This is a genomic window from Clostridium sp. AF32-12BH, assembly GCF_003477935.1.
GTDB lineage: Bacteria > Bacillota > Clostridia > Lachnospirales > Lachnospiraceae > Brotaphodocola.
The window spans coordinates 1-57671 of the sequence record NZ_QUEH01000007.1; the positions used below are offsets into that span (position 1 = coordinate 1).

The window sequence follows — 57671 nt, forward strand, 5'->3', positions numbered from 1 at the left end:
TGTCCGTCTGGCTTTTTGTGGGAAAGCAGTACTACCGTCTCGACTGTTGTTTCAGTTTCCAAGGGAAGTTCTTTCACTTCCTCGCCATCAACAGGCACAGGGAAGTTGAATACAATCTTCTTTATCCAGCTTCCGTCTTTTCTCTTTTCCGGGAACATCTCAATTCGCTCGATAAAGGCTTTCATAAACTCTTTCTGTTCTGCTTCCGTTGCGGAATGGTAGACTTCATCAAATGCCAGTAAGAGCCGATAAATGTTATCGCCGGAGATTTTCTCCTGCTGGATGCTGCGTATCTGACTTTGCAATTCGCCAATCTGAACTTCGATTTCCTCTATCGTATCATACTGTTCATCATATCGGCGCTGCAAATCCAAAATTTTTCTGTCATAGTGGGCATCGTTGATGTCCAAGGTATCCATCTGACGCTCCAAGCGGCTTTTCGTTCCAAAGGCTTGCTTTAGCTGTCCTTGCAGAACGGCGATCTGCTTTTCCATATCCTCTGTATCAACCGCCGTTCCAATTTTCGCTTGAATTGCTTCTATAAATCGGGGATTGCTGACCATAGCGGAGATGACCTTCGCCACAAATTTGTTGATTTCCGTCTGCTCGATATTCAGCCGGAAGCTGCACTCATGTCCCGTCGGCGTAACCGTATTTTTGCAGTAGTAATAATACCGTGTTTTCTTGTCCTTGCTATGAGCCTTGGCAATATTGCCGTACATACTCTTTCCGCAACACGGGCATTTCAAAATACCGGATAGGATGTGTGCGTGGTCTGGATTGTTGACCTTTTCCCGCTTAAAGGAATTGATCTTGCGCTTTTCCTGTGCCAGATACCAATCTTCTTCGGAAATGATGGCTTCATGCTGACCATCGTAAACAGGGAACTCCGACTGCTCGACCACGTGCATCTCATTTCTTGTACCTTGCCTCTTTTCGGTTCTCCGTCTGCCATAAGCAATTTTACCCATATAAACGGGATTATCCAGTACGTCCTGCACGAAGTTCCTTGAAAATCCGGGGATGGTGTTATTTTGCCGCAGCTTCTTCACAAACCCGTTGCGGTTGAGATATTTAGCAACTCCGGCAACGCCCTCATTGGTATGGATGTAGCGGTCATAAATAACACGGATTACTTCCACTTCATCCTCCGCAATGACAAGGTTTCCGCTTTCCAATTTGTATCCATAGGGAGCGAAACCGCCGTTCCATTTGCCCTCACGAGCCTTTTGCTCCCGTCCTGCCATTGTCTGTGTGCGGATATTCTCTCGCTCGATTTCCGCCACCGCAGACAGCACGGAAATCATAAGCTTTCCGGCATCCTTGGAGCTGTCAATGCCATCCTCCACGCAAATCAGGTTGACACCAAAATCCTGCATGAGCTGCAAAGAGTTCAGAACATCGGCTGCATTTCTGCCAAATCTGGAGAGCTTAAAGACAAGCACATAGGAAACGCCGTCTTTGCAGTCCTGGATGTCGTTCAGCATCCGTTGAAACTCCTGCCTCCCTTGGATGTTCTTGCCGGAAAATCCTTCGTCAGAATACTCCCCGGCAACGACCATATCCTCGTATGCCGCATACTTCCGCAACTTGTCCCGCTGGGCATCCAAGCTGTATCCGTCTACCTGCATGGAGGTGGACACTCTCGTATATAGATAACATTTAAGTTGCTTCTTTTTCAGAATCGCCACCTCCTTCGCTCATTTCTTTTACCATCAATCCCTCGTTGCGGATATAATACTCCAAAAGTCTAAGCACATAATCCGGTGCATGGCGGTTGTCCAATTCCCACTCGGTCATAGTCCGATAAGGGATATGGACGAGCTTGCAAAAATCTTTCCGGTTCAGTCCTGTGCTTTCACGCAACTTAATAATTCTGTTTTTACAATCCATTCGTCTTTTCTCCCAAAAAGCAAAAATACACGTTGCGTACATATTATAGCATAGCCGCAACAAGTACGCAACGTGTAAATTGTAAATTTTTACGCAGCCTTATCCGTCAAAGGCTGCGCTTGCTTATCATCCTTGGAACACTCCACCGTTTGCGGTGTATCCTGCTCTAATTTATCCAAAACCTGATGCCCGTACTTCTGGAGCATCTGGCTCATAACATCCACACAGCGGTCAAATGCCGCATTATATTTCGCTTCCTCATAATATTTCTTCAATAGGCGATTCCTCCATCAAAGTTCCATATCCTGTCCACGCTTCCGGTCAGGGTGTTTGTGTTCCTGCGTTTCCTTTCCTCTGATGAGGATAGAATTGATAAAAGCCCGAACCCTTTCGGATGCAATTTCCAGTGCATCCAGAAAAGGCTGGGCTTTCTGTTTCAGTTCCATATATTTTTCGTTTACTGCTTCATACCGCTGTTTCCAGATGGAAACCGTCTTTTCAGCGGAAGCCAGTTTCTCCTTCAAGCGCTTGTTGTCAGCATTGGCGATAATGCCGTTGACCGCATAGCGTTTGAGCGTGTCGCACTCATCCGGTGTCAGCGTGATATTATTTCCGAATGTGGCTTTCTTTCCCATCGTTTCAATCTCCTGCACCGTCAGAGCAACGGTCTTTGCTGTTTTGGTTTCCTTTTGCAGAGCTTCCAGTTTCTTTTTCTGTTTCTCCGTGGCATCTTTGGCATTCTCCAACCCCCGCTCCGCCTGTGCCACCTGTCCGGTCATAGCTTCCAAACGCTGCTGTTCAGCCTGAACCTTGAACTGTGTCACTGTCAGATGTTCCTCGGTGCTGCCACGCTCTCCACGCTCCACATCGGTATATCCGGCATTTCGCATGAAATGAAAAAAGTCATCCTGCAACACACTGTAGGACGACTTCAAAATCTTTTTTCCGTTTGCGTTGAGCATGGGATTTCCGTTTTCATCAAGCAACGGCTTGGAGTCCCATTTCTTACTTCGGCTGACCTGTGTAATTGTTTCCTTTACCGTTCCCCGGAGTGCTTCATCCTTACACCGCTTCGACCAAAGAATCTGCTTTTCCACCACCGGGATATAAACCACATGAAGGTGATAGTGGTACACATCCTCGCCAAGAGCTTCGGACATTGCCCGGTTGCGCTCATCGGCGTGCATCACAGCGGAGAGGATATACTGCTCACCACCCACGATCTCCACAGCGGCTTTATAGGCATCGGTATAAAACTGTTTCGCAAATTCATAGCCGCCGTGGTTGTAGAAATAGGCGGAGTTCACATCAAACACCAACTCGCCGTATTTCACAGCATCCGGTTTCAGACCTCTTGTGGAGATCACATTATCATGCTCCATCTGCTCAAACATTTTCACATAATCATCCGTGGGTGCTTTGAAATGAACGTTCAGAGAAGTGCGCTCCGGCACGATGTCCTGATTGCTGTAGCTGTCCTTTTCACGCTCATTGTGTTCCTGTACCTTCGCCACATCCGCAGGCGTTTTCAAGTCCTGATTTCTGGCTATGGTACGGTCTATTCCATCATTTCTTGCCATTGAATTTTTGTCCTTTCTTTGAGATTTGCAGACAGTGGGGAGCTACGGAGAGGCACTTTTTCAAAGTGTAATAACCCACTATGACACTTTCATCCATACTGGCTGCAAAGTGCCGTGGGCTCTCCGAGGGCTCTCCCGAGGGGGAATGCGGTCACTGCGGTGACCTCTGCTGACCAAGGCGAAAATGTCTGCGCCTTTTCCTATGGTCAGCCCCGTCTGCATGAAGCTGTTCTGTGTCAACTTCCTCTTGCAGCCGGTGTCCACAGACACTTTTTCAAAAGCCTGTGAACATAGAAACAGCCCGAACGAGAGGATGTGTGCTGTTTCTATAACAAGCGTTTTACGCTCTTTTGCTGCGTACATACATACCAGCAATGGGATTTACTCGACCTGCCGCCATTCCTCCGGAATGTCCTCCGGTACGTACGTACACGGCGAATCTCCGTAAAACCCATTTATATGAGGTCGTGCAATGGCTTCCACTCCCATGAATCCCCACACCCGCCGTCCGGCTGAGTTGGTGATGTTGTTGCAATGCTCCAGATTGAATTTCTTGGCATTGGCAATCATGGCGTCGCTGAAGCTGCGGACTTTCAGCGGAGCAAGAGAATTTTCCTCGCACCACATCCGATAGATTTCATAGAAATCCTTGGAGCTGATGGACGCATCCGCTTTACGCTGGATGTATCCCTCGGAATCCATGAAATCAAAGATATTGTTGTTGTCACGCTTGACCGCTTCCCGGTTTTCCCGGATACGGTCACTCTCCGTAAACTTAAAGTTGTTGGCAACAAGCCGCTGCAAGCCTTCAAATGCCCACAGGAAGATACCCTCGGATTCGGCTTTCATCTTCTCCGCAAGGTCGGGATCGTCAGCTCTGTCCACTGGCTTTTCCTTGGTGGTCAGCACAAGCTGTCTGCGGTAAAAACCATCGCTGCGATCATAAAGAGCTTGCAAATCGCCGTTGCTGAACGCAAGCAGCCGGGCGAACATCCAGCCCTGATAACTCTGCTTGCCTTTGCGTTCCAAATCCATCTTGCCCTGTGCTGTCACGATGGATTTTACATAGTTGGTCTGGCGCAGAGCTTCCATCCGCATATCATCATCCACGCACAGCAGGATGTGTTCCAGATCAGCACGGGCGAAGCGGTTTTCAGAAATCTTGCCGATGCTGCCGTCTTTCATATTCGTGCCAAAGATAGCCGAAAGCACAGCTCCGATTTGGGATTTGCCCTCGCCGCCATTGCCCTTAATCACCATCATACGCTGTCCCTTGTTGGAGGGAATCAGGCAGTAGCCGATGAACTCCTGCAAGGTGGGAATGTCCTCCGCATGGAGCAGTCCGTCCAGAAAGTTCAGCCAGATCACCGGCGCAGTAGCATCGGGATTGTAGGCAACCGGCAGACGGCTTCGCACGATAGTCGGCCTGCCCTTGGTAAATGTGCCGTCCAGCAGCACCGTACCGTTGGACACATGGATGCGATCCTGCTCCGGTGGAAAGTCAGGCACTTGCGCTTCCAGTTTCAGCACTTCCAGAATGTTGGTGATCTTCCGGGGGATATTGTTTACGGCACAGAATTTCAGCTTGTCGTAAATCTCCCCACGCAGAGGAAGATCGTCCGTCACTCGACCATCGGGCGTGAAAAAAGCTCCGTTTGCGAAGATGATCCTGCGCTCTTGCAGAAATTCTTCACAAAACAGAGCTTCGTTGATGTTCTGCCCGTCAAACCACATGGGCAAGTTCATATCAGGCGTTTTCCGGTTCTTCGCCATGGTGCGCCACCTCCTTTTTCTTTCGTGCGGTATACTCTTGCAGAAAAGCAATTTTGCCGTCCAGCATCAGCTTGTCCACCAATGCCACCCGTTCTTCCAGATCACCCACCGTCAGCACATCTGCCATATATTCGATATAGCAGTGCATCTGGCAGGCTTCCACAAAACGGTCATCCAGAGCATCTTCCGGTGTCTTGGGAGCATAGCGCACTTTCCAATCTTCCAACAGATGCAAATAATCCGTCAGCACCCGGAAGCACAGCATTTCATCCTCCCGGAACTGACGGATATAGGGACGCTTCGGCTTGACCATAGCTGCGGCAGTGGGCGATTTCGGGTCAAGCCCGAAGTCCAAAGCCAGCTTTTGCGCTGCTTCATAACTGCTCAGATTGAACAGCCTTGCCACAAGGTCGATCACATCCCCTTTGGCTCCGCAGCCGAAGCAGAAAAAATAGTCCTCATTCAGCTTCAAGCTCGGATGCCTGTCGTTGTGGAACGGGCAGCAAGCCATGCCGTTGTGGCTCACTTTCAGCCCGTAGTGTTCGGCGGCTTGCTTGACGCTGATTGCCGCCTTGATGGTTTCATAGATTGTCATAGAAAACCCTCCGTTCATAATATTCTGGAAAGCACGAAGCAGCCGCCGTGATTGGCAGGTGCTTCGCTCCTTCTATTATGGTTATGACGGATTTTTCAAAAAACAGGGTAATCGGAGGACAACCCCGTTTCAAAAAACAGGACAACTTTTCAGAGAATATGGATTTCTTTACATTTGCATGATACAATCAAGAAAGTAGAAAAACAGGACAGGAGGGGCAAGCATGAACCAAGAACTGATGACATTGGATTTTTGGCAGGATACGGTTATATATGAGGGAAAAACACTTCCTGTCGGCACGCTTGCCTGTGATGCGCTGAATGTCCCTGCGGATACCATTTCAAGGATGAACGAGCAATGCGAGAACATCAATCTGCTGCTCGGAACATTAAACGCCGGACAGGATGCTTCTGCACTCTGTCCCATTGCAAGGGAAGCTACTCTGGCGATGTTGGATATTCTCAGCGAAACTCCGCCGTTCTCCTATATGGATATACCAAAGCACAGAAAACGGATTGAAAAAGTCTTTACTGTGGACAATACGCTGAAATATGTGGAGTTTGCCATAAAAGCCGCAACCAATTCTTTGCAGTTTGAAGAAATCCAGAACTTTACCGATGCGATGATGCTCCAACGCTATACCGCAGTTTTCGGGCATCTGGCATACTCCCTTGGGGAATACCAAACGGCCATGCTTGATTTTGCAGAAAAAACAGACGGCAACGAAGCAGACCGCACCGCAGAGGGTTTTGCAAAAATGTTCGGCAGCTATTTCCCGCCGGAGTTTTCCATCACGGAAGGCAATGCCTGGATGTCTACCCTGAACAATTCCGTTCAGTATGTATCCGTCATCCGTCCCGGCGAAAAAGTTGCGAAGCTGGTCAAGCGGATGCACTATGTATCCTTTGTAGGGATGTTCCGGTCTGATCTCTTTGAGGGCCTGTGTGTTGGTCATGCACCGAAGAAATGCAAAATCTGCGGCAAGTGGTTTCTGACCACCAACGCACGGCACACCAAATACTGTGGCGGCTATGCACCGGGGGACAAGCTGCACCGCACCTGTCGGCAGATCGGCAACCTGAAAGGCAGAGAACAACGGGAGCTTGCGGACGATCATCCGGTGAAACAGATTTATGAGAAACGGCTGAACACCATAAACCGCTATGTGAAGCGTGGTACTCTGGACGCTGATCTTGCGGAGGTTATGAAGAAGCTGGCAAAAGATAAGATGCTCCGGGCATTGAGCAATGTAGCCTATGCCAAGGGAGCTTATGAAAAAGAAATGGACCAGGCGGCTTTGAAAAAGGAAGCAAGTGCAAAAATATACAAAGAAAGGGACAAACATGAATAGAAAAGAACTTAGTCAGAATCATTGGAAATACTACTTAATGCTCGAAAAGCGTTTTGTTGAATCAATAGAGTTTGTAGAACTACATGAGGACAATTTTGATGCATTTTCTAACGGATATGCCCTCTTAATTCAAGCCATAGGGGCAGAGTTGGATACTGTATTCAAAGAGTTTTGCGGTTTCAATACAACGGATCGAAAAACGGTTGCAGACTATGCACAGTATATTTTGACCAACACACCGGATATAAAAAATCAAAAAATCAGTGTACAGGAATACGATATCGAAATACAACCGTTTATGAATTGGGATATTACCCAGCCCGCACAGTCGTTGCAATGGTGGGGAGCATTTACAGATGTCAAGCACAACCGCTATGAGCAGTTGAAGCAAGCAAAGCAGGAGAATGTACTAAATATCTTGGGAGCTTTGTATTTGATAGAAATGTTGTACTTGAAGAAAATCACTGATGGGACAGACGAATTTGATGTGTTTGATGAATCTTCCAACTTGTTTAGTTTGAAAAACTGGACTTCTAAGGCTGTGCCGCTGAGCCAAGCTTTTGCCGTGCTAAGCGATATGATGGACGACGAAAATAATACTACTAACAAAAAGTTCGATGCATAATTACTGTCGATATTGATAGAGAAAGAACCGAAAGGAGGTGCGCTATGCTGAGTGATTTTTCATGGGACATGACCGGATACATACCAAAACACGCTGTCAATCCGCACGGTGACGGCATCATTCCTTATGCGGCAGAGCGCATCTTCCAACTGGAACCGGAGCCTCCAGCGGTGGGCAATCTGAACGAATATATCCTGTCTGCCTTGCAGGAAAAGAATTTGATATATTTCTCATTCTTCCTACACCACTACGAGCCGCAACTTAACAAGCGCATCAAAGACTTTCTCGGTGTGGATGGCGGCGATCTGTACGACACAGACCGATTTATAGATATAAAGCTCTCCTGCCGGGAGCAAATGCTCCAAAAGCTGATGGACTATGATCCTGCCAAGGGTGCGAAGTATGCTACATACATTTTTCCATTCATTCGGGATGCTATGCTACGTTTTCGCATGGGAGAAGAAAAATGGTCGGTATCCTCCCTGACCAATTACAAAATGGTGCGGTCAATGGCTTGGCTCTACCATAACAGCAAGGATGCAGTCAGCGAATTTGCCAAGAAGTACAACTGTGATCTTGCCCTTGCGGAAGAATATCTGAAAGTTGTCCGTGGCATCCGCAATCAGCAGCCTTTCTATGTGACAGACGAGGACGGCGAGGAAACCGACGAAGATGTTGCCCTTGATGATACTTGGAACTATGCCGACATTCTCTGGAACGGCATACAGGCGGAAAAGGTGCAGCGGGCTTTTGAGAAACTGAACTACCGGGAGCAGACCTTGCTTGAAAAGCGGCTGGCAATCTGCATGACCTGTGGGCGTGTCGGCTCATGGAAAGGTCGTCCCACCTTTGAGGAACTTGCAGTTATGTTCGAGGGCAGCACAGCCAGCGGTGCAGAGCGAGCCTACCGGAAAGCGGTGGACAGGCTGACGGAATTATTGGTTGCCGAGGGCGCAATCCATGCTGTCCGGCTGAAACAGAAGTCCAAAACCAAGCGCAAAAAGAAAATTGCCGCCGCAATCTACGAATACCAGGCAGACTGCGACGGCGAATGGGGCGAGATTTCCTTGGATTTTGAAAACGGCACAGCGGAGATTATCCGACTTGCCGATTGGGATACCATGAAAACAAACCGCTTTGCCAACAAGGTAATATCCTACCTTTTGAGCTGCGAGAATGAGAAGCTGCCAAAGGAAACTACAGTAGCGTTTGAATAAGCTTATAAATATTAAAAATCATTTCTTTTGACACAGAGAATACAAATCGGTGTTGTACAGTAAGGGCGAAAGGAGGAAAAGTATTATGAACAGTAAGATTTTGATTGTAGAAGATGAGGCCAAGTTGCGGGAAATCCTGTGTGACTATTTCAGCAGCAAGGGAGAACTGCCTGTTGAAGCAAGCAACGGAATACAGGCGCTTGAGCTGATTGATGAAAATGAATTTGACGCAGTTTTGCTTGACATTATGATGCCGGAGCTTGATGGGCTTTCTGTCTGCCGTGCTGTGCGCAGAACAAACGATGTTCCTATCATTTTCCTCACAGCCCTTTCCGACGAGGAGGACAAACTGCTGGGTTATGAACTCGGTGCAGATGATTATGTGACGAAGCCATTCACCATGTCTGTCCTTTATGCAAAAACTATGGCGCTCATCAAGCGTAATCAGCGCAGTGTCCTTGCCGGTGACCGGATGGAGGTCAGCGGGATCACTCTGGAGCTGACTGCAGGCAGAGCTTATGCTGGAGGCAAGGAAGTCTTTTTGACGCCGAAGGAGTTTGCTCTCCTTCGCTGCCTGATGCAGAATAAAAACCTTGTCATGAGCCGTGAGCAACTTCTGGTTAAGTGCTGGGGTTACGACTACGAGGGCGAATCTCGGGCTGTAGATACCCATATTAAGCGATTGAGAGAAAAACTTGGCGACTATGCCGAATGCATCAAGACCGTTATTAAGGCGGGTTATAGATTGGAGGGGTGACGATGAAAAAAATCTCCAAAGGCTATCGGATTGCATCAGCTCTTTTCCTAATCTGGGCGATTGTTGATTTCCGCAATTATGCAACAATCGGGAAAGACCTTGTAGCTTATTATTCTGGTGAAAGCATTATTTGGGAATTAGTACAGGATAAACTGTTTCAAGGAATTGTAAAGGTTGTTTTGGCTGTCGCCATCATCGTGGTTGGTCTAATCAGAGCAAGGAAAAAGAAACAGCGTACCGCTCTGACAGCTATTACTTGCCTACTTTCCCTCGCATTGTTTGTAATTTGGGGAGCAGGAATGTTCTGCTTGACCTCCGTTACTGCTGAGTATGCCGCCACAAGATATCTAAATGGCTATCGCGATTTTGCATCTACCATCGCAACTCGAAGCTTTGAACACTGGTTGGGGAAAGGTTTTGATTCCAGTTATGCGAACTACGATGCAAATCGCCGGTGGGAGGCGGTAGACGACGGCGGACATGCAGATACTTTTTATGGTGCGAGATTTATAGTTGGTGAAGATGATGAATTTCTAAAGCGGCCAAACAGCAACAAGGTATATTCTGCTACTGCTGTTTATGATGCAGGAGGAAATCTTCTTGAATGTAGTTGGTCGGATTTCTTTTACTTCGAGTATTTGACAGAAAACCAATGGGATAATCGAGAGGAAAGATCCGGGAATAATGCCCGTGCTTTCTTTGATAGAGAAATGCTTACTGAGAAAGGTAAGGAGATACTCAGCAACAGCGTTCTGACATTCGATGCTGCCGCAATGCGCTTTACCGGGACTTTTGATGGTGTCGAGTTCACACCCATCAAAATTGAATATATCGATTGGGACGAATTCCAGCATGCCTTAGATTCAAAGGGAAGTGGTCAGTATACCGTTTCCGGCATCGTAGAGGATTACGATCTTCAATGGAACACCATGTACGAAGATGCCTCTGACGCTTTATCCAGTGAGGACGTTGTTGTATTCTACTCTGATTGGTTTGATGTTTGCTATAATGAGATATCTCCTGCTTTTTCGTACAAAGGAACAGACTATGAAAATGTAGCTTCCCTTGTTGCCAAACTTGGACCGGAACTGGCTGCCGGAGCAAAGAATTTGACTTTCTACGATGGCCTTGACCTTTTAATCCCAAGTGTGAACTACTGTCACAGCTTCGATGGAGAAACCTATTATGACCCATACTATTATGGGGAGGCTGCCTATGCAGAAGAAGCGCCTGATCTCCATTTTTATACCGTGAGTGTCGTGTACTGCTCTCCTTGGCGCACCGCATTTGGCGAACTGAGCGTTGTGTACTTAATTACACTTCTTATTGCAGTGGCACTTGTGTTCGTATTACGCTCCATAATAAAAAATCATTTAATCCAACCTGTCCTATCGGTTGGAGAAGCGCTGATGAGCGAAGAAGAGAAGAACTACCTATATCCGGAAATGTCAAAAGCTTGGTATGAAAGCAAGTTGCTACAAGAGGGTTTCGCCAAGCATAGCGATAAGAGCCGGATGCAAAGAAACGAGATTACACGCTTGAACACGGCACTTGAGTATGCAAAAGCAGCTGAGGAAAACCGTCGTCAGATGACCTCTAATATTGCCCATGAACTGAAGACTCCGCTGGCGGTGATTCACAGCTATGCAGAGGGACTGAAGGAACACATTGCAGAAGACAAACGTGATAAGTATGTGGATGTGATCCTTGCGGAAGCCGAGCGAACGGACGGTATGGTTTTGGAGATGCTGGATTTGTCCAGACTTGAAGCGGGTAAAGTGAAGCTCTCACGGGATGAGTTTTCGCTTGCCGATCTTACGAAAGCCATCTTCGAGAAACTCCAAATGGCGGCAGAGGCAAAGGAACTGCAGATCAGCTACGAGTTCCCGGAGCAAAGCACCATCGTTGCGGACGAGAATCGAATTGCACAGGTGGTTGAGAATTTTGCGACCAATGCAGTCAAGTACACCCCCGCCGGTGGCAGTGTCACAGTACGGATTCAGAACAATCGTGGTAAAACCACATTCTCCATCGAAAATGACAGCAAGCCTCTTTCCGCAGAAGCTTTGGCTAAAGTATGGGACACTTTCTATCGAGTTGATGAATCCCGCTCCGGAGGCGGCACGGGGCTTGGTCTTGCTATTGCGAAGAATATCGTGGAACTGCACGGCGGCAAGTGTTCTGTCCGAAACACGAAGACGGGTGTGGAGTTCCAGTTTACAATTTAAAACCTTGTTAGAAACAACACGGCCCACCGATCATTTTGACCGGTGGGCTGCGCTATGTTTATTCAGTTCAATCCATCAACTGATGTTCCGATACGCCTTGCACAAACCGTTCTAAATCACCGCCAAACACAAGCTGTGCATATTCCAGCGGCTTGTTGTAGATTAGCCAGTCCAGCTCCGACCGCTGATACATATTATCGGCAACCTCATTCTCCACGGCAATCGTGTCAATCGCAATCATGCTGCCATCTGCAAATTTCAGCTCCACACAGGCGTTATCCATGTTGAACTCACAAGAAATCAATCTATCCATAAGAAACCTCCATTCTGCGGGATGTTAGATTATCCCAAAATATTTGAATGCTTCTCGGATTGCTTTCTCTTTTTCTGGTGGACACTGGGGCTGTCTGGAATCCTCGGATTTCGGCAGATTATAGTTTTTGCCTACCTCAATCCCGCATTTCCGCTTAATCTGTGAGATATAGAGGTTGGACACCTTTAACCCGGTATGCTCCAACACATACTCCTTGATCTGCGGATAGGTAGCTCCATCTTGGAACTCTGACATATCCATATCTTCCAAAGAGAACTCAACCCGAATCTTTTTCGAGTCGACCTCGCCCTTGGAAAGCAAGACAACCGTCTCCACATGCCCGGTCGCCGGAAACATATCCACCGGCCACGCGCCTTCAGCCCGATATCCCATCTTATTAAACACGCCCAAATCTCTCGCCAGAGTATCCGGTCCGCAGGACACATAGATCACGGTCTTTGCTTTCACTGCTGCCACTGCCTTAATGAATGCCTCTGTGCTTCCAGCTCTTGGCGGGTCCATCAGGACGACATCCACGCTATCGCCGGATGCGGCCATCTGCATCATGAATTCGGTTGCGTCGTTGCAGAAGAAACGGATGTTCTTGACATCGTTGCATTTTGCGTTCTGGATGGCATCGCGCACAGCATCGGCATTTAACTCGACACCGATGACTTCTTTTGCTTTGGATGCAGCGATGATTCCGATGGTTCCGATTCCGCAGTAAGCATCCAGCACGCGCTCGTTTCCGGTCAAATCAGCCAGTTCAATGGCTTTGCCGTACAGATACTCGGTCTGCACCGGGTTTACCTGATAGAAGGATTTCGGGGAGATGCGGAATTTGCAACCGCACAGCTCGTCTTCAATAAATCCTTTCCCGTACAGTACGTGTTCTTTGTCTCCCAGCACCATGCTGGTGCCGCGGTTGTTGATGTTCTGGACAATGGTGGTGATCTCCGGGTGTTTCTGGCGCAGGGCTTTGACAAAGTTATTCTTGGACGGGAATACCGGGGATGCGGTGACCAGAACAACCATGATCTGACCGCTGGTAAAGCCACGGCGAATCAGCACATGGCGCAGCAGGCCATAACCGGTGTCTTCGTCGTATGTGTGAATCTTGAAGGATTTCAGCATGCCGCGGATCGTACCAATGATCTCGTCTGCTTTCTTGTCTTCGATCATGCAGGTCTCTACCGGCACGATGTTGTGTGTTTTCTCTTCGTAGACACCGGAAATGGCTTCTCCCTTGCGGTAACCAAATACTGCATGGACTTTGTTGCGGTAATGGAATGGATCATCCATGCCTTTGATGCCGTGTACTTTACAATAATTTCCGAGAAGCTTCTGCATCTGGCTCTGTTTCATCTGGAGCTGCTCTTTGTAAGGCATCTCCAGATACTGACAGCCGCCGCAGCGATGAGCAACCGGACAAAGCCCCTTTTTCTTTGCCTGCTGCGTCTTTTCTGCCGCCCGCTTCTGCTCTGCCGGTGTCTGTGCCTGTGCTTTTGCGTTTTTCTGAAAAGCTCCTGATTTCTGCTTCGAATCTGTACCTATTCCAAAATTTTTATCGTTCTTTCCAACAAATTTCCCAGTGTTTTTCTGAACAAATTTGCGCTCAGATTTTCTATCATTTTCGCGGCCGAACTCCTGTGCAGATTCCTGCGTTCCTCTTTTTCCAAGCTTTGCTCCTTTTTTTACATCGGTTTTTCCATTCCGATTCCGGTCATCTTCCCGATGAAGGTCCTCAGAAAAATTCCTGAAACCTTTCTTTTCGAAATTTTTCCCTATCTTCTCGCCTTTCTTCTCTCCAGCGCCTCTCACCGTTTTCTCTCCTACCCACTCCTCAAATTTCTCATCCAGACTCCAGCTCTGCTTTCTGGCAGCTGACTTTTTCTTTCCTGTTTCTTTTTTTATATTTCTATCCTGTTTCATACTATTCAAATCCTTGCCTTTTTCATCAATTTTTATATAATGATACCAGAGTCAAAAGGATTTTGAACCTTGAGACCCGCCAAAAACATGAATCATTACCTACATTACAACATATTTTCAGGAGGATACCCCATGGATCACACAGCTGATAACAACACACAAGCCGGTGCTGCACGCACCGGCGAGGATTCTTTCTATATCGATCCGGTTCTCTACACCGGGCGCCCGGAAAACTGTTCTGGACGGCTGGAAAAGGAGATCCGCACTTATGACCTTCTGGATGAACTCCAGATTCCTTATTGGCGTCTTGACCACGATGCCACCGCCACGATCGATGCCTGCCATGACGTGGATGTCCGGCTGGATATCGAGATCTGCAAAAATCTGTTCCTGTGCAATGCCCAGAAGACCCAGTTTTATCTGCTCATGATGCCGGGGCACAAGAAGTTTAAGACAGCAAAGCTTTCCAAACAGATTGGAAGTGCCCGCCTTTCCTTTGCGACACCGGATTTCATGGAACAGTTTCTGGATATTACACCGGGCTCCGTTAGTGTGCTTGGTCTTATGAATGACCATGATAACCGGGTGCGCCTCCTCATTGACCAGGATGTGATCGATCACCACACCTTTATCGGATGCCATCCATGCATCAATACTTCGAGCTTAAAGCTTTACACAAAAGACATTTTGGAGAAATTTCTCCCTGCCGTCCATCATGAGTACACCGTCGTTCATCTTCCCTGGGAGGATTGATCTGATTTCATGGTGAGTATCCACGGTCCCACAGCGGCTGCCAGACCGGCAGCCCTGCCATGGAACCCTTTCATTGATTTTTACTTTTTCAGCGGTCTGGTTACTTCTTTTAACCAGGCCGTTTCTTCTTCCGTTAAGTACGGCGCGATCTTTTTATATACCTGCGCATGATACTCATTCAGCCATGCCACATCCTGTTCTTCCATCAGGGAAACATCCACCGGCTCTAAGTCGATCGGTACATAAGTCAGGTACTCAAAGCTTAAGAACTGACCATACTCGGTCTTTTCATCCTTCTTACAGTATACCAGGTTCTCGGTGCGGATTCCGTGGCTTCCTTCGATGTAAAGGCCCGGCTCATCGGAACATACCATACCCGGCATGAACGGGGCACTGTCCTGACGTTCCGGAACTACGCGGTAGCGGATGCCGATCGGCCGTTCATGCACGTTCAGCAAATAGCCTACCCCATGACCGGTTCCGTGATTGAAATCCAGTCCGCGTCTCCAAAGTGGTTCTCTTGCCACATAGTCCAGGCTCAGCCCGCTGCAGCCCTGCATGAATTTCACATGGCCCAGGCGCAGCATACTCATCAGCACCAGCGTGTAATGTTCCTTTTCTTTCTCGGTCACTGGTCCCAGCGCGATGGTACGGGTAATGTCCGTACTGCCCTCATAATACTGTCCGCCGGAATCCACCAGATACAGTCCCCGCGCCTGCAGACTTGCAGCGTGTCCAGGCACTGCATGATAATGGCACAATGCCGCATTTTCACCGTAAGCAGAAATGGTCGGGAAGCTCGGTTCCAGTGCACCATGTTCCAGACGCAGCTGATCCAGGTAAGCCGCCACACTGCACTCGTCCATTGGAATCTTTCCGATATTCTTCTTTAACCAGTAAATGTATTTGGTCATAACCACACCATCCGTGATGTGGGCTTTTTTCATATTCTCAATCTCGGTCGCGTTTTTCTGTGATTTCGCATATACGGTCGGATTCATCTGGTCCACAATCTGGTTCTGCCCCTGTACGCTCTCATAAATTGCATAGTTAACGCGGCTCTTCTCTAACAAAATGCGATGACCTTTTAATTCTTTCACATCTGCATAAATGTCATTGTATGGGCGCACGGTAACACCCAGGGTGTTCAGATAATCCTGTACCTCGTCAGAAAGCACCTGCGGATTTACATAGAAGAACAGCTGCTCTTTGGTCACCATCAGATAAGAAAGTACAACCGGGTTATACGGGATGTCATTTCCGCGGATATTTAACATCCAGACAATGTCATCCAGTGTTGTAAGGATATGCACATCCGCATAAGCCTTCTCCATCGCTGCCCTTACGTTTGCAATTTTCTCGGAAGCAGACTGTCCTGCATATGTTTCGTCCAGAATCCAGACTGGCTTCGCAGAAAGTTCCGGACGATCTTCCCAGATTTCTCCGATCAGGTCATGGTCCGGGCAGATCACTGCCTGCTTAAGAGAAAAACGCTCTTTTAAGTTCTCTCCGGTCTTGCTGTTGATGACACGTCCATCAAAGCCCAGCACACCCTGTTCCGGCATATGCTCTTCCAGGTACTGTTCCATAGTCGGCACTCCTGGCTGCCCCATCTTCATCAGTTCCACACCGCTGTCTTTTAACTCGCCTGCTGCCTGGACAAAATAACGGCCATCTGTCCAGAGACCGGCCCAGTCTTTCGTGATCAGTGCCACACCGGAAGAACCGGTAAAACCAGTGATATATTTTCTGCACGTGAAATGCGGACCCACATATTCGGATTCGTGAAAATCTGCCGTCGGTACCAGGTAGGCATCCATGTGGTAAGTCTCCATCCGGCTGCGGAGACGCTCAATTCTGTTTGTAATCTCGTTCATGATAGTATCCTCTTTTTCTTCTTTTTATACTGTTGGAATCACGTTGCCGCCTATAACAGCCTTGTCTTTCTTCAGATGTTTCTGACAATCTGCCGCCGCTGATTCCGTAATTATCATTTTTTAATTCTGGCGCATGGCATCTTCAATGGCAGCCGCAATGCCCTCACTGTAGGTCGGATGCGCACGCATTGCCAGAGAAAGCTGTTCGGCTGTGAGTCCATTGGCAATGGCAGTTGCCATCTCTCCGATCATGTCTGTAGCGCGCGGACACATCATCTGTGCACCTACGATCGTATTCGAATACGCCTCAAAGATCAGGCGGATAAAACCGTGTTCTTCCCGCGCAATGATGGATTTTCCATTTTCTCCCATGTCATAAACACCGCAGCGCACTTTCATGCCAAGTTCTCCGGCCTTCGCTTCCGTGATTCCCACGGTTGCAATTTCCGGCTCCGTGTAAATACAGCTTGGCACAATCGGAAGCGAAACAAACATACCGTTCGGCACGGCCTCCAGGCGTATGGTATGCGGTTTTCCGGCCAGATTTTCAATTACATACGTTGCCTGCGCCATGGCGACATGCGCCAGCTGGGTTTTCGCGGAGACATCGCCAATGGCATAAATGCCAGCTTCACTTGTCTGGAAATCTGCGTCTACGACAGGTCGTCCTTTCTCCATCTGCAGAGTCATATCCTCACCGAGAAGTCCTTCCGTATACGGGGTTCTTCCTACAGCCACCACGACCTGATTGGTCTTGATCTGAATGGTCTCGTTGGTCTCAAGATCACGCACCATACATACCAGACTGTCTTCCTTTCGGATTTCCTCCACCATGGCATTGCAATATACCGTAATGCCCTTATCGGTCAGCTGTTCTTTTAATGCCTCAGAAACCTCCTCGTCCATCGGTCCTAACAGGTGCGGTCCTTTCTCTACGATGGTTACTTTGGAGCAGAGTGCCTGGAATATCGTAGCAAACTCTACGCCAATGACACCGCCTCCCATGATCACAATCCGGTCGTAATTCCAGGTCGGCACAGCCAGCAGACGGTCGCTGTTGATGACGCCGGGAAGGTCGATTCCCGGAATTTTCGGCATCACCGGCTTTGCACCGGTGGCAATGATGATGTTTTTCGCCCGAAGATATTCTTTTCCGTTTTCTCCCACCACTTCAATTGTCTTTTCGCGGCGGATGGTCGCTTTCCCTTTGATAAAGGTAATATCATTTTTATCAAATAATTTCTGGATCTCGTCCCGGTAACGACGCACGGAACGCTTTTTGTAATCCTGCATTTTTGCAAAATCAAAGGAGATAAAATCTGTTGATACTCCAAACTCATCTCCATGCTGCATCATGGAAAAAATATTGGATGCATGTAAAAGTGCCTTCGTCGGAATACAGCCGCGGTTGATGCAGACACCGCCCAACTTGTCCTCATCGACTACCGCTACTTTCATACCAAAGGAAGCTCCTTTGATCGCTGCGGTATAGCCGCCCGGACCTGCCCCGATAATCACCAGATCGTAATAAGATGCCATAATTTAAAATTCCTTTCACCTGTATCGTTAGATTGTATATCATGGAATATTTGTTTTTTAAGCCGCAAAAAGTGAATAACTCACCACGGTCTCATTCTCCAAAAAGATGCAGTGCCTCACATGCTTTATAGACTCCGTCTTCTGCAATATCATCTGTGACGTAATCAGCTGCCGCTTTCAACTGCGGATGGGCATTGCCCATGGCTACACCGGTTCCGGCAGTCGTCACAATTTCATAATCATTCATACTATCGCCAAATGCGATAGTATGTTCAAGCGGTATATCCCACACTTTACACAGACGCTTCAGTCCTTCTGCCTTGGACGCGTCCTTCTCGATGATATCTGCTCCCTCACGGCTCGAAAACATAGGCAGCTTGAGCATTGGAAATGCCTCCTCCACCTCTTTTGCGCCTGGTTCACGCCCAATATAGGCAAGCGTCCGCACCGGCATATCCAGAAGCTTCCACGGGTCGCGGAACTTCCGGTCTGACATCTGCCACCGCACCATATCGTGACGTGTCACACACCATGGATTGATAAAATAATCGGTATCTCCCACCGTCATACCGATGGCATAATCTTTATTCTCTGCAAAATGCAGCAATTCTTCCACCAGTTCCCGTTTCATACAGTGCTCGTAGATCAGTTTGCTGCCAACGGTAATCTTGTTGCCATTTAAATGAATAATGGCATCTGGCTTCACCTGATCGGCAAGTCCTTCGCTGAACTTGGCATCCATGTCGCGGCCGGTGGCAATGACAATATAGTAGTGTTCATGCAGCCGGTCCAGCGCCTTAATGGCACTGTCCGGAATTTTATAATCTGCATGGTTCAAAAGCGTCATGTCCATATCAAAACTGACAATTCCCTTCATAGCAATTCTCCGTTTTCTTTCTGTGATCGCAGTTCCTTTTTTCAGGAAACGCCATAATCCTAGTATCCATGATAGCAAAGTACGGGAGGGCTGTAAAGTCCAGAGGAAAGAATTTCCTATAAACGAATCTGAAAATTTATAAAATTTCATACAAATCTCTTTTCAAACTTCCGATTTTCTGATATACTATCATGGTTCAATCGGGGTATGGCGTAGCTTGGTAGCGCGCTCGGCTGGGGGCCGAGAGGTCGCAGGTTCAAATCCTGTTGCCCCGATTTTATGCCTTAAAATGAAGTATAAATTACTTAATTTGAGCAAAATAATTCATACTTTACAAAAAGATGATTGCTGCGCAGAGTGGCAATCATCTTTTCATTTCTTATCGAAATATTATACCGTCTCCCCTCCTGTCACTCTACGGATATGAATAGCCAGAAATCCCGTCTCTTCCCGCGCAAACTCCAGCTTTAATTCCTGTTCCAACTTTCGCAGGATCTGCTCTGCCAGTTCGTATTCTTTCGGGAAATTTTCCCTGGCATAGGATTCCAGATCTAAGTCGGTGCGTTCGCCTTTGCGGGCACGGGCCAGCATATAACGGACATGACTCATCAGCCGGTTGTAACCAAGCGAGCTGTAAGGCAGTTTCTTTCCGGTGCTTTCCTCGATCATGGACATACAGGCATTGACAAGACGCGCTGTTTCCAGCGAATCCGCTACATTTTCCTGTGCCAGCCCGGCATGGATATGCAAAGCGATGTAACCGGCCTCATCTTCTCCAAGTTGGATTCCTGTCATCTTTTTTAAGATTACGCATCCTTTTTTCGCAGCCTCATACTCTTCCTCGAATAATGCTGCGATATCCGCTTTAAATGGATTTGGAATTTCCTTTTGTTCCTTCGCCCGCGCTGCTGCCATGGCGATATGATCCGCCATGGGGATCAGAATATCATGCTGCAAAACTCCCATCGTCTCTTCTGCAAGCTCTATGATTTTCCCCGCTGCTTCTATATAAACCGGGTCAATTCCATTTACCCTGGTCAGAGCAGATGTTTTCTCATTGACCATTTCATAGCGCTTTGCCTGCGGAAGCGTCTGCATCCGCTCCCCCATCCGGTGTCCGAAGCCGACTCCGTTTCCAAGAAGAATCTGTTCCTGCCCGGTGGCATCATCCAAAACCAGGATTCCGTTGTTGTTTAATACTTTGATCACCCGATACATTCCCCTAACCTCCACGTTTCCTTTTCTTCCCTTATTATACACGACAAATCCCGATTACCAAACGCTTTTTTCATGCTGTCTGGCATTTTCAAACAGCACAAAGGACGCGCCCTTCACGCGTCCTCTGTCTGTTCTATAAAAAATACTCCCTAAGTTTTATTGAATGATCATTCCTATCTGATCCAGCCGTTTCACCTGTTTTTCTCCCTCTAAGGTTAATCGCTGTCCCTCTGTCAGACCGGTAAAGATCACAATGCAGGCATCGCTCACAGCGTGCTCCCGAATATATGCCGGGTCAAATTCCATCAGCTTATCGCCCTTTGCGATTTTCTGTCCATCGCTCACGAAGACTTGAAAGCCTTCCCCATTTAATTTTACGGTATCAACACCGATGTGAAGCAGATACTCTGTTCCGTCTGCCGCTTTCATGCCAATGGCATGCTTGCTTGGGAACACGAACATCACCTCACCGTCCTCCGGTGCCACAACCGTTCCATTCTCCGGCATGACCAGATAGCCGTCTCCCATGGCTTTGCTGGCAAATGCTTCATCCGGAGCTTCGGTGATCGGCTTTAAGATGCCTTCAAACGGAGAATACAAAACATGGCCCGGGTTTGTCTGTTCTCCGGCAGATTTTTCGGTTTCCGGCTCTATATTTTTTTCTGTCTTGCGTTCTGCATCTTCTCCATTCTTACCTGTCTCGGCAAATACGGTTTTCGTTTCTTTCCTGTGCTCATCTTTGCCAGACTCTGCAGTTACTGCTTCTGCCTCTTCCTCGTGTTCTTCTGCCAGATAAGACTCCAGCTCCGATTTGATCACGGTAACCTGCGGTCCGTAAATGATCTGGATTCCCTGACCTTTTACGATCACACCTACCGCTCCAGTGCTCTTAAGCAGCTTTTCATTTACCAGAGACGGATTCTCAATGGAGCAGCGCAGTCTGGTTGCACAGCAGTCCACCGATGTGATATTCTTTCTGCCGCCCATGCCCTTTGCAATAGCTGCACTCCGGTTGTCGTTTGCTGCTGTCTGGCTCTGGCGTTCTCCCTCTTTCGCCTCGGCCTTGCGGGCATTCACATCTGCTTTCGTATAAAGCTTTGTTTCCTCGTCATCGTCCTCGCGGCCCGGGGTCTTTAAGTCAAACTTTTTGATGAGAAAGCTGAAAATGAAGTAATACAGCAGGAAATAGACGATTCCTGCCGGAATAATGCGCAGCCAGCTGGTCTTCGCATTGCCCTGCAGCACACCAAAGATCACCAGATCCAGAAGCCCTCCGGAGAAGGTAAGTCCCACCGCAATATTCAAAATGTGTGCGATCATGTAGGCACTGCCCGCCAGGATCACCTGTACGGCAAACAACATCGGTGCTACAAACAGGAAAGAAAATTCAATCGGCTCTGTAATACCGGTGAACATCGAAGCAAGTGCCGCACTTAACAGAAGACCTCCTGCTGCTTTCTTCTTTTCCGGCTTTGCACAGCGGTACATAGCAAGTGCTGCTCCCGGAAGTCCGAAGATCATAAAAATAAACTCACCGGAGAAATACCGGGTAGCATCTGCGCTGAAATGCGCCACGTTGGAGGATGCCAGCTGTGCAAAGAAAATGTTCTGACCGCCCTGGATCAGGTTTCCATCTACCATCATGGTACCGCCCACTGCCGTTTGCCAGAATGGCATGTAAAATACATGATGCAGACCAAACGGAATGAGCGCACGCTTAATGATGCCGAAAATCAGGGTTCCGAAATATCCGGTTCCAGTAACCAGTCCGCCCAGCGCAAAGATGCCGTTCTGGACAGCCGGCCAGATAAAATACATCAGAATGCCAACTGCAACATAAGTAACCGTGGAAATGATCGGCACAAAGCGGGATCCGCCAAAAAACGATAATGCGCTTGGCAGCTGTATTTTATAATAACGGTTATGAAGCGCCGCAACACCAAGTCCCACGATAATACCGCCAAATACACCCATCTGCAATGTCTGGATGCCGCAGACATTTGCAATGGTTCCATCTAACACGTCCGGTGCGATGGAACCGTCTGCCAGAACCTTTCCTGACAGTGAAAGCACCGCATTGATGGACGCGTGCATGACGAAAAAGGAAATCATAGCCGATAACGCGGCTACTTCCTTTTCCGCCTTTGCCATACCAATGGCAACTCCCACTGCGAAGATGATCGGCAGGTTGTCAAAAATCACATTTCCAGCCTTGCTCATGATCACAAGCAGTGCATGCAGGATCGTCCCATTTCCGAGAATTCCCTGCAGACCATAGGTTGCGATGGTCGTCTCGTTCGTAAAGGAACTTCCGATTCCAAGCAAAAGACCTGCGACCGGAAGCACCGCGATCGGGAGCATAAAGCTTCGCCCCACCCTCTGGAGCACTCCAAAAATCTTGTCCTTCATGTTCTTTCTCCTTTTTATTCCGAGTATTCAGATGCACATGGATGTTTCTTTCCGGAATTTTCTGCCGACAAACTATAGAAAAATATAGCTGCATTATCTTAAGCATACCCCGAAATCCCGGATTTCACTCTGTTTTACAGGAAATGATGCAAAACAAAAAGGCATGAATCGAAAGGACACCGTTTTGATGTCCCTTCGGTTCATGCCTGCTTTACCAGTAACACACCTGAATCTCTGTTTGTGATATTAGTATAGTTGGGGATGTGGGATCTGTCAACTAGATTTTAGTTAGATTATTATCTGCGGTATGCTTATTGATTTAGCTGCATCCGCAGCCAGAATCATTTACATCTCCCGGAAAACCCGGTCGTCCTCCTGGCCCTCCTCCTTCCCCGGGTCTTCCAGGTCTGTGGTCCTTATCCCGTCCTTCCCGGAATCCATCACGGAATCCGGCTTCATATCCTTCCCGGAATCCATCCTGGAACGCTTCTCTGGTATTTCGGTTCCATCCGCAGGAGCCTCCCCATCCCCAGTTATTCCAGCCGCAGCCATTATTGCAACTACTTCCGCAGCCGCCCCATCCATTCCATCCCCAGTCATTGCCGCATCTTCCGCAGCCATTACCGCAACCGTTATTGCATCTGCCGCAGTTGTTACCACAGTTCCCACAGCCTCCGCAGCCACCGCGGTTCCAGCCACCACAGTTGTTACCACAACGGTTATTTCCGCATCCATTCCAGTTACACATGATCAAAACTCCTTTTTTCTTGCTTGTACTATATCTTATGAGCAGAGAGAGACAAGGGTGACAACCTCTGGGAGCGACCGTGACATGATTCTTATGCACCGCTTTTTTCTGTGGCACATAAGATGATACTAGAAACTCTGGAAAGGATTTTCATCATGGATTATTCCAATAACCGATGCGGCTGTATGCAAAGACCTCATTTGCTTCAGCCGCCTGCCGGCAATACAGAGAATGCCAGTCCTTGTTCCATGCAGCGTTCTATGCAGCCGGATATTCCTTACCAACCGCTTTCATCCGGAAATGTGAATGCGGGTTCTGGTTTTTATACAACAAGAAGAAACGACAGACCTTCCTGCCCGCTGAATCAGAGCAATGAAAGCAGACAAGTGACAGCACCGAATGCGGAAAGAGAGTGTCTACGGAATATGCCGGTCGCAATGGCGTATACACCCATGCAGCGCTGGAACCAGGTGTACGACAAAGAGCGTGGGCTTACCCGTGGGACCATTTTCCCCGAGCTTGACCTGCCGTTTGTGATGGGGAGGTGCAGATAATGGGTGCATGTAATGACCGGCTTTTGCAGAATGTATATGAAACTGGCTTCGCACTGGATGAAGCCACCTTATATCTGGATACGCATCCAAAATGCCCTATGGCCATGCAGTATTTTCAAAATGCACGGCGTATGAACGAACAGGCAATCCGTGCGTACGAAAAAGAAAATGGTCCGCTTCTGATTGCGAATGCAGATGCAGATACCTGGAACTGGATCCAAGGACCATGGCCATGGGAAGGAGGAATGCGCTGATGTGGAGATATGAAAAGAGACTGCAGTATCCGGTAAAAATTTCACAGCCGAATCCGAAGATGGCACAGTTTATCATGAGTCAATACGGTGGACCAGATGGCGAAATGGGTGCATCCATGCGTTACCTTTCCCAAAGATATGCGATGCCATATGATGTAGCAAAAGCTTCTCTAACAGATATCGGAACGGAAGAGCTTGCCCATTTGGAAATCGTAGCGGCAATTATTCATCAGCTTACACGGAATCTGACACCGCAGAAAATCGAAGAGTCTGGTTTTGGCCCTTATTATATTGACCATACAACCGGTATCTGGCCACAGGCAGCAGGTGGTGTTCCGTTTAATTCCTGTGAATTTCAATCCAAAGGAGATCCGATTACAGATCTGTTTGAAGATCTTGCTGCGGAACAAAAGGCACGCAGCACCTATGATAACATTCTTCGCGTCGTAAAAGATCCAGAAGTGTGCGATCCGATCCGCTATCTGCGTGCAAGGGAAATCGTGCATTTCCAGCGGTTTGGTGAGACGCTGCGACATGTGCAGGATCAGCTGGACAGCAAAAATTTCTATGCGTTTAACCCGGCTTTTGATAAGTCTGCAAGTGCCGGAAATACTCCAGGGCAGAATTGCAGTTAAAATCACAAAAGCCACAAAATGCACACGAACGAAGAAAAACTCCAGAGGTGTCTTTTTCACCTCTGGAGTTCGCCGTTTTTCATTTCGTGTTTAGTTTCCTTTTTCGTGTTCTTTTTTCAGTTTTTCGTAACAGAATTTGATAATATCTTTTCTGGTTATGATCCCAATGAAAAGTCCCCTGTCATCTACCACCGGAACAAAATTCTGGTTCAATGCGCAGTCGATCATGTCTTCCATCCTGGATTCTGCCGTTACCGGCTTATAATCCGCCCGCCGTGCAATGGACGCAACCGGGGCATTCTCTGCTTCTTTGAAATTCATCTGATATTCTTTCCGGATTCCCCAGAGCAGGTCTCCTTCGGTTATCGTTCCGGCATATCTTCCGTCTTTGGATAACAGCGGAATGGTGGAATAACGGAACCTTTCCATCTTGTCCAGTGCCTGACGCACCGTATCATCTTCATAAATGTGAGCAACCTCGCTCTTGGGAGTCAGAAAAAATAAGATATTCATTGTTCACCTCGTATTGTATTTTCGCGGCACGGCCCGCTCATTGAACCAGACGGGTTTCGTGCATCTTTCTCTTATGAAGTAAGCATAGCAAATAATTTCGAAGATTCTATGAACAATTTCTAAATTCTTTCGAAACCAAACACCACGATATCTACAGTCTGAGCTGTTTTCTTCATGAAATCAGGATATCTTACGCATCCCTACTCCAGATAATCCAGCGGATCCACCGTTTTCTCTCCATGGTGCATTTCCAAAAAGACGTTGCTTCCTTCAATCGTATAGTATTTGGTTGGCTCTGCCACATAACCAAGGAGTGCCCCGGCTTCCAGATATTCCCCCTGCACTGCCGTGATTTCTTTTAACTGGCCGCAGGTCACAGTGTAATCGTTTCCGAGATCAAGGACCACATAATCACCGATTTCCTCGTTGTTTCCCACTTCCAGGACCCTGGCTGCTGCCGGCGCTTCGACCGGGGTGCTGACTTCACTCTGGATCACAAGACCCGGATTGCATTTGTACTGTTCCAGAGTTGGAAAATAGATGGTCCGGTCCATACTGTAATCCAGAAGGACATTGCCTCTGGCCGGCCACAGCATTTTACTGGTGTCCGCAAAGTCCAGCACCAGCGCAGTCGCTGCAATACCACCTGCTCCCGCTTCTCTTGCTTCTGCTTCGACATTCTCACCACTTTCATTTCCGGAAGCTACCGTACTTTGCCCGTTCGGAGTCTTTGCATTTTTCTCCGGACCTGCTTCTTTTGCAATGTGTTCCTGCTCTGCAACCGCATTGTCCTGACCGTTTCCGGCCTCTGCCCGTTTCATTTCTTCCTGTGCAGCTTCCGGATCCGGTACTTCGGCATTGGAATTTCCTGCAAGCGGCATCTGATCGTTTGCTTCTTCTGCAAAATATTCATCCTGCCCCTGCATATCCACATATGGCTTCTGTTCCTGTCCGTTTCCTCTTCGGATCGTAACGACACCTGCTGCGGCAACCATAGTCAGCAGGCCAAGCACCAACATGACCAGGAATAATTTATCCCGGAACATCTGATTCATTTTCTCTTTCACCGTTTATCACCTCGGTAGTAGTTTTGCCAAAGTGCCTTTTCTTATTCAGTGACCAGCGAAATATTTTTATAATAATATTTTAAAATGTCTTCAAAGCTCCATCCTTCTTCCGCCATGGCTTCTGCCCCATTCTGGCTGAGTCCATACCCGTGCCCACGCCCTTTTGTCCGAACGATGATCTGCCCCTGGGATTTCGTGTCAATCGTAAAACAGGCGGATGGCAGTTCCAGCGCATACTGCACTTCATCACCCGTATAAGTTCCTGGTCCAATTTTCATCTGGAGCACATACCCTGCATCATCGCGTTTCACCACCTGGATCTCAGAAGGCAGGCGTGCCTCATCCACTGCCCTGGAATCATTCAGTTTTCCAATCCGTGCTGCAAAATCTGATAGATTAAATGCTGTTTCACTTTCCAATGTTGCAGAATGTCTGTCCTTGTTTTTCTGCTCATCCCACTTGCTCTCCACCGACTGCAGGTACGGATAGTCAGCCTCACCGGTCCTGGTCCGCCCGGCACTGCATTCATGAAATAAAGGCAAAATGTAACGGTCCTCATACTTCATAACCATTCCTGCAGTTTCCTTCGCGGCAAGCTTGCAGCGTTCCAGACTCTCTGCCAGCTGTTCCTTCTGATGCACGGTCAGTCCTGCCCCGTCAAATGCTGTCCGGTCGCCCAGGTAGTCCAGGTCCAGCTCTTCCTCCTGAATTTCCTCCCGCTCTCCCATCTGACGGTATATGTAAGTTCGGGCGATCACCGCCTGGCATTTCAAAGCCTCCTGACCAAGTTCCGGACTTGCCTGGCAGACTACGACACCCGGCAGATAATCTTCCACCGAAAGATACGTCTTGACACCATAACGTTCCAGAATAACGCGGCGACTCTGGAAGATGTTTCTGCTTTCCTGCTGTGCGGCTTCCAGGGCTGATTCTCCGGAACGATTCGTATTTCCAGATATACCAAGTTTATCTGACTGACCCGGAATCTTCTGTTCACCTGACAGATCTGCTGCTCCCGTCTCCACATCCCCCTGCTCTGCATTATGCGAATTCCCCGTCCCGTCCTGTCCTGCTGCATGCATACAAAAGAACGAAAACATCCAGGACACCATAAACAAAGCCGCAAAGATCACTCCAATTTTGCGCATAAAAAATCCCTCCAGATTATTTCTAATCTATGGAGGGATTTCTGATTTTATGCCAGATTTACAGTTCTACCTTCACCTTATCCAGATGCCAGATATCTTTTACGTACTCTTCAATGGTACGGTCGGAACTGAACTTGCCGCTGCATGCGGTGTTGAGCATTGCTGCCTTTGCCCACCACTGCTCATCGCGGTATGCCTCGTCTACGCGCTTCTGTGCGTCTGCATACATCCGGAAGTCTTTCAGGATGAAGTAGGTGTCCGCACGGTCGCTGCTTAAGGTATTCAGCAGGGAGTTGTAAATATCACGGAACAGCTCCGGATCGTTCGGTGCATAGTAGCCGTTGATCAGCTGCATCAGCACGCGGCGGATATCCTGGTCGTTGTTGAAGATCTGCATCGGATCGTAGCTGTGATCATGCTCCATGCGGATGATATCGTCAGAGGAAGTACCGAAGATGAACGCATTTTCTGCACCAACCTCTTCCACGATCTCGACGTTTGCACCGTCCATGGTTCCCACAGTCATGGCACCATTTAGCATGAACTTCATGTTGCCGGTACCGGATGCCTCTTTACTTGCAGTAGAGATCTGCTCGCTGACATCGGCTGCCGCAAAGATGATCTCTGCGTTGGATACACGGTAATCCTCAATGAAGACAACTTTGATCTTGCCGTTGATGGACTTATCGTTGTTGATCACATCCGCTACCGAGTTGATGAGCTTGATGGTCAGCTTTGCTCTCTTATAGCCTGCTGCTGCCTTTGCACCGAAGATGAAGGTTCTCGGAACCATATCCAGGTTCGGGTTATCCTTCAGCTGGTTGTACAGATACATGACATGCAGGATATTCATCAGCTGACGCTTGTACTCGTGCAGTCTCTTAACCTGAACATCGAAAATGGAACGCGGATCTACATCGATGCCATTGTGCTCTTTGATGTATTTTGCCAGACGTACCTTGTTCTGGTATTTGATGTTCATAAACTCGTGCTGGCACTTCTCGTCATCCACATACAGCTTTAATTTGCTGATTGCGGAAAGGTCCGTGATCCACTCGTCACCGATCTTGTCGGTGATCCAGTCTGCCAGAAGCGGGTTTGCATGAAGCAGGAAACGTCTCTGGGTAATACCGTTGGTCTTGTTGTTGAACTTCTCCGGCATCATCTCATAGAAATCTTTTAACTCCTGTTTTTCCAGGATCTCGGTGTGCAGTCTTGCTACACCATTTACGGAGAAGCTGCCTGCGATTGCCATATGAGCCATCTTTACCTGACCGTCGTAGACAATGGCCATCTTCGCAATCTTCTCCTGGTTGCCCGGATATTTCTGCTGGATCTCAATGACGAAGCGGCGGTTGATCTCCTCTACGATCTGGTAGATACGCGGAAGCAGTCTGGAGAACAGCTCGATCGGCCATTTTTCCAGTGCCTCTGCCATGATGGTGTGGTTGGTATACGCACAGGTCTTGGTAGTAACATCCCATGCCTCTTCCCAGGTTAAGTTGTAGTCGTCCAGAAGGATACGCATAAGCTCTGCAACTGCTACGGTCGGATGGGTATCGTTTAACTGGAATACGTTCTTCTCGTAGAATTTGCGGATATCATCATGCTTCTCCATGTACTTGCTTACAGCACGCTGTACACTTGCAGAAATGAAGAAGTACTGCTGTTTTAAACGCAGCTCCTTACCAGCATAGTGGTTATCGTTCGGGTAAAGCACATCACAGATAGTCTTTGCCAGATTCTCCTGCTCTACGGCTTTCTGATAATCACCTTTGTCAAAAGAATCCAGGTTGAAGGTATTGATCGGCTGTGCATCCCAGATACGCAGGGTGTTGACTACGTTATTGCCATAGCCTACAACCGGCAGATCGTACGGAATCGCCATAACAGACTGGTAACCCTCCTGCACGAAATGCTCTCTTCCATTTTCCCATACGGTGCGCACATAACCGCCAAATTTTACCTCAGTCGCATACTCGGAACGGCGTACCTCAAACGGGTTGCCATCCTTTAACCAGTTATCCGGCACCTCGACCTGGTAACCGTTTTCAATTTTCTGTTTGAACATACCATAGTGGTAACGGATGCCGCAGCCATAAGCCGGGTATCCAAGCGTTGCAAGGGAATCCAAAAAGCATGCGGCAAGACGTCCCAGACCACCGTTTCCAAGTGCTGCATCCGGCTCCTGGTCCTCGATCACGTTTAAGTCGAAGCCAAGCTCATCTAAGACTTCCTTCACTTCGTCTCTTGCCATAATGCTGATGATGTTATTGCCCAGCGCACGTCCCATCAAAAACTCCATGGAAAGATAGTAAACGGTCTTTACATCCTTCTTCTCATATTCCTTATGGGTCGCGATCCACTCGTCGATGATGACATCCTTTACCGCGTAGGCAACGGCCTGGAACACCTGATTCGGGGTTGCCTCATCAATGGTGCGGCGGTACAGATTCTTCACGTTATCAACAACGCTCTTTTTAAATGTTTCTTTGTCAAACCCTTTGTTTGCAATGACTTTCATACTGGATCTCCTCTCCTCAGTTGCAGTCTGCCCTTATAAACCTTTTCCGGTCAGCATGCCAATGCTGCCGCCCGTGCCCTGCACAGGTGACAGCATTGCTGTTTTTGTGTTGCGCAAACAGGAAACACCATCGCAGCAACACCTTATGCATACTTTATTTCTCGCAGCTGCCATCTGTTGCTTTTTCAACACCCAACATTCCGGTCTCACCGTTAATATTCCACTCTTTTGCGTATCCACTCATCTGTCCAAGGAAAATGTGATCGGCAAGTACTTCGCCTTTAATGGTGTCTGCGTATTCCTTAAAGATATCAGCGATCTTATCGTTGTTATCCTGATATACATTAATATGATCGGTAACCTCAAAACCTGCTTCTTTTCGCATGGTCTGGATCTTGCTCACAACCTCGCGGACAAAGCCCTCTTCCAGAAGTTCCGGAGTCAGGTTGGTATCCAGGGCTACGGTTACGTAGTTGTCGCCCTCAGATACATATCCTTCGGTCTGTGCCATCTCGATCAGGAGGTCCTCTTCGGTCAGGACTACCGGCTCGCCGCCAAAGTCAAACTTCAGAGCGCCCTCTGCCTTTAAGGTATCCATAGCGGCATTTCCGTCGATCTCAGACAGTGCCTTGCGGATGCTGCCAAGCTGCTTGCCGTACTTCGGTCCGACGGTCTTAAGCTGCGGCTTGAAGCTGTAGGAAGTGAAGTTTCTCACGTCGTCTACAAATTCAACACTCTTGACATTTAACTCGTCCTCAATGATCTCTACATAGAAGTCAGACAGCTTGTTCTCAGCCTTGACATACATCTTACCGATCGGCTGACGGTTCTTGATGTTTGCAGTGTTTCTTGCTGCACGGCCGAATACAACGATCTTTAAGACTTCCTCCATATCGGACTCTAACTGCTTGTCGATGAGTTTTTCCTCTACAGCCGGGAAGTCGCACAGGTGGATGCTCTCCGGAGCGTTCTTGTCGATGCTTCTTACCAGGTTCTGGTAGATGTCCTCGGTCATGAACGGGATCATCGGTGCTGCAGCCTTGGAAACTGTTACCAGAGCGGTGTACAGCGTCATGTAAGCATTGATCTTATCCTGCTCCATGCCCTTTGCCCAGAAACGCTCACGGCTTCTTCTGACATACCAGTTACTCATGTCATCCACGAACTCCTGAAGGGCTCTTGCAGCCTCCGGGATGCGGTAGTTTGCCAGATTATCATCCACATCTTTGACCATAGAGTTTAACTTGGATAAGAGCCACTTATCCATAACCGGCAGCTTGTCGTAATCCAGTGTATACTTGGTTGCGTCGAAGTTATCGATGTTTGCATACAGAACAAAGAATGCATAGGTGTTCCACAGGGTACCCATGAACTTTCTCTGGCCTTCCTGAACGGCTTTGCCATGGAAGCGGTTTGGCAGCCACGGTGCACTGTTGATGTAGAAGTACCAGCGGATCGCATCGGCACCGTAGGTCTCCAGTGCATCGAACGGGTCAACGGCATTGCCCTTGGATTTACTCATCTTCTGTCCGTTCTCATCCTGAACATGGCCCAGAACGATAACGTTCTTGTACGGTGCCTTGTTGAAGATCAGGGTAGAGATCGCCAGCAGCGAATAGAACCAACCACGGGTCTGGTCTACTGCCTCGGAGATGAAATCTGCCGGGAACTGCTTTTCAAACAGCTCTTTATTCTCGAATGGATAATGATGCTGTGCGAACGGCATGGAACCGGAATCGAACCAGCAGTCAATCACCTCCGGTACACGGTGCATCTGCTTGCCGCACTGCGGGCAGGTGATGGTGACATCGTCGATGAATGGACGATGCAGCTCAACCTCGCCGTTTGCCTCTTTATCCATCTCTTTTGCATATTTCTTTACAACATCTGCGTAGTTCGGGCTCATGGACTTTAACTCTGCCTGGCTTCCGATGGAATGCTGGCAGCCGCACTCACACTCCCAGATGTTAAGCGGGGTGCCCCAGTAACGGTTACGGCTAACGCCCCAGTCCTGAACGTTCTCCAGCCAGTCGCCGAAACGTCCTTTACCAATGCTCTCCGGAATCCAGTTGATGGTGTTGTTGTTGCGGATCAGATCATCCTTTACAGCCGTCATCTTGATGAACCAGGATTCTCTTGCATAGTAGATCAGAGGTGTATCGCATCTCCAGCAATGCGGATAGCTGTGCTCGAAGTTCGGTGCGGAGAATAACAGTCCCTTCTCGTCTAATGCCTTTAATACCAGCGGATCGGCTTTCTTTACGAATACGCCTTCCCACGGAGTCTCTTTGGTCATCTCGCCCTTGGCATCAACCAGCTGTACGAACGGCAGGTCATATTTTCTGCCGACCTTGGAGTCGTCTTCACCGAATGCCGGTGCAATGTGTACGACGCCGGTACCATCGGTCAAGGTTACGTAGTTATCGCAGACAACATAGAATGCTTTCTTTTTCTGCTTCTCACAGATTGCAACCGCACAGTCAAACAGCGGCTCGTACTCTTTGTACTCTAAGTCTTTGCCCTTGTAGCTCTCTAATACGGTGTACTCACCTTCCAGAACGCTGTCGCAGAGTGCTTCTGCCAGATAGTAGGTATAATCGCCGTTTTTTACCTTTACATAGGTTTCATCCGGGTTTACGCAGAGTGCCACGTTGGACGGCAGGGTCCACGGTGTGGTGGTCCATGCCAGAATGTAAGCATCCTCGCCCTTTACTTTGAAGCGGGCAATCGCAGAACGCTCTTTGACATCTTTATAGCCCTGTGCTACCTCATGGGAGGAAAGCGGGGTACCGCAGCGCGGGCAGTAAGGAACGATCTTGAAACCTTTGTACAGAAGTCCCTTCTCCCAGATCTGCTTTAATGCCCACCACTCAGACTCGATGAAGTCATTGTGATAGGTAACATACGGATTGTCCATGTCTGCCCAGAAACCAACGGTGCCGGAGAATTTCTCCCACATGCCTTTGTATTTCCAGACACTCTCTTTACAATGCTCGATGAAGGGCTCCAGACCATACTGCTCAATCTGCTCTTTGCCATCCAGGCCCAGCATCTTCTCCACCTCCAGCTCAACCGGAAGTCCGTGGGTATCCCAGCCTGCCTTACGCGGAACCATGCAGCCTTTCATGGTGCGGTAACGCGGGATCATGTCCTTGATGACACGGGTCAGTACGTGGCCGATATGAGGCTTGCCGTTTGCGGTAGGCGGGCCATCGTAGAAGGTGTAGGTCGGACCCTCTTTGCGGGAATCCATGCTCTTCTGGAAGATGTGCTCATCATCCCAGAACTTTTCAATTTTTTTCTCTCGCTCTACAAAATTCATATTTGTAGGTACTTTCTCATACATGCTTTTCTTTGCCTCCAATCTTTGACGCATGCAGCGGGACATCGTGTGTAACGTTCATAGGCTTTCTGTTTTCCATCCGGAACATTTTAAACCAGTGCAAAACTTCCTATGAATAAAAAAAGCCGTTCCCTGCAAACAGGAAACGACACTTCTTGCCACTTTTGACCACCTATTACTGCATACCAACATATGAGTTCCGGTTAACGGCGGAATGCCGGCGGGGCTTACTTGAAAGATTTTCTGTACGTTCAGCCTGCGGCTCGGGAGTGATCTTCGACTGCTGCCTTACTTGCACCGGGCTTCCACCACCCCCGGCTCGCTCGTGCCTCCTGACCGTTGTTGATTGCTGGTCGTTTTCCGGCACCTGCGTTCTATGCAGCGCTACTGTCTCCGTCATAGCCTTTTTGATATTACATTCTTTTTCATTATATTGATTTGTCTGGGAATTGTCAAGGTTTCCGCGGCCAGTCGGTTTGTTATTTTCCTATCAATCGCATTGTTTTTTGAGAAAACTAATGGTATACTACTTATGTTTTACACAAATTTAACCGAAACCAGAAGGAGAACCGGTATGAGCGAACGTAACCTGACCCTGCTCACAGACTTTTACGAACTGACCATGATGCATGGCTATTTTAAAGAAAAAGATGCAAACGAGACCGTCATTTTTGACGCGTTTTACAGAAACAATCCGGTAGGCTCCGGCTATTCGATCTGTGCTGGTTTGGACCAGGTGATCGACTATGTAAAGAACCTGCATTTTGAAAAAGATGACATTGATTACCTGCGCACTACCGGCATGTTTGAGGAGGATTTTCTGGAATATCTGAGTAACTTCCATTTCAGCGGTGATATTTACGCGATCCCGGAAGGAAGCGTTATCTTCCCAAGAGAACCGCTTGTAAAGATCATTGCCCCGATCATGGAAGCCCAGTTAATCGAAACTGCCCTGTTAAACATCATCAACCATCAGTCCCTGATTGCCACCAAGGCAGCACGCGTCGTCTATGCCGCACAGGGCGATGGAGTCATGGAGTTTGGTCTGCGCCGTGCACAGGGTCCGGATGCCGGTATCTATGGTGCCCGCGCTGCCATGATTGCCGGATGTATCGGTACTTCCAACGTACTCTGCGGAAAAATGTTCGATGTCCCGGTCAAAGGAACCCACGCACACAGCTGGATCATGAGCTTCCCGGACGAGCTGACCGCATTCCGCACCTACGCAAAGCTGTATCCAAATGCCTGCATCCTTCTGGTTGATACTTACGATACCTTAAATTCCGGTATTCCAAATGCCATTAAAGTCTTCACTGAGATGCGTGAAGCCGGCATTCCGTTAACCTTCTACGGAATCCGCTTAGACAGCGGTGACCTGGCTTATCTGTCCAAGAAAGCAAAAAAGATGCTCGATGCAGCCGGATTTTCCGATGCAGTCATCTCCGCTTCCAACGACTTGGACGAGACTCTGATCTCTTCCTTAAAGCTTCAGGGCGCAGCCATCAACTCCTGGGGTGTCGGCACCAACCTGATCACCTCCAAAGACTGCCCATCCTTCGGCGGCGTTTACAAGCTGGCTGCGATCCAGGACAAGGCTACCGGAAAATTCATCCCGAAGATCAAGCTTTCCGAGAACGCAGAAAAGATCACCAATCCGGGCAATAAGACCATCCGACGCATCTACGACAAGGAAAATGGCAAGATCATTGCTGACCTGATTTGTCTGGTTGACGAGGAATACGACACCAACAAGTCCCTTCTTCTCTTCGACCCGATTGAGACCTGGAAAAAGACCCACCTGGCACCAGGCAGTTACACCATGCGTGAGATGATGATTCCGGTCTTCTTAAAAGGTCAGTGTGTCTACGAGTCCCCGAAGGTTATGGATATCCAGAAATACTGCAAGAAAGAACTCTCCACCCTGTGGGAAGAGTCCCTGCGTCTGGAATACCCGCACCGCGTGCACGTCGATCTGTCAAAGCCGCTGTGGGATATGAAGAACCAGCTGCTTGACAGCTATCATTATCACGAATAAACAATATTGCACAGTAAATATCAATAAGTCCGAAAGCCCCCGCCCCGCCATGCGTAACCGCATTCACGCGGATTTTCGACCGTTTTGCTCCGCCGCCTATTGACCGTTCCTCCGCTAACTCGCTCACTGCGTTCGCTCAGACAGAGCTCCGAAACGGTCGCTATGCTCACAAAACGGGCAAAATTCGCTAACGAATGCTTATTACGCATGGCGGGGCGGGGGCTTTCTACTGCGTTGGCTCCACTACATAAAAACCTGCAACCACTACTGAAATGACAGCGATAGGCTAACTATCTGCCGAATCAGTAATGGTTGCAGGTTTTTATTCTAGTAAAGCCAGTACACAGGAAACGCAAGCCAGCCGGTACAGGATAAGCATTTGTTTGAAAATCCGTGAGTGGGCGAGCATAGCGGCAGAACGGAGACCCTTGTTTGAGCACGCAGCGCGTGCGAGTTTGGGTCGCAGTTCTGCTGATAGGCGGCGCAGCCCACGAGCAAAAGGATTTTCACCCAAATGCGTTCCTGTACCGGCTGGCTTGTGTTTCCGTATTTACAGAGACTTACTGTGCTAAATTGTTACTTTAGATTGTTCCGGTGACGATCAAAGTGCTGACTCCCGAACTGGTGCTCCACTCTCCTGTTTCTGAATTTTGTGTGTAGGTGGCTGCCGGTACGGTTACCGCCCCAGGTACTGTACGAAACATTCCCGTTGTTTCATTGTAGGTGTAATTTGTAGGAGCAGTCCATGCAGTTCCGTTAAAGGTGACAGTCAGATTTCTCAAAACCGGGTCAAAGGTATCGGTTACAGAAACTTCGGTTGTGGAATCTGCCGGGACATTTCCGGTGTTCTGGATGACGAAAGTATAAGTCAGTCTGCCGCATTCTGTGACCGGAACCGGGTTGACGGATTTTGTGATGGAAAGGACCGGCTCTGCCACAGCAGAAACAGTTTCCGATGCGGTAATTCCGCTGACACAGGTTCCCGATACTGTCACAACATTCGTGATTTCTGCTTCAAGCTGCAGCGGCGCGTACGCATTCAGCCGTGTCTCATACACAATCGTGGCATTGCCGCCTGCCGGTACATTCACTCCGGTAATCGTAAGCGGCGGCCCCGCTTCTACGGTCGGTGCTGTCTGGAGCACGCCATTTTGATAATAGCGGATCGTTCCCGCACTATAATCCAACGGAGTACGCGTCGTTGCCCCAAAGTCATAACTTCCAAGATCATCTGACAGGGTAAGTCCTGTATATTCTGCAGTGCCGGCGTTGACAATGCTGATGATATACGTCACGGTTCCTCCCTGCCGGTACGTTTCTTTTACTGCGGTTTTGGTAACCGTCAGTACTTCCTGAATCTCTCCCACGGTAATATTTGAATTGGCTATTTCATTGCCATAACGCAGCTGCGCCTGATTCGTAAAAAATGCCATATGCTGTTGTCTCCTTTTTGTGTGGTTACACTATAACATATGACAGAACCGGAACACTGGTGCAGGGCTTGTATCATACACAGGACTTCTGCTTGGCACCTGATCTGCCAGCAGAAGCTTTCTGCAGATACATCGTTCCGGGCACATAAAACATGCGCCGCCGGACGCACACACAGATGCCCCGCGGAATTTTTCATCCGCGGGGCATCCCTATTTGTCTCAAATTGCTTTCATTTTATGAATAAGATCAGTGTACAAAAATCAGGGACAGGATAAATACCACAATGATCGTGGTAATACCCATGACGGCAGTCATACCGGTCTGGCACTTATAAGCATCCTGCGTATCCATATCCGAGAACTGGGATACTACCCAGAAGTAGGAATCGTTTGCGTGGGATACGGTCATAGAACCTGCTCCGATGGCCATGATAACCAGAACCTTGGCTAACGGAGATGTGAAACCGAGTGCCGGCATCATCGGTGCGATCATGGCAGAGGTCGTGATCATGGCTACCGTAGAAGCGCCCATTGCTGTCTTTAAGAGTGCTGCAATGATGAATGGCAGGAATACACCCACACCAAGTCCCAATAATGATGCGCTTAAAGCGTCTGCGATCGGCAGTTTCTGAAGAATGGCACCAAAGGAACCACCTGCACCGGTGATAGCCAGAATGCCTGCAGAGTTGGTAACACCTTCGGTGATCCACTTCAGGGAATTCTGTTTTTCTTCCTTCGGAATCAGGGTCATAGCCAGGAATACTCCAAAGATCAGTGCGATAACCGGGTTACCAATAAAGGAGAAGAAGGCTTTCACTGCGCCATCCCCAAACGGTGCACTCGGGAAATCACCGACGGATTTTAATGCGATCAGAATGATCGGCAGCAGAATTGGGGAAAAGCTGTGCAGGGCACCTGGAAGTTTTCCATATTTTTCCACAAGTTCTTCTACCGTGTACTCCGGATTTGCCGGAATATCGATCTTGCTGGATACCTTATTTGCGTAAATCAGAGCAGAAGCCACAGCCGGAATGGAGATGATGAGACCAACCAGGATCGTCAGTCCAAGATCGGCTTCCAGGGTACCTGCCATAGCGATTGGGCCCGGGGTCGGCGGCACCAGACAATGCGTTGCATATAAGCCGCCGGAAAGTGCGGTAGCCATAACTGCCAGGGAAACATTGCTCTGGCTTGCCAGTGCTCTGGAAATCGGGCTTAAGATAACAAAACCAGAATCGCAGAATACCGGGATACCGGTAATGTAACCGGTAATACCCATGGTCAAAACACTCTTTTCTTTTCCGACAATCTTCAAAATGGTGTTCGCCATGGTAAGGGCTGCACCAGTCTTTTCCAGAATGGTACCAATGATGGTTCCGGCCAGAATGACGATACCTATGCTGGCAAGGATATTTCCGAAACCACTCTTAACCGTACTGATCACATCTTCTGTTGGAATTCCGCAAATCAAGCCTACCAGAACTGCAATCACTGTCAGTACCAAAAATGGATGCATGTTAAACTTGGATATCGCAATGACCATGCATACAACCGCTAAAAATATTACGCCAAAAATAAATAATCCTGACATAAACAATACCTCCTTCTCGCGTTCCGCGATCCATTCTCAAACTTTCATATCGTAACTGACCAGTATCTCCCCCAGTTACATCATATCTTATATTCCCGGATCTTTTTCTGATTCCAGGAACATCCGGTATTCGAGAAGCATCCGAATAAAGAATTCCCGCACAAAAGCAGTGTCCGTTTCCATCTCCAGTGTCTGATAAAGCTGCTTCATACGATACAACAGTGTATTCTTATGTACATGCAGCTCTTCTGCCGCCTTTGCAACGCTTCCCGCGCACTCATAATATGTCTGTGCAGTGTGAAGCAACTGCTCCGCCTGATTGGTTCCATACTGGATTTCCAGTTTTTCAAACATTTCTTCTGCGGTTCTTCCACCTTCCTGCATGAGCAGATTTCCAAACAGATACTGCATTTTGCAGGAATGTTCTTCCAGATTCCGGATTTTCCCTCCTTTCCTCTTTTTTAACATAGATACTTCTCTCATACCGTCTGAAACTTCTTTTATCGTTCTGCACGGACTGCTGACTGTCACATTCCAGGCATCCTCTGCTTTGATCTCATCGAGCAGGCGCTCCAGGCGTTTGTGCATCTCCTGCCTGTCGTAATTTCCACCAAGCAGGATCACGTAATCTTCATTTTGAATGCCAAATACGTCCCGTTTCCGGTCCAGAATATTCTTCCAGATCAGATTCTGGATCAGCTGGGAATAATCCTGCAAATGCTTCATGTGGCGTCCGATTGCGGATTCATGAAGAAGAATGACACGGATTGGAAAATCCAGCTGCAAATTCAGCATTCCACAGAGATTTTCAATCATCTCTTTCTGGCTGCTGCCTCCAAATAATAAAAGCCGCAAAAGCTGATTGCGAAGTTCCGCCTCCAGATTCTGCTTTTGCGTCATCTGCAGCTGGGAAAAGCTTTGGGTCACATAGACACGAAGCAGATTTGCGATGCTTTGCACCTCTTCCTCACATCCAAAGATTCCCACCACACCAATGATCCTGTCGTTCAGAAATATCGGCATGTTGTAACCTTCTTTGGTACCCGGATAACGATACAGATCTTCTTTTTTGATCAGGACCGGTTTTCCTGTCTCCAGAACTTCTGCCGCACCCTGATGAAAATCTCCGATCCGGTGTTTTTCCGTAGAAGCAATGATAACGCCCTTCTGGTCCATGATATTGATCGTGCGCTGACCCACCAGCAACGAGGTAGCTTCTACAAAATCCTGCGCCAGCTTTGCAAATTCATTCATGCTTCTTCCCCCACTTCCCCCGCATATTTCCAGAATCAGCACAACCTTTCCGAAAATCAGCCGAACCTTTTTCCTACAGGTAAATGCAGTCTCCGGCACCAAGATAACAATGTTTCAGTTCTGCTTCCTGACTCATGATTGTCTGAAGCTTTTCTCCCGAGCAATGATTAAATCCGATGAGAGCAACCCCCATCTGCTTCATTTTGTCCAGCGTAATGCGGATCCGTTTCTCGTCTGCTTCTACCAGATGCGTTCCTCCGAAAACCGCACGGATTGGTTTTCCAAAACGTTCCTGTACCGTTGTCAGAATGTTCAAAATTCCAGGGTGACTGCATCCGACGATAACAGTCTGCCCCTCCGTTCCATCCAGCACCAGACAGATTTCATCGGAGAAATCATCCTTTTCCCATTTGTCATTCTTGCGCAGTACAAACCGGTCAGGAATTTGTTCAAACTCATAACGTCTTTCGAAGTTGCCGACCAGATAGCATCCCGGTTCCAATTCCAGATAACCATCGCAGTACCGGTGTTCCAGATTTCGTTCGTTCAGCCAGGCTTCATCAAAACCGCAGCCAAGATACGTTGCTTTCAGACCATCCAAAGCGTACTTTTCTGCCAAATACCCTTTCGCTGTATACAACGGACAGGAAAGTCCATGTCTGACAAATTCCGGATATCCGCCTGCATGGTCATAATGTCCGTGACTCCCCACCGCATAAGATATGTCCTTCAGACCAATATTCAGTTTAGCAGCATTGTCACAAGCAGATTTTCCAGCGCCAAAATCAAACAAAATCTTAGTTTTTTCCGTTTCGACTAAAAAAGAAAGTCCATGTTCCGCAGTCAGAGCTTTGTGTTCTCCCCGTTTATTGTCCATAATTGTCGTCACTTTCACCATCTCACCCCCTTATATTCTCAGTTTCATTGTATAAAATAGTATATCACGTTTCTCCAACTATGGCATTGTGATGTATCACAATTATCTGACTTATTTTTTGCTTTTGTTCTATGGCAGCAATGCAAAAAGAAGTTTCTCCTGTTCATGGTTTGTTCATAAAATCGTTACAAACATTCCATATCCAGGAAAAACTTCTTTCACATTTTCTCGATATACTTACATCATCAAATGAAGCTGCCAACTACACTTTGATAAAATTTTTTCATAATCGCCGGTGGGTTTAAAACTCACCGGCTCCTCCCTTTTTATGGGGATTTTTTATTTGTGTTTTCTAACCAGAAAACATTCCTGTTCAATTCCCATTTTTCCTTTGATGATGCGGTCTATCAGCTCTTCCATAAGAGGTTCTGTCCCCCTCATGTTTTCCAACTTTTTCAATGTTTCCGGTTTTATTTTATACCCATATTGCAAGTAACGGTCATACCAGTCTGCATCCATCTGAAGCGGGTGGACCCAAGGACAGATATGTTCGCGGATGTGCCGGAAAATGCGGATGCCGCCGTAATCCAGGTCTCCGGTATGGTAAAATTCCACATCCGGAATTTTTCCAATCAGCTGTCTTAAAAAAGTGCATTCCAACGGAGAAAAAAAGCCATGAGAAAAAACGATCAATGTGTCCGTTTCATATGGCATGGAAACAAAATTTGCTTTATTCTCCACGGTAATAATCTTTCGGATACTCTGGTCCGGTAAAATCCGGGCATAACGGAGTGTGTCGGTTGTTAACACTGTTCCATAAACCTGGTCTCCATAATCGATTTCTTTTCCTTCTAATTCAATCTTTAGATTCCCTTTTATTGCCAATTGCTGCGCATAATCCTCCAGATATACCAAAGATAAAATTTCCCGCTCACTCATGGCATCATCTGCCTCAGGGTGATATCGGGATAATACAGAAACCACCCGGCTTTTGAGTTTTTCTTCGAAAATCTTGCTTCCGCCAAGCACAGCAATGCTGAACACGCGCTGGTAAAGTGGCTCCTTCTGTTTCTCCAACGCATTCAGACAATCGAAAAGCATTACACCGTATTTATCCTGATCTGCCGGCGTCTTTCCCTGATCCAGGGATGCTTCCAGCTCCTGATAATACTGTCTCAGCCAGTCCGTCTCAGCCTGCTGCATCAGGGAACACAGTGTCTGCTTCTCTTCCTGCAGCCGCTTCCACTTGGGAACAAGGCCAAGCAGCTCATAAAACTGCCCGGTCTTTTCCCTCCGGTAGGTAATCTTTTCAATATCATTTCCATATTCGATCCATTTGATTTTAATAAGACCATCTTGCTCCAATTCCTTTGCTTCCTGCAAAAGATCAGACTTTCCAGCCCGGTCAAAATCCTCCTGCTGGATTTTCAGGCTCCGGTTTCCCGATGCGCCTTCCTGCCAGTCTTTGCTGCTGCCTTCGATCTTATCCACGATCCTGCGGACCAGATAGCCCGGTTCTTGCCTAGTCTTCATCGTCTTCCTCTGAAATTTCCTGTTTTAACTGTTCAAATTCCGGTTTCTCAAATTCCTGGATGGAAATTGCCTTCTTATTCGGGTTTGCGAATACAAAAATCTTATCGACCGTCTCCAGATAGTTCTGGATCTTGTCGTTGGTCGCACTGATCAGAGCCTGGAAACCCAGTCCGCGGATCAGCTTGATACAGCTCGCCACTTTTTCTGCATCCATCTTGGAAAAAGCCTCATCCAGCACTACCAGGCGGATCGTCGGATTTCGTCTAAGTCCCGGCTTCAGATCAATCTTATAAGCCTGGGCAAAGCTTGCCAGAAGCGCTACATAGAGCGGGTTCTGACCCTCACCTCCGGAGTTTTTGCGGATCATCTTGCTTAAACGGATCTTGATGGTTTCATCCTCATTCTGGATCAGCTGCTGCATATCAAACGAGAGATACGTCCGGTAATCTGCGTATTTCTCCATGTTGCGCTTTGCCTCTTCCATCTCCTCCGGGGTTGCGTGCTCCGGCGGAATAAAGATGTTGATCAGGTCATTGATCATGGCACCGTAATGGCTTTCGTGCTCCATGGTAAACAGATTCAGCTGGTTATCCAGACCAATATCCAGATCCGACGGATTGACTTCCAGTGCATCATCCATGAACATGTCATAATATTTGCCGTCATCGCCTTTATTCTTTCCAATATAGAACTGGTAACGGTCTTTACCGAAGTCAAGACGGCTGATGATGCGGTTTAACTCGTCTTTACGCTGCAATGCCTCTTTGATGGCACTGCGGATCTTGTACATGAAATCATCTTTAAAATGCTCAACAGCTGCTTTGGCCTGTTCCGCGGCACGCTTCCGGTATTCCTCCAGGCGGTCACAGGCAAGGTTATCAAGCAGCTTCTGGTATTCCTCATTGCTCTCAGAACCCAGGGAGAAATTCCGCTGCGGATAAGTGCGCAGATAAATGCTCCGGATATCCTGAAGCTTTTGCATTTCTTCTGTCTGCTTTTCCGTTTCCATTTCAGCCTGTGCCTGATAATCGTTACGCATCTGGTCATAACGGATTCTTGCACCGCTTTCTTCCTTCTCTGTCAGCACTGCCTGAAGCTTTGTTTCATACTCTGGACATTCTTTTAAGGTTCCCTCTTTCTCGATAACAATTTCATTGAGCTGGAGCAAAATTTTATTCTCTGACTCACAGTTTTCCTGAAGCCGGACGGACTGATGTTCTTTTTCGCGCAGCAGTGCTTTCCGACTATCGCGCAAATTGTCAAGTGCTGTGCGTTCTTCTACCCAGGCAGCAACATTCTGGCTCTTTAACTGTTCCAGCCGTTCCCGCAGATCTTTCTGTTCTTCCTGCTTTTTCAGATAAGATTCCTTATCCTTCTGCCAGCCAAGATAAACATCCAGTTCCTGACCAAGTGCCTCATGTCCAAGCACGCGTTCCCCATCTGTTAAAAGTGTCTGCAGCGGTTCGAGTTCCTGCTTCATAGTTCCCATGGATTCTTCCAGAATCCTGATTCTCTGGCGAACACTCTTCTTTCCGATGTATGCCGATTTGGTGTAGAGATCCGGGTTAATGTGCTGGATCCGGTAACTGTGGTACAGAACGCATTCTTTGGTAATGCCGATGCGGTGACTGCGCAGTTCGTCCACACTTTCACACTTGATCACCTTGCCGAGCTGGAAATTGATATAGGCCTGGGCATAATCACGACTCGCTTCCACCTCTTCTGCCAGTGCCCCATCCTGTACCGTCTGCTCATCTGCCATCACACGCTCGGTATCAAGAACTGCAACCCGGTAATATTTCTTTGGGTCCAGCTCTTTATAGATTTCCATTGCCGTTTTGGCATACTTCGGTTCTACGGCCAATAGCAGTTTGTTGTTACCAAGATAGCCCTCGATTGCATTGCGCCATGCATCATCTCGCACCTCCAGAAGATCTGCCAGGACCTCCACATCAACACTCTTTCCAGTTTTCAAAAACAGCTGTGTTTTCAGGATCTCGCGCACTGCCTCTAATTCCTTCGGGTAGGCTTTATTTCCGGCTTTTAACTGCGCCACTTCTTCCTGTGCCTTTTGCAGTTCCCGATTCAGCTCCCGGATCTGGCTGCGAGCCTCCTGCATCTGGCGTTCTGTTTCCTTTCGCATCTGGGCAAGGTCATCCCGCAGACGTTTTAGCGCTTCTTCGCTGATATCTCCTTTATCGAATGCCTCAATATCCCAGAGAGTCCGGTTTGAAGTAATCTCCTCATCATCCCAGGCATGAAGCTTTTCAGCAGTCTGCTTCCAACGGGCCTGGCTGCTTCCAAGGTGCTCTACCAGCTCATTTACAGCTTTTAGCTGGCTTTTTAATTCTTCATAACCACTGCTTGAAATCTTGCGAAGCAATTCCTCACTCTGCGCGGTCATATCCTGAATTTCCGTCTCCAGTCCGGCAATTTCCTGGTTGGCCTTTTCATAGTCTGCTTTCATGTTCTGGATCTTTTCCTGGCTTTCCCGGATCCGCCTGCGGTCGTTTAAGATATCCAGCCTCTGTGCAAAATATCCGCACATTTCTTTCTTCGTCCGCACTGCAGCCATTGCTTCATGCTGTGTACAGATTTTCTTCAGACTCTCAATTTCCCGGCAGGTATCTTCGATCCGGTGACGCAGGCGTCCATACTCTGTCACGCTCTGCTGCATGTCTTCGATGTGGATATTCTGCTCCACGCAGATATATTCCTTCACGAAGTCTTCCAGCTTAATGTTCATGCGGAACGGAATGGCACGCTTAAACAAGAGCGGGAACTTTTCCGCATCCAGACCGCCTAAATAAATATCGTAAAGCTGTTTGCGGAAGCGTTCATTGTGCGAGCCGAAATAGCAGTCTTCTTTCGAAAAATTCGATAACAGCCAGTTTTTCACCTCATCGATGGACATGGTGCGGTCGGACTTGCGGTACTCATGGTCCGGCATCGGTCCCTTATGCCAGAAAAACATACGGCTGATCTCATTCGTAGCGGTTTCTACATCAAAGACCACACCCACACACTGGCAGACCCCGGTATCTGTCTGACGCAGTTCCAACACAATGGTACTGGAAAAATTCTGATTCCGTAAGTAAGAAAAACTATTGTCATCGCCAATGTTGATCATGCCGCGCAGATACTCGATCAGGCTTCGGTCTGAATCATCCGCTGCGGCCTTATTGAAAAATCCGCGCCCATCGGTATTCGCATACAGCACGATCTGCATGGCATCGATCACGGTAGATTTTCCGCTTCCGGAATGACCGGTAAAAAAATTAATCCCGTCATCAAAGGACAGGGTTCTGTGTTTTATGTAATGCCAGTTGTTCAGGCAGATCCTGGACAGGGCTTCAAATCTCTGGTTCTCCATCTTCCTCTTCTCCTTCGCGGAATGTTTCAAGCAGCGCACGGACATCATCTCCCATCAAAATGACATTGATGGTCGGATATACCACCAGACGGCTGAAGCCGTCCAGCTCTTCCAGAACATCAAGCGGCTCTACCACCTGGTACTTTTTCAGCATGGCCAGACTTCTCCGGATTTCCGACACCGACGGCTGCTTTTTTAATAACCGGTAAGTTCCAAGCTTTTCGTGGATTTCGCTTAAGGTCGTTATGACATTCACCGAGGTAGAGACCGATGACATCTGCTCGTCGTAGATCAGCTTTAAGATCAGCACATAAAGCGTAGCCAGCTTCGGCAGTTTTTCACCCACCACCTGCTCACCGCGAATGTAGATCAGTCCCATCTGGCTGTTTTCCACTACCTCGATCCCCATAATGGAGAAATACTTCTGGATGAATTCCAGATGCTGGTTGCACTGATAAAATTCCGGGTTCGTCTGATAACGCTTTGTTTTCCGGTCATAGGTCCGCTCCAGCAAAAAGGTCTGCCGGTATAACAGACGGATGCTCTCCGAAACCTGCTCCTGCTCCGAGCTGGAAAGTGCCTCAAAATAATCAATCATTCTTTCTATCCTTTCTTACAAATACCAGCCCTGGGTAACGGTAGCCTGCATGCTCCACCATCGGTACCTCCTGATCCAGGACGCGGTACGGACTGTCCTTGCGTACCGAATCATCGTAGGCAAGCACCAGCTTCTCAAAGTCCTCTAGGGAAGATACGGTGTCACTGGTTACTGTAAATGTTCCATTCACCATCTGATCCAGAACAAAGGAACGGATCTGTTTCCGGCTGTAACGGTTCTTCATGCGATTTAACTGCAGAATTTCATCCTTAGACAGCTCCACGATCTCCTCCTCCGGCTGTAACTCTGCCGTAAAATCCTGACGGGATTTTCTGCGCTTATATAATGACCGGTCTGAGATGATAGTAAACTGGGAAAAATTCATCTTAGAGGCCGTAAGGGCAAGTTTTTCATCAAAGGTTTCATCCGGCAAACCAGACAATTCATTTAAGATCTGGATCACCAGCCCCTTCATGTTGTCCTCCTGGTTCAGGAGGTAATTGAGCCTGGTCACGGTAGCACGGATGTATTTGGTATGTTCCGTATCCATATTTAAAATGCGGTGCTCGATATCGTCAAATCCACGGTCGATCAGATCCAGCTGGCTGATAATGTCTTCTGGCGTGATATCCAGCCCGCGCAGCTGCTTATTGCGCACACAGACTGTCTCCAGCCAGGAAGCATCCTGCCGCATCTGGACCAGCCATTTTTTAATGTCAGTCTTATACAGATAAAAGTTATCGGAGGTTTTTAAAATATGATACTTTTTTTGCACGATTTCCTGCACATATCCGTCCAGATGCTCCTTTAAAAGGTCCCCGTAATTTTTCTGTTCCAGAAGGCTGGAGAAGAAACGATCCATGTTGTGGAGCATATCCTGCAGAGTCTTATTGAGTTTTCTTGTATTAACCAGAGCAGTCTTCAAAAGAGAAATATTGCACCTGGGGTCATTCTTGAATGCGAACAGAATCGCGTAGACATTCTGGATGTAGACCTGGCTGTCATCCTCATCTTCCCCCGCCAGATGCGTAAACGCATCCACAAACACAGCGGCATAATCCGGAATAACAATGTTCACTGTCATATTGTGGTAATCATCCACCTTCCTGAGCCACCCCGCCTTTAACAGCCAGTTTAAAATACGGGTGGAAAGCGGCTCCAGCATATCCAGTTCGTCTTCCAGTTCATCCTGCACCATTACCACGCGGGTCTTCGCGAAATAATCACTCAGGGTCTGAATACAGATTTCCCGGCTTAAAAAGTAGTTGCTGTACTGGTATTCGTCATTGATCTGCAAAAGTGCATCAATATAAACCTGCCGGTTTCTGGAACGGAACAGGCCCCAGAACGAATCCGGTATTTCTAAAAACTGATTTGCCATAGTAATTGATTCCTTATTTATTTGTCGCAATTCACAGTCAGTAATTTCACGAAGACTGACTGTGGTTTGTTTCTGTTTGTAATTCATCTCACTATTTATAGAGAATAGGAGAATCCTTGCTACCGTTTGTCGAAAAATGCTGCTGCCCAGGTCATGCCTGCTGCAGCAGCATCTATTACTTCTCCATGATAAACAAACTTTTATTTATCCTATCGTTGTATCTGAGATTTTGTTCCTGTTCACGCACGGTGCCAACAGCAACTTTTTTCAAAACAATCCTTAAATTTCTAACAGATCACTGAATGCCTTCAATGCTCCATCGGTTTCATGAGCCAGAACACGTTTTGCAAGGACCTTACCAAGCTGTACGCCCTCCTGGTCAAAACTGTTTACATTCCATAAAAAGCCCTGGAACATTACCTTATTCTCGAAGTGTGCAAGCAGGGCACCGAGAGCGCCCGGATTTACCTGCTCACCGATGATGATGCTGGATGGACGTCCGCCCTCAAAGTTTTTATTGCGGTTTTCATCGGCCTTGCCGCATGCAAACGCCATGATCTGTGCTGCCACGTTTGCGCAAAGCTTCTGCTGGCTGGTGCTGCCCTGAATGACAACATCGGTATCCATCTGGTTTTTCTTAAATCCAACAAACTGCAGCGGAACAATGTCGGTTCCCTGATGCAGCAGCTGGTAGAAAGAATGCTGACCGTTGGTTCCAGGCTCACCAAAGATCACCGGTCCGGTCACATAGTTTACCGGCTCACCAAAACGGTTTACGGACTTACCATTGGACTCCATGTCAAGCTGCTGCAGATGTGCCGGGAAGCGGCTCAGTGCCTGAGAGTACGGAAGCACTGCCGTACAAGGATAACCAAGCACGTTGCGCTCGTATACGCCGATCAGCGCATCTAACATCGCTGCATTCTTGGTTACATCCGTCTCTGCCGCCAGCTTGTCCGCCTCTGCCGCGCCCTCTAAGAACTGAGCGAATACCTCTGGGCCGAAAGCCAGGGAAAGAACTGCACCGCCGACTGCGGAAGTAGAGGAATAACGGCCACCAATATAATCGTCCATAAAGAATGCAGCCAGATAATCGCTGCTCTTCGCAAGCGGGGAAGTCTCACTGGTCACTGCGATCATATGCTTTGACGCATCCAGACCTGCATTCTTTAACGCGTCCTTTACGAAGGATTCGTTCGTTAAAGTTTCAAGGGTTGTACCGGACTTGGAAACCAGCACGAAAATGGAATGTGCAACATCCACTCCATGTAAAACTGCTGCTGCATCATCTGGGTCTACATTGCTGATGAATTTCGCTTCCATCTTGAAGGTGCCATTCTTCTTTGCCCAGTTTTCCAGAGCCAGATACATCGCTCTCGGTCCAAGGTCACTTCCACCGATACCGATCTGAACAACCGTGGTAAACTTTTCTCCTGCCGCATTGGTGATCTCACCGCTGTGAACCTTGTTTGCAAACTCAGCAATGCGCTCCTGCTGCTCTTTATAGAAGGTACGCTTGTCCACACCATCTGCAATGACTGCGTCGCCAAGCTGTCCACGGGTTAAGTGATGAAGTACCAGACGTTTCTCACCGGTATTGATCACCTCACCATTGTAAAGTGCCTTAAACTTCTCCGCCAGCTGAGCCTCAGCAGCCAGCTTTTTTAATGCCTCCAGCACATTGTCATCGACCTGCTTTGCTGCATAGTGATAAGCAAGTCCCTCTGCCATTGGCACACTGTATTTTTTCACACGCTCTGCGCCGTTATCTCCGGTCATAGCCTCCGCAAGGTTTACGCGGGATGCTTTTTCCAGTTCCTGATAGGAAGTAAGAGTGTCCAGGTTGTTCCAGGTAATCATCATGATTCCTCCTTCAATACATTATACTGATCTTCAGCCGATAATTTTCTGTCAATCATCATAATTATACTATTGAATACGGGGAATTTCAAGAGATTTCAAGGAGACGCAGTACAATTACAATACAATAATTTACTGTCCACTGGCAGAAATTTTCTGAACTGATGATACAGTTCTGACTGCAGATTTTGCCAATGATTCGCTTGAAAATTTTCTTTTCTGTGATATACTGTAAGTTCCTGAATTTTTAATAAAACTCCGAAAGTTTTCCTTTCCGGCAGCAAAATATGACAGCCAGGTAAGACAAAACAAGATGAGACACAATCACACAAAGGAAGAGAAAACCATGTTAGGAAAAACACATATGGCAGTTGGAGTTGCCGCATCCATGCTGCTTTTTCAACCAAATACATTACCAGAACTAATTTTTGGAGCCGGGGCAGCGGCAATCGGTTCCGTAATCAGTGATATCGACTGCGGTTCCTCGGAAAGCAGCCGCAGAGCAGACAAAATTATATTTGCAGCAGAAACGATCGTGATCGGAATTGCTGCTGTCGAAGCGCACTGGCATATCGGTCTCTATCAGAAGCTTATGAGCAACAGTTCTGTCAGCCGCATCATCTTAGCATGTGCTGCATTTCTTTCCATATGCGCCTATGGAAAGAAAACACCGCACCGTTCTTTTATGCATTCATTTCTGGCAGGCGGACTCCTTTCCAGTTCCGTAGCCGTATTTCTTCCAATGCTGGTACCTTACTTTGGAGCCGCATTTCTATCCCATCTGGCCCTGGATCTGCTAAACCACAAAGGAGAACAGCTTTTTTACCCTCACCGGAAACGGTTTAGTCTCGGAATCTGCACTGCGTCCGGACTTATCAATAAGGTATTTCTTCTTTGCGGCTCAGTCGTGTCGGCAGAGGTGATATTAAAGCTTTTGACTGGTATGGTGATTGCGGCGCACAGGTAGTGCTGTAAAGCCAGCTTCATTAGCAGTCGCCATTGACCAGCCCTTCTTATTGCTCAATGTCTCGTTATTTTCTTTTCATTTTTATGGTAGATTCTACGATATGGCACCACCAAGCCGGATTCATCAGAAACTGGTCTCTAAATTGACTTCTATCATTGATCAATACATTTCAGATCACCACGGCTCTTGTGAAGTCTATCCTGCTCCATTTGCTGTCAATCTCGACGCTGATGACAAAGATTGGGTGGAACCGGATATTTCTGTGATCTGCGATCCGAACAAGCTGACTGATCGCGGATGTTCCGGAGCTCCAGTGATCTACTCCTTTACACAGGATATTCCGGTCGGAATCTATCCGGGACTGACAATTAAAATTAACGATTTACTGTAACTGCGTGAAATTTCTGTAGACACCACGTAGACATGATCAAATTTATACTCGCTTTTTCTTGTTTTTCACTAGGCGCGTTAAGAAAAGGGACTTTCAGAGCAATCTCTGAAAGTCCCTTTTCACTTTATTTTAAGCCATTTTCAATTAGAATTTACCAGCGGTAGCTGCTTCCTCTACTGCAACTGCAACAGCAACGGTCATGCCAACCATCGGGTTGTTACCAGCGCCGATGGCGATGTGTAAATTATGATAATCAATGAAAATAGGTGCTTATTTTTGTCTATTATGCAACTCTCTACACGCTAGTGTTTAAGCCATTTCTTGCCATTTTATGTTGTACTGTGTAGACTTGTGACGAACTGTTATGTAGACTTTTCGTAGACTTGGGGCGTGTAGACGTGTACAACAGTTTTCTGTAGACATAAAAAAGAATGGCACTTATATGCGATACACATATTATACCATTCTTATGATTTTCAAGCAATATATTTGAATTCTGTGATGTTGTTAAGGTCGGACAAATCCATACCGTCATATTTCTCAACAAACGCTTCCAGAGATTCTTTTCTAACCTTTAAGCTTCCGAGTTTCATAGCCGGGAGTAATCCTGCCTTGATTAAATCATACACAAGATGAACATTAATTCCAAGGAGCTGAGATACTTCTTTTACTGTATATAATAATTTTTCTTCTTTGTTCATATAATATATCCTTATTTATTTTAAGGAACTTCTACCACTATGATAGGAGTTCCTTATTTTTTACGCTTCTGTTTGAACTAGTAACAATAATAATGCCATTTGGTTTTCAGGTAAACTTTACCCTGTTTACCGCCACTCTGATAGAGAACATGTTCGGGTAATACGCTTCCATTCTCTAGGAGCCACTGAGCATTAGCCCAGTTACGATCGGTCGGCTGTCGGTAATAGTTTCCGTCTCTTGTACAAGAATACTGCCCTCGCTGGAATACAACATCTCTGAGAGTGTCTGGGAATTCAGCACTGGCAACTCTGTTTAATGCAACGCTGCCAACATACCTCTGCTCCTCATCAGAATAAGACTGACATTCACCTGCAAGTAGGTGTGCCATAATTTCTAAATCTTCCAAGGAATATGTAGGTACATCAACTGGCTCGTAAGAAAACCAGTCAGAACGCATATATGCAAATCCGTCACAGGTCGTAATCATCGCCCAGCCGTCAATCTCCAATATAACCTCAAACTCGGTATTAACGATGCTTGTGTCTAGGATTGGAGCATTCTCGGACGGATATTCTCTGATGTTTACTTCTGTGGTGGTGTAGCGGATTTCGCTATCACACACATATGGCATAGCAGCTTCAAATCGGTCAATTAGTTCCTGTTCAGTTGAGTTTAAATTATAATCTGCCTGCCCGAAGACAGGCGTGACAAACAATGATGACATCGCCAAAGCGATTAAAAATCTCTTCATAGTTCCTCCTTAGTTGTGTATTCTTTGGAGGATTACCGGTAATCCAAATCTATGTAAAAGCTCGTCAGCTAGTACAACTATTTATTCTCTTTTTCTACTGGTTCGTGTGTAAGTTTGAATCTGACTTCTTCTGCTGTGTCTTTAAATATTACGCACTTATCTAATGAAATAGTGTTATTGCATGTCGGACATGTGATTGTATAATATTTTTTCGCATAATCATTTAATGATACAGCCGGAACAAAAATTGACATTTTCGGTCTACAAACTTCACTATCTTGGAATGTAAAAACCGAATCACAATTAGGACATGTGCAGCCATACATTCTCTCTGGTTTTGGTTCCTTATGTTTGTTACCTTTATAGATGATTTCCATAAATATGTTCTCCTTTTGTTATTTGTGAAGCTCCAAAAACTTGCCTGCATCTTCTTTGCTACTCAACCATGTGCATTTCGTCAGGTTGATTATCTTACAGCAATTCGGACATGCAACAACATATAAGTTTGGTCTGCCGGAATAGTTACCTACATACATTGATTCGCTCTTTTGGAACGAAAATACAGTGCCGCAATTTGGACATTCACAACCATATTTGCGGTCGAGATCATGGACTTTATGTCTATTTCTTTGGATGATAATTTCCATATTATTCCTCTTTTAATGCTTTGTGTAGTTTAGTAAACTGCTCGACTTCTTTCTTATTTCTGAGCCAAATGCAATCTTTTAAATCAGTTGGACAAAGACAATTATTGCACCAAACCATAGGTATTTCATCATCGCCATAATATACAACATTATCTCCTGTAAATGTAAATATAGTTCCACAATTCTTACATTCGCATCCATATTCTCTTTCGTGTTCAGGGATTTTATGATAGTTATGTTTCGCAATAATATTTTTCACATTTTGCTCCTTTTAATGGTCGGTTGCGATCTCATAGATAATATCATCATGGTATTTTCCATACTTATCTTTGATAGAATCTTTGAGGATATGTTTCTTACCGTTGTGCATTTCTATGAGCTTATCGTAGTGTTTCTCTACAGGATTTCCGCTAATCATACGCCACTCAACTCTATGCAATTCGGAGATCAATTCCTCGATTTTATCAAACAAATCTTTGCCAATAATTGGATTTCCACGGTCAAATGACATCAGCCCAAAATTGTATGCTTTGGAGTTGTAATAGTCTACTGTATAACCAAGATAGCCAATCAATTTTTCGCCGCTAACAATGGCATATGTAAACTGTCCAAACTCTTGATTTTCTGGAATATCCGGTGTCCATTGGTCAAGGCAACCAGTCTCATAAAACATGTCCTGAGTGTAGAAAAGTTTCTGAAATTCCTCTGCAATTTCGTTCCTATATAGGATTGCAGGGACTAACATTTGTATCACTTCCTTTATTATTATTCTCTATTAGAACGAAGCCATTGAAACAAATCCCATGAATAAATATTGGGAATATAATTGGTTCTTCCAGATGAAAATCGGCAAATGTTTGTGAACGCATCAACAACACCACCAATATTCATTTGGAGAGTATAATGGCTTAAACAAAAGGCGATATATTCTCTTGTTTTTCTACTTCCATAATCTTTACAACGATTCTTTAATTGTTCCAATTCTTCTTCGGTTAATGTGTAAATCTTCTCTGTTTTTGTTGTCATAACATTGTCGATTTTCATATTTTTACGTTCTCCTATCCAGTGACTTGAAACGAAGATTTTATCTGATTTTCGAAGTCAAAAAACCCTTATTTTATAAGGGTTTTCTCAACCTCGATTTTTCAATTTTTACTCTTTTGACCCATTTCCGCTCATCATAAAGCTTACAAGCTTCTCGGTGTCTCTTTCATCGGAAATTTCCAGAGAAAGCTCCTTAATGTAGTCAGAAGAAAAGATTTTTGCCATGGCAAGATACTGGCAAAGTTTGGACTTTAAATTAATCTTATCACCCTCATTAGAGATAAGAAAAACATCTCCTGTGCAGGAGTCGATCACATTGAAAAATGCGTCAACATCGGCAATATTATATAGCTTTATTATGGTTATTCTCCTCTCTTATATGGTTCTAAAAACTTGATGAGTTTGTTGTATACATCCTTGTCTTCGGTGTATAAAGTAATATCATTGTGATGTTCTTTGAATAAGTCAGCTAAATTCATATAGTGATAGGTGTAAGCATTTAGTTCTATTTTTTGATGTGAATGTGCGAGCTTGATTGTTATAGCAGCAGCTAATGCATATGGATCTATATAGTTTTCTAAATTGTGATAATCAAAACCAAAATAATTTTTGAGATGAACTAAACCGTTGTCAAATTCCTTCAATTTTTCATGTAAAACAGTATTTCGTTTTGTTTCTTTATAACAGTCTTGATAAGCATAACACTGTACTCCGTCGAGGTTGATATAATAATTACACACCTTGAAAAACTTAGGGATTTCATCAATAAAATCAAGTTCATTATATGTATGTTCTCCGTCGCCTTGCTTAAATTTACTGATTAAATTTCCATGGTCTTCTTCGATAACGCAAATGAGTTCATATTTCGGAACTACTAGATTAGATTTCTCCCAAACATAGTCAAAATCTCTCCGAACTAAAACTCTATAAAAATTTTCTTCAACCATATTCGGACTTGCTCTCCTTTCTATTTTGTCCCTGTTGAACCGAATCCACCGCTACCACGTTTTGTCTCGTTAAGTTCTGGAACAAGCTGAAATTCCAATGGTAAATATGGTATAACCACAAGCTGTGCAATGCGTTCCTGTGGCTCTACTGTGTACGGAATATCTGTATCATTATGAAGCGCAACAACATATTCTCCGGTGTAATCTTCGTCACAAATACCTAAGCAATTTGACGGTCTGATTCCATGTTTTGTTGCTAATCCGCTTCTTGCACAGATAGCTCCAAAGTATCCGTGAGGAAGTTCCATAGCAAGTCCAGTACCAATTTTTTCTGTTGTGTGAGGTGCAATAGTTACAGACTGATCAAGAGCAGCATACAGGTCGTAACCTGCTGCAAATTCACTTCCGTGATTCGGTAATTTTGCCAGAGGATTCAGTTTTTTAATGTTGATTTTCATTATACTTATTCTCCTTTTCTTTCTTCTACTGTGAGAACATTTCCTTCTGTTTCAATAATCTCATAACGCGCAACGAACTCATTGTAAGATACACTATTGCTCAGAGTTACTTTATATTGTTCTGGGTGTTTCACACATATTACAAATACAAGTACAAGACATACAGCTAACAGAAACATACTGAGTTTGAAATATATATCAATACTGCTAAATCGTGTCATACACCAAACACAATAAACCAAGAGTAATAATGATATGGTTAATGCAACGCCTAATTCCGTCTTAGAAACGAAAGGAAAAACAGCCGGAATAGTTTGCAATACTGTTACTCCGTCCATAGTACTATTTCTCCTTTTTTAATTGTTTCTGAAATATCAATGACGCGTTGATTTTTGCTCCCACACCACTTCAATGTGACATCACGTTGCTCATCAATATATTCTCCATCCACAAACACATCGCACATTAAAATGATTGCTCTACGATATTGATTTGCAGAAATTTCTTGTTTATCAAAGTCATCGTCCTCAAATAACTGTTCCCATGTATAGCCACTGTAAAGCCAGATGTTCTTAGTTGGAAACTTCTGCTTCACTTCCACTACCAATTTATATATTTCTTCTACATTATCTTTGAATAATGGATCGCCGCCGGAAAGAGTTAAACCGGAAATATAATCCTTTGATAATTTATTAAATATCGCCTGTTTAGCATCTTCATCAAATGGAATACCTGATTTCGGGTCCCAAGTTTGGGGATTCTGACATAAGCGGCAAGCGTGTGAACAACCGCTACACCAAATTACGCACCTCAATCCGATTCCATTGCAAACATCTTCGTGAGTAATTGCTAAATAATTCATTTTTATCTCCAATGAAAGCATAGAGAAGAAAATCTTCCCTATGCAAACATTCTCTATTTTCTTATTTAAAAGTCTGATGTTTCACACGCATCTCAACTTCTTGCTGCTTTCCTTTATTAAAGGCTGTTGTATAATCGCCAGTCAGATAACCAGTAACTCTACGAAGTCTTCTGATTTCGTCTCCTCCACACATTGGACAATTGTTTGCAATGTCATCTGTATATCCGCATTTCGTACACATATCATTAGGTACATTAATGGCAAAATATGGAATGTCTTTATCCATTGCATAGTTTACTATTGTCTCGATGGCATCAATATTGTTCTTTACACTACCATCGAGTTCGACATAGGTTATACAACCTGCATTACTGTACCCTGTCAGCTGACTTTCAATATCAATCTTCTCCATTGGAGTCATTTTGATCCATACAGGAACATGGATGCTATTTGTAAAGAAATCTTTGTCCGAGACATCTTTGATTACGCCATACTTCTCTTTAAATTTATTCATAGAGGTATAACATAAATTTTCGGAGGGAGACAGGTAAACTCCAAAATTGAGCTTATATTCCTCTTTAAATTCTTTACACCTATCGTGAAATAGTTTTTCGATTCTCTTAGCAAGAGCCATACCTTTTTCGCTAGTATGGTCACAACCAATAAGAATCTGTAAAGTTTCCGCCAATCCAATTTGACCTACGCCAAGTGTTCCGTGTTTTAAAGCAGAAACAATTCCTTCTTCTGGAACATATCCAGCCATTACATGATTTTCATACATAAATTTAGCAGCATCGGGTGACTGATGAGAAATCCAATTAAATCGCTCGATAAGCATATCCTTTGCTTCATAGATTTTATTGTCAAGATATCCGATAAATCTATCTACAAGATGTGATTCATCTTCTGCGACTGCTTCTGCTCCATACTGCTCAATCATGCGAGTTTTGACTTCCATTGCCAGAGTTGGCATGATAATGGTAACAGGGCAAATGTTTCCTCTACCATCTTTGAGCTGACCGAATCCGTTTACATCCCAACCGTTAGCAGTCCGGCACCCCATCGTACTAAAATATGTTCTAGGGTCTTCAATGTCATATCCTGCATTACCACTCCAATCGACATTTGCATAGTTTGGATATAATCTCTGCGCAGTGGAACGAAGTGCTAATCTAAACAGATCATAGTTTTGATCTCCAGGCTTTCTGTTAACACCTTTCATGCACTGAAAAATACTACACGGG

General features: G+C 46.6%; 52 protein-coding genes and 1 tRNA gene (1 of these 53 running past the window's edge). 13 read left to right on the forward strand and 40 right to left on the reverse strand.

The features are described 5' to 3' along the window. The 6 genes from DWZ40_RS07980 to DWZ40_RS08005 form a co-directional block, all read right to left on the reverse strand. Window positions 1–1631 (reverse strand): recombinase family protein (locus DWZ40_RS07980; RefSeq protein ID WP_243035273.1); only part of this gene is annotated, 1631 nt, incomplete at its 3' end. A gap of 31 nt (window positions 1632–1662) precedes the next feature. Further along, the gene (locus tag DWZ40_RS07985; protein WP_007488123.1) at window positions 1663–1893 is read right to left on the reverse strand and encodes a helix-turn-helix transcriptional regulator; all 231 of its coding nucleotides are present in this window, start codon (window positions 1891–1893) and stop codon (window positions 1663–1665) included. 89 nt (window positions 1894–1982) lie between these two features. Then, the gene (locus tag DWZ40_RS07990) at window positions 1983–2168 is read right to left on the reverse strand and encodes a hypothetical protein (RefSeq protein WP_007488117.1); all 186 of its coding nucleotides are present in this window, start codon (window positions 2166–2168) and stop codon (window positions 1983–1985) included. Between the two features lie 15 nt (window positions 2169–2183). Continuing rightward, window positions 2184–3473, reverse strand: coding sequence for a plasmid recombination protein (locus tag DWZ40_RS07995; protein WP_117552069.1), 1290 nt, complete (start codon window positions 3471–3473; stop codon window positions 2184–2186). Window positions 3474–3854: 381 nt separating this feature from the next. Then, window positions 3855–5246, reverse strand: coding sequence for a phage/plasmid primase, P4 family (locus DWZ40_RS08000; RefSeq protein ID WP_118542463.1), 1392 nt, complete (start codon window positions 5244–5246; stop codon window positions 3855–3857). Continuing rightward, entirely contained in the window at window positions 5221–5841 is a 621-nt protein-coding gene (locus tag DWZ40_RS08005; protein WP_118542465.1) for a CHC2 zinc finger domain-containing protein, read from the reverse strand. Before DWZ40_RS08005 ends, DWZ40_RS08000 begins: the two co-directional genes overlap by 26 nt. 223 nt (window positions 5842–6064) lie before the next feature. On the opposite strand from DWZ40_RS08005, the gene DWZ40_RS08010 reads away from it, so the two are divergent. From DWZ40_RS08010 to DWZ40_RS08030, 5 genes are all read left to right on the forward strand, one after another. Continuing rightward, window positions 6065–7192, forward strand: a complete 1128-nt coding sequence (locus DWZ40_RS08010; protein WP_117552066.1) for a DUF6076 domain-containing protein — start codon at window positions 6065–6067, stop codon at window positions 7190–7192. Beyond that, on the forward strand, window positions 7185–7817 hold the full coding sequence (locus tag DWZ40_RS08015; RefSeq protein WP_021683574.1) for a hypothetical protein: 633 nt from the start codon (window positions 7185–7187) through the stop codon (window positions 7815–7817). Before DWZ40_RS08010 ends, DWZ40_RS08015 begins: the two co-directional genes overlap by 8 nt. Before the next feature lie 44 nt (window positions 7818–7861). Next, window positions 7862–9034 carry a hypothetical protein gene (locus DWZ40_RS08020; RefSeq protein ID WP_117515287.1) on the forward strand — a complete coding sequence of 391 codons (1173 nt, stop codon included), beginning with the start codon at window positions 7862–7864 and terminating at the stop codon, window positions 9032–9034. A gap of 85 nt (window positions 9035–9119) precedes the next feature. Then, on the forward strand, window positions 9120–9791 hold the full coding sequence (locus tag DWZ40_RS08025) for a response regulator transcription factor (protein ID WP_117515285.1): 672 nt from the start codon (window positions 9120–9122) through the stop codon (window positions 9789–9791). A gap of 2 nt (window positions 9792–9793) precedes the next feature. Next, entirely contained in the window at window positions 9794–12019 is a 2226-nt protein-coding gene (locus tag DWZ40_RS08030; protein ID WP_117515283.1) for a HAMP domain-containing sensor histidine kinase, read from the forward strand. Between the two features lie 67 nt (window positions 12020–12086). Here DWZ40_RS08030 and DWZ40_RS08035 read toward each other — a convergent pair whose 3' ends face one another. Further along, complete coding sequence (locus DWZ40_RS08035; protein WP_117484580.1) at window positions 12087–12332, reverse strand: DUF6061 family protein; 246 nt, start codon at window positions 12330–12332, stop codon at window positions 12087–12089. Between the two features lie 24 nt (window positions 12333–12356). After that, entirely contained in the window at window positions 12357–14264 is a 1908-nt protein-coding gene (gene rlmD / locus DWZ40_RS08040) for a 23S rRNA (uracil(1939)-C(5))-methyltransferase RlmD (protein ID WP_118542467.1), read from the reverse strand. 132 nt (window positions 14265–14396) lie between these two features. On the opposite strand from rlmD, the gene DWZ40_RS08045 reads away from it, so the two are divergent. Further along, window positions 14397–15017: a prolyl-tRNA synthetase associated domain-containing protein gene (locus DWZ40_RS08045; RefSeq protein ID WP_118542469.1), complete on the forward strand. Its 621-nt coding sequence runs from the start codon at window positions 14397–14399 to the stop codon at window positions 15015–15017. A gap of 80 nt (window positions 15018–15097) precedes the next feature. On the opposite strand, the gene DWZ40_RS08050 is transcribed toward DWZ40_RS08045, so the two are convergent. The 3 genes from DWZ40_RS08050 to DWZ40_RS08060 all read right to left on the reverse strand — a co-directional run bounded on the left by DWZ40_RS08050 (window position 15098) and on the right by DWZ40_RS08060 (window position 19310). Further along, complete coding sequence (locus tag DWZ40_RS08050; RefSeq protein ID WP_118542471.1) at window positions 15098–16894, reverse strand: aminopeptidase P family N-terminal domain-containing protein; 1797 nt, start codon at window positions 16892–16894, stop codon at window positions 15098–15100. Window positions 16895–17014: 120 nt separating this feature from the next. Then, window positions 17015–18433 carry a dihydrolipoyl dehydrogenase gene (gene lpdA / locus DWZ40_RS08055; protein ID WP_118542473.1) on the reverse strand — a complete coding sequence of 473 codons (1419 nt, stop codon included), beginning with the start codon at window positions 18431–18433 and terminating at the stop codon, window positions 17015–17017. Window positions 18434–18524: 91 nt separating this feature from the next. Beyond that, a complete protein-coding gene (locus tag DWZ40_RS08060; protein WP_118707188.1) occupies window positions 18525–19310 on the reverse strand; it encodes a Cof-type HAD-IIB family hydrolase in 786 nt (261 codons plus the stop codon). Window positions 19311–19511: 201 nt separating this feature from the next. Between DWZ40_RS08060 and DWZ40_RS08065 the strand changes: the two genes are divergently transcribed. After that, window positions 19512–19585 (forward strand) — tRNA-Pro (locus DWZ40_RS08065). A 115-nt stretch (window positions 19586–19700) separates the two neighbouring features. On the opposite strand, the gene DWZ40_RS08070 is transcribed toward DWZ40_RS08065, so the two are convergent. From DWZ40_RS08070 to DWZ40_RS08080, 3 genes are all read right to left on the reverse strand, one after another. Continuing rightward, entirely contained in the window at window positions 19701–20528 is an 828-nt protein-coding gene (locus DWZ40_RS08070; RefSeq protein ID WP_118542475.1) for a PRD domain-containing protein, read from the reverse strand. Between the two features lie 156 nt (window positions 20529–20684). After that, a complete protein-coding gene (locus DWZ40_RS08075; protein ID WP_118542477.1) occupies window positions 20685–22937 on the reverse strand; it encodes a PTS transporter subunit IIABC in 2253 nt (750 codons plus the stop codon). Window positions 22938–23282: 345 nt separating this feature from the next. Further along, window positions 23283–23651: a hypothetical protein gene (locus DWZ40_RS08080; RefSeq protein WP_147354157.1), complete on the reverse strand. Its 369-nt coding sequence runs from the start codon at window positions 23649–23651 to the stop codon at window positions 23283–23285. Window positions 23652–23933: 282 nt separating this feature from the next. On the opposite strand from DWZ40_RS08080, the gene DWZ40_RS08085 reads away from it, so the two are divergent. The 3 genes from DWZ40_RS08085 to DWZ40_RS08095 are packed head-to-tail and all read left to right on the forward strand — an operon-like array spanning window position 23934 to window position 25128. Further along, window positions 23934–24239 (forward strand): spore coat associated protein CotJA, encoded by a 306-nt coding sequence (locus DWZ40_RS08085; RefSeq protein WP_243035274.1) that lies wholly within the window; start codon window positions 23934–23936, stop codon window positions 24237–24239. Further along, on the forward strand, window positions 24239–24493 hold the full coding sequence (locus DWZ40_RS08090; RefSeq protein WP_118542481.1) for a spore coat protein CotJB: 255 nt from the start codon (window positions 24239–24241) through the stop codon (window positions 24491–24493). The genes DWZ40_RS08085 and DWZ40_RS08090 overlap by 1 nt, the downstream gene beginning before the upstream one ends. Continuing rightward, entirely contained in the window at window positions 24493–25128 is a 636-nt protein-coding gene (locus tag DWZ40_RS08095; RefSeq protein ID WP_118542483.1) for a manganese catalase family protein, read from the forward strand. Before DWZ40_RS08090 ends, DWZ40_RS08095 begins: the two co-directional genes overlap by 1 nt. 90 nt (window positions 25129–25218) lie before the next feature. Here the strand turns inward: DWZ40_RS08095 and DWZ40_RS08100 are convergent, their stop codons facing one another. The 5 genes from DWZ40_RS08100 to ileS form a co-directional block, all read right to left on the reverse strand. After that, complete coding sequence (locus tag DWZ40_RS08100; RefSeq protein WP_118542485.1) at window positions 25219–25641, reverse strand: CBS domain-containing protein; 423 nt, start codon at window positions 25639–25641, stop codon at window positions 25219–25221. Between the two features lie 200 nt (window positions 25642–25841). Continuing rightward, entirely contained in the window at window positions 25842–26708 is an 867-nt protein-coding gene (locus DWZ40_RS08105) for a M23 family metallopeptidase (protein WP_118542487.1), read from the reverse strand. Between the two features lie 41 nt (window positions 26709–26749). Beyond that, window positions 26750–27856, reverse strand: coding sequence for a SpoIID/LytB domain-containing protein (locus DWZ40_RS08110; RefSeq protein WP_118542489.1), 1107 nt, complete (start codon window positions 27854–27856; stop codon window positions 26750–26752). Between the two features lie 58 nt (window positions 27857–27914). Then, a complete protein-coding gene (locus DWZ40_RS08115) occupies window positions 27915–30380 on the reverse strand; it encodes a glycogen/starch/alpha-glucan phosphorylase (RefSeq protein ID WP_118542491.1) in 2466 nt (821 codons plus the stop codon). 154 nt (window positions 30381–30534) lie between these two features. Beyond that, entirely contained in the window at window positions 30535–33726 is a 3192-nt protein-coding gene (ileS, locus tag DWZ40_RS08120) for an isoleucine--tRNA ligase (protein ID WP_118542493.1), read from the reverse strand. A gap of 571 nt (window positions 33727–34297) precedes the next feature. Between ileS and DWZ40_RS08125 the strand changes: the two genes are divergently transcribed. Then, on the forward strand, window positions 34298–35758 hold the full coding sequence (locus DWZ40_RS08125) for a nicotinate phosphoribosyltransferase (protein WP_118542495.1): 1461 nt from the start codon (window positions 34298–34300) through the stop codon (window positions 35756–35758). A 581-nt stretch (window positions 35759–36339) separates the two neighbouring features. Here the strand turns inward: DWZ40_RS08125 and DWZ40_RS08130 are convergent. The 9 genes from DWZ40_RS08130 to DWZ40_RS08170 all read right to left on the reverse strand — a co-directional run bounded on the left by DWZ40_RS08130 (window position 36340) and on the right by DWZ40_RS08170 (window position 49661). Beyond that, complete coding sequence (locus DWZ40_RS08130) at window positions 36340–37191, reverse strand: DUF11 domain-containing protein (protein WP_118542497.1); 852 nt, start codon at window positions 37189–37191, stop codon at window positions 36340–36342. Window positions 37192–37438: 247 nt separating this feature from the next. After that, window positions 37439–38782, reverse strand: a complete 1344-nt coding sequence (locus tag DWZ40_RS08135) for a GntP family permease (RefSeq protein ID WP_118542499.1) — start codon at window positions 38780–38782, stop codon at window positions 37439–37441. 87 nt (window positions 38783–38869) lie between these two features. Further along, window positions 38870–40036, reverse strand: coding sequence for a sugar diacid recognition domain-containing protein (locus DWZ40_RS08140; protein ID WP_118542772.1), 1167 nt, complete (start codon window positions 40034–40036; stop codon window positions 38870–38872). Between the two features lie 73 nt (window positions 40037–40109). Continuing rightward, complete coding sequence (locus DWZ40_RS08145) at window positions 40110–40934, reverse strand: MBL fold metallo-hydrolase (protein ID WP_243035275.1); 825 nt, start codon at window positions 40932–40934, stop codon at window positions 40110–40112. A gap of 318 nt (window positions 40935–41252) precedes the next feature. Next, window positions 41253–42446: a Wadjet anti-phage system protein JetD domain-containing protein gene (locus DWZ40_RS08150; RefSeq protein ID WP_118542501.1), complete on the reverse strand. Its 1194-nt coding sequence runs from the start codon at window positions 42444–42446 to the stop codon at window positions 41253–41255. Further along, the gene (locus DWZ40_RS08155) at window positions 42436–45819 is read right to left on the reverse strand and encodes an SbcC/MukB-like Walker B domain-containing protein (RefSeq protein ID WP_118542503.1); all 3384 of its coding nucleotides are present in this window, start codon (window positions 45817–45819) and stop codon (window positions 42436–42438) included. The genes DWZ40_RS08150 and DWZ40_RS08155 overlap by 11 nt, the downstream gene beginning before the upstream one ends. Next, complete coding sequence (locus DWZ40_RS08160; RefSeq protein WP_118542505.1) at window positions 45800–46417, reverse strand: DUF4194 domain-containing protein; 618 nt, start codon at window positions 46415–46417, stop codon at window positions 45800–45802. Before DWZ40_RS08160 ends, DWZ40_RS08155 begins: the two co-directional genes overlap by 20 nt. Then, a complete protein-coding gene (locus DWZ40_RS08165) occupies window positions 46410–47798 on the reverse strand; it encodes a Wadjet anti-phage system protein JetA family protein (RefSeq protein WP_118542507.1) in 1389 nt (462 codons plus the stop codon). The genes DWZ40_RS08160 and DWZ40_RS08165 overlap by 8 nt, the downstream gene beginning before the upstream one ends. Before the next feature lie 279 nt (window positions 47799–48077). Continuing rightward, a complete protein-coding gene (locus DWZ40_RS08170; protein ID WP_347560065.1) occupies window positions 48078–49661 on the reverse strand; it encodes a glucose-6-phosphate isomerase in 1584 nt (527 codons plus the stop codon). 343 nt (window positions 49662–50004) lie between these two features. Between DWZ40_RS08170 and DWZ40_RS08175 the strand changes: the two genes are divergently transcribed. Together DWZ40_RS08175 and DWZ40_RS08180 are read left to right on the forward strand one after the other, a co-directional pair. Then, window positions 50005–50625: a metal-dependent hydrolase gene (locus tag DWZ40_RS08175; protein ID WP_182431666.1), complete on the forward strand. Its 621-nt coding sequence runs from the start codon at window positions 50005–50007 to the stop codon at window positions 50623–50625. After that, complete coding sequence (locus tag DWZ40_RS08180) at window positions 50609–51016, forward strand: Uma2 family endonuclease (RefSeq protein WP_347560066.1); 408 nt, start codon at window positions 50609–50611, stop codon at window positions 51014–51016. Before DWZ40_RS08175 ends, DWZ40_RS08180 begins: the two co-directional genes overlap by 17 nt. A gap of 476 nt (window positions 51017–51492) precedes the next feature. Here the strand turns inward: DWZ40_RS08180 and DWZ40_RS08190 are convergent, their stop codons facing one another. From DWZ40_RS08190 to nrdD, 12 genes are all read right to left on the reverse strand, one after another. Further along, window positions 51493–51717, reverse strand: coding sequence for a helix-turn-helix domain-containing protein (locus tag DWZ40_RS08190; RefSeq protein WP_118542515.1), 225 nt, complete (start codon window positions 51715–51717; stop codon window positions 51493–51495). A 77-nt stretch (window positions 51718–51794) separates the two neighbouring features. After that, a complete protein-coding gene (locus DWZ40_RS08195; RefSeq protein ID WP_243035276.1) occupies window positions 51795–52469 on the reverse strand; it encodes a cell wall hydrolase in 675 nt (224 codons plus the stop codon). A gap of 77 nt (window positions 52470–52546) precedes the next feature. Next, complete coding sequence (locus tag DWZ40_RS08200; RefSeq protein ID WP_118542517.1) at window positions 52547–52846, reverse strand: hypothetical protein; 300 nt, start codon at window positions 52844–52846, stop codon at window positions 52547–52549. Between the two features lie 271 nt (window positions 52847–53117). Further along, a complete protein-coding gene (locus DWZ40_RS08210) occupies window positions 53118–53375 on the reverse strand; it encodes a hypothetical protein (RefSeq protein WP_118542521.1) in 258 nt (85 codons plus the stop codon). A 12-nt stretch (window positions 53376–53387) separates the two neighbouring features. Further along, window positions 53388–53789, reverse strand: coding sequence for a hypothetical protein (locus DWZ40_RS08215; RefSeq protein ID WP_243035278.1), 402 nt, complete (start codon window positions 53787–53789; stop codon window positions 53388–53390). 92 nt (window positions 53790–53881) lie between these two features. Further along, the gene (locus tag DWZ40_RS08220) at window positions 53882–54160 is read right to left on the reverse strand and encodes a hypothetical protein (RefSeq protein ID WP_118542525.1); all 279 of its coding nucleotides are present in this window, start codon (window positions 54158–54160) and stop codon (window positions 53882–53884) included. A 108-nt stretch (window positions 54161–54268) separates the two neighbouring features. Then, a complete protein-coding gene (locus DWZ40_RS08225; protein ID WP_118542527.1) occupies window positions 54269–54517 on the reverse strand; it encodes a polya polymerase in 249 nt (82 codons plus the stop codon). Window positions 54518–54522: 5 nt separating this feature from the next. Continuing rightward, complete coding sequence (locus tag DWZ40_RS08230) at window positions 54523–55107, reverse strand: hypothetical protein (protein WP_118542529.1); 585 nt, start codon at window positions 55105–55107, stop codon at window positions 54523–54525. A 20-nt stretch (window positions 55108–55127) separates the two neighbouring features. After that, entirely contained in the window at window positions 55128–55565 is a 438-nt protein-coding gene (dut, locus tag DWZ40_RS08235; RefSeq protein WP_118542531.1) for a dUTP diphosphatase, read from the reverse strand. A 5-nt stretch (window positions 55566–55570) separates the two neighbouring features. Continuing rightward, window positions 55571–55903, reverse strand: a complete 333-nt coding sequence (locus DWZ40_RS08240; protein ID WP_118542533.1) for a hypothetical protein — start codon at window positions 55901–55903, stop codon at window positions 55571–55573. Further along, window positions 55891–56427, reverse strand: coding sequence for an anaerobic ribonucleoside-triphosphate reductase activating protein (gene nrdG / locus DWZ40_RS08245; RefSeq protein ID WP_118542535.1), 537 nt, complete (start codon window positions 56425–56427; stop codon window positions 55891–55893). Before nrdG ends, DWZ40_RS08240 begins: the two co-directional genes overlap by 13 nt. A 61-nt stretch (window positions 56428–56488) precedes the next feature. Continuing rightward, window positions 56489–57671 carry the 3' portion of an anaerobic ribonucleoside-triphosphate reductase gene (gene nrdD / locus DWZ40_RS08250; protein WP_118542537.1) on the reverse strand. The gene runs 1145 nt beyond the window's last position, so only the last 1183 of its 2328 coding nucleotides appear in the window; the start codon falls outside the window, past its right edge; its stop codon occupies window positions 56489–56491.

What these genes read in the sequence shown, in the direction of transcription:
- DWZ40_RS07985 (WP_007488123.1), bottom strand. Translation starts at nt 1,893, where the DNA reads ATGGATTGTAAAAACAGAATTATTAAGTTGCGTGAAAGCACAGGACTG.
- DWZ40_RS07995 (WP_117552069.1), bottom strand. Translation starts at nt 3,473, where the DNA reads ATGGCAAGAAATGATGGAATAGACCGTACCATAGCCAGAAATCAGGAC.
- DWZ40_RS08000 (WP_118542463.1), bottom strand. Translation starts at nt 5,246, where the DNA reads ATGGCGAAGAACCGGAAAACGCCTGATATGAACTTGCCCATGTGGTTT.
- DWZ40_RS08005 (WP_118542465.1), bottom strand. Translation starts at nt 5,841, where the DNA reads ATGACAATCTATGAAACCATCAAGGCGGCAATCAGCGTCAAGCAAGCC.
- DWZ40_RS08010 (WP_117552066.1), top strand. Translation starts at nt 6,065, where the DNA reads ATGAACCAAGAACTGATGACATTGGATTTTTGGCAGGATACGGTTATA.
- DWZ40_RS08015 (WP_021683574.1), top strand. Translation starts at nt 7,185, where the DNA reads ATGAATAGAAAAGAACTTAGTCAGAATCATTGGAAATACTACTTAATG.
- DWZ40_RS08020 (WP_117515287.1), top strand. Translation starts at nt 7,862, where the DNA reads ATGCTGAGTGATTTTTCATGGGACATGACCGGATACATACCAAAACAC.
- DWZ40_RS08025 (WP_117515285.1), top strand. Translation starts at nt 9,120, where the DNA reads ATGAACAGTAAGATTTTGATTGTAGAAGATGAGGCCAAGTTGCGGGAA.
- DWZ40_RS08030 (WP_117515283.1), top strand. Translation starts at nt 9,794, where the DNA reads ATGAAAAAAATCTCCAAAGGCTATCGGATTGCATCAGCTCTTTTCCTA.
- DWZ40_RS08035 (WP_117484580.1), bottom strand. Translation starts at nt 12,332, where the DNA reads ATGGATAGATTGATTTCTTGTGAGTTCAACATGGATAACGCCTGTGTG.
- rlmD (WP_118542467.1), bottom strand. Translation starts at nt 14,264, where the DNA reads ATGAAACAGGATAGAAATATAAAAAAAGAAACAGGAAAGAAAAAGTCA.
- DWZ40_RS08045 (WP_118542469.1), top strand. Translation starts at nt 14,397, where the DNA reads ATGGATCACACAGCTGATAACAACACACAAGCCGGTGCTGCACGCACC.
- DWZ40_RS08050 (WP_118542471.1), bottom strand. Translation starts at nt 16,894, where the DNA reads ATGAACGAGATTACAAACAGAATTGAGCGTCTCCGCAGCCGGATGGAG.
- lpdA (WP_118542473.1), bottom strand. Translation starts at nt 18,433, where the DNA reads ATGGCATCTTATTACGATCTGGTGATTATCGGGGCAGGTCCGGGCGGC.
- DWZ40_RS08060 (WP_118707188.1), bottom strand. Translation starts at nt 19,310, where the DNA reads ATGAAGGGAATTGTCAGTTTTGATATGGACATGACGCTTTTGAACCAT.
- DWZ40_RS08070 (WP_118542475.1), bottom strand. Translation starts at nt 20,528, where the DNA reads ATGTATCGGGTGATCAAAGTATTAAACAACAACGGAATCCTGGTTTTG.
- DWZ40_RS08075 (WP_118542477.1), bottom strand. Translation starts at nt 22,937, where the DNA reads ATGAAGGACAAGATTTTTGGAGTGCTCCAGAGGGTGGGGCGAAGCTTT.
- DWZ40_RS08085 (WP_243035274.1), top strand. Translation starts at nt 23,934, where the DNA reads ATGCAGCGTTCTATGCAGCCGGATATTCCTTACCAACCGCTTTCATCC.
- DWZ40_RS08090 (WP_118542481.1), top strand. Translation starts at nt 24,239, where the DNA reads ATGGGTGCATGTAATGACCGGCTTTTGCAGAATGTATATGAAACTGGC.
- DWZ40_RS08095 (WP_118542483.1), top strand. Translation starts at nt 24,493, where the DNA reads ATGTGGAGATATGAAAAGAGACTGCAGTATCCGGTAAAAATTTCACAG.
- DWZ40_RS08100 (WP_118542485.1), bottom strand. Translation starts at nt 25,641, where the DNA reads ATGAATATCTTATTTTTTCTGACTCCCAAGAGCGAGGTTGCTCACATT.
- DWZ40_RS08110 (WP_118542489.1), bottom strand. Translation starts at nt 27,856, where the DNA reads ATGCGCAAAATTGGAGTGATCTTTGCGGCTTTGTTTATGGTGTCCTGG.
- DWZ40_RS08115 (WP_118542491.1), bottom strand. Translation starts at nt 30,380, where the DNA reads ATGAAAGTCATTGCAAACAAAGGGTTTGACAAAGAAACATTTAAAAAG.
- ileS (WP_118542493.1), bottom strand. Translation starts at nt 33,726, where the DNA reads ATGTATGAGAAAGTACCTACAAATATGAATTTTGTAGAGCGAGAGAAA.
- DWZ40_RS08125 (WP_118542495.1), top strand. Translation starts at nt 34,298, where the DNA reads ATGAGCGAACGTAACCTGACCCTGCTCACAGACTTTTACGAACTGACC.
- DWZ40_RS08130 (WP_118542497.1), bottom strand. Translation starts at nt 37,191, where the DNA reads ATGGCATTTTTTACGAATCAGGCGCAGCTGCGTTATGGCAATGAAATA.
- DWZ40_RS08135 (WP_118542499.1), bottom strand. Translation starts at nt 38,782, where the DNA reads ATGTCAGGATTATTTATTTTTGGCGTAATATTTTTAGCGGTTGTATGC.
- DWZ40_RS08140 (WP_118542772.1), bottom strand. Translation starts at nt 40,036, where the DNA reads ATGAATGAATTTGCAAAGCTGGCGCAGGATTTTGTAGAAGCTACCTCG.
- DWZ40_RS08145 (WP_243035275.1), bottom strand. Translation starts at nt 40,934, where the DNA reads ATGGTGAAAGTGACGACAATTATGGACAATAAACGGGGAGAACACAAA.
- DWZ40_RS08150 (WP_118542501.1), bottom strand. Translation starts at nt 42,446, where the DNA reads ATGAAGACTAGGCAAGAACCGGGCTATCTGGTCCGCAGGATCGTGGAT.
- DWZ40_RS08155 (WP_118542503.1), bottom strand. Translation starts at nt 45,819, where the DNA reads ATGGAGAACCAGAGATTTGAAGCCCTGTCCAGGATCTGCCTGAACAAC.
- DWZ40_RS08160 (WP_118542505.1), bottom strand. Translation starts at nt 46,417, where the DNA reads ATGATTGATTATTTTGAGGCACTTTCCAGCTCGGAGCAGGAGCAGGTT.
- DWZ40_RS08165 (WP_118542507.1), bottom strand. Translation starts at nt 47,798, where the DNA reads ATGGCAAATCAGTTTTTAGAAATACCGGATTCGTTCTGGGGCCTGTTC.
- DWZ40_RS08170 (WP_347560065.1), bottom strand. Translation starts at nt 49,661, where the DNA reads ATGATGATTACCTGGAACAACCTGGACACTCTTACTTCCTATCAGGAA.
- DWZ40_RS08175 (WP_182431666.1), top strand. Translation starts at nt 50,005, where the DNA reads ATGTTAGGAAAAACACATATGGCAGTTGGAGTTGCCGCATCCATGCTG.
- DWZ40_RS08190 (WP_118542515.1), bottom strand. Translation starts at nt 51,717, where the DNA reads ATGAACAAAGAAGAAAAATTATTATATACAGTAAAAGAAGTATCTCAG.
- DWZ40_RS08195 (WP_243035276.1), bottom strand. Translation starts at nt 52,469, where the DNA reads ATGAAGAGATTTTTAATCGCTTTGGCGATGTCATCATTGTTTGTCACG.
- DWZ40_RS08200 (WP_118542517.1), bottom strand. Translation starts at nt 52,846, where the DNA reads ATGGAAATCATCTATAAAGGTAACAAACATAAGGAACCAAAACCAGAG.
- DWZ40_RS08215 (WP_243035278.1), bottom strand. Translation starts at nt 53,789, where the DNA reads ATGTTTTATGAGACTGGTTGCCTTGACCAATGGACACCGGATATTCCA.
- DWZ40_RS08220 (WP_118542525.1), bottom strand. Translation starts at nt 54,160, where the DNA reads ATGAAAATCGACAATGTTATGACAACAAAAACAGAGAAGATTTACACA.
- DWZ40_RS08230 (WP_118542529.1), bottom strand. Translation starts at nt 55,107, where the DNA reads ATGGTTGAAGAAAATTTTTATAGAGTTTTAGTTCGGAGAGATTTTGAC.
- dut (WP_118542531.1), bottom strand. Translation starts at nt 55,565, where the DNA reads ATGAAAATCAACATTAAAAAACTGAATCCTCTGGCAAAATTACCGAAT.
- DWZ40_RS08240 (WP_118542533.1), bottom strand. Translation starts at nt 55,903, where the DNA reads ATGGACGGAGTAACAGTATTGCAAACTATTCCGGCTGTTTTTCCTTTC.
- nrdG (WP_118542535.1), bottom strand. Translation starts at nt 56,427, where the DNA reads ATGAATTATTTAGCAATTACTCACGAAGATGTTTGCAATGGAATCGGA.